The 41,093-nt window shown below is 35.9% G+C and carries 31 protein-coding genes, 6 tRNA genes, 1 pseudogene, 2 riboswitches and 1 other annotated feature (1 of these 41 only partly in view); of the genes and pseudogenes, 25 read left to right on the top strand and 13 right to left on the bottom strand.

Translation table 11 applies throughout. The annotated features are described in order from the left end of the window. The first annotated feature begins 67 nt into the window (after positions 1–67). From FC88_RS11355 to FC88_RS11345, 3 genes are all read left to right on the top strand, one after another. Positions 68–140, top strand: a tRNA-Asn gene (locus FC88_RS11355). 14 nt (positions 141–154) lie between these two features. Continuing rightward, positions 155–245, top strand: a tRNA-Ser gene (locus tag FC88_RS11350). A gap of 143 nt (positions 246–388) precedes the next feature. After that, a tRNA-Arg gene (locus FC88_RS11345) sits at positions 389–462 on the top strand. Between the two features lie 86 nt (positions 463–548). Here the strand turns inward: FC88_RS11345 and dapF are convergent. Both dapF and FC88_RS11335 read right to left on the bottom strand, forming a co-directional pair. After that, positions 549–1,514 carry a diaminopimelate epimerase gene (gene dapF, locus FC88_RS11340; RefSeq protein ID WP_057815723.1) on the bottom strand — a complete coding sequence of 322 codons (966 nt, stop codon included), beginning with the start codon at positions 1,512–1,514 and terminating at the stop codon, positions 549–551. Positions 1,515–1,524: 10 nt separating this feature from the next. Beyond that, entirely contained in the window at positions 1,525–2,883 is a 1,359-nt protein-coding gene (locus FC88_RS11335) for an aspartate kinase (RefSeq protein WP_057815721.1), read from the bottom strand. A gap of 145 nt (positions 2,884–3,028) precedes the next feature. Then, positions 3,029–3,209: riboswitch (Lysine riboswitch) on the top strand. A 77-nt stretch (positions 3,210–3,286) separates the two neighbouring features. On the opposite strand from FC88_RS11335, the gene lysA reads away from it, so the two are divergent. From lysA to FC88_RS11280, 11 genes are all read left to right on the top strand, one after another. Continuing rightward, positions 3,287–4,570 carry a diaminopimelate decarboxylase gene (lysA, locus tag FC88_RS11330; RefSeq protein ID WP_057815719.1) on the top strand — a complete coding sequence of 428 codons (1,284 nt, stop codon included), beginning with the start codon at positions 3,287–3,289 and terminating at the stop codon, positions 4,568–4,570. 15 nt (positions 4,571–4,585) lie between these two features. After that, the gene (dapD, locus tag FC88_RS11325) at positions 4,586–5,290 is read left to right on the top strand and encodes a 2,3,4,5-tetrahydropyridine-2,6-dicarboxylate N-acetyltransferase (RefSeq protein ID WP_057815717.1); all 705 of its coding nucleotides are present in this window, start codon (positions 4,586–4,588) and stop codon (positions 5,288–5,290) included. Positions 5,291–5,292: 2 nt separating this feature from the next. Beyond that, complete coding sequence (locus FC88_RS11320) at positions 5,293–6,450, top strand: N-acetyldiaminopimelate deacetylase (protein WP_057815715.1); 1,158 nt, start codon at positions 5,293–5,295, stop codon at positions 6,448–6,450. Then, positions 6,451–7,320 carry a 4-hydroxy-tetrahydrodipicolinate synthase gene (dapA, locus tag FC88_RS11315; RefSeq protein WP_057815713.1) on the top strand — a complete coding sequence of 290 codons (870 nt, stop codon included), beginning with the start codon at positions 6,451–6,453 and terminating at the stop codon, positions 7,318–7,320. Positions 7,321–7,329: 9 nt separating this feature from the next. Beyond that, positions 7,330–8,103 carry a 4-hydroxy-tetrahydrodipicolinate reductase gene (gene dapB / locus FC88_RS11310; RefSeq protein WP_057815712.1) on the top strand — a complete coding sequence of 258 codons (774 nt, stop codon included), beginning with the start codon at positions 7,330–7,332 and terminating at the stop codon, positions 8,101–8,103. A gap of 91 nt (positions 8,104–8,194) precedes the next feature. Then, positions 8,195–9,379: an aminotransferase class I/II-fold pyridoxal phosphate-dependent enzyme gene (locus FC88_RS11305; protein WP_057815710.1), complete on the top strand. Its 1,185-nt coding sequence runs from the start codon at positions 8,195–8,197 to the stop codon at positions 9,377–9,379. A 24-nt stretch (positions 9,380–9,403) separates the two neighbouring features. Then, complete coding sequence (locus FC88_RS11300; RefSeq protein WP_057815708.1) at positions 9,404–10,465, top strand: aspartate-semialdehyde dehydrogenase; 1,062 nt, start codon at positions 9,404–9,406, stop codon at positions 10,463–10,465. A 99-nt stretch (positions 10,466–10,564) separates the two neighbouring features. Then, positions 10,565–11,872: a hypothetical protein gene (locus tag FC88_RS11295; protein ID WP_057815707.1), complete on the top strand. Its 1,308-nt coding sequence runs from the start codon at positions 10,565–10,567 to the stop codon at positions 11,870–11,872. A 261-nt stretch (positions 11,873–12,133) separates the two neighbouring features. Beyond that, positions 12,134–14,344 (top strand): anaerobic ribonucleoside-triphosphate reductase, encoded by a 2,211-nt coding sequence (gene nrdD / locus FC88_RS11290; RefSeq protein ID WP_057815705.1) that lies wholly within the window; start codon positions 12,134–12,136, stop codon positions 14,342–14,344. After that, positions 14,286–14,855: an anaerobic ribonucleoside-triphosphate reductase activating protein gene (nrdG, locus tag FC88_RS11285; RefSeq protein WP_420865087.1), complete on the top strand. Its 570-nt coding sequence runs from the start codon at positions 14,286–14,288 to the stop codon at positions 14,853–14,855. The genes nrdD and nrdG overlap by 59 nt, the downstream gene beginning before the upstream one ends. Positions 14,856–15,117: 262 nt before the next feature. Continuing rightward, on the top strand, positions 15,118–16,917 hold the full coding sequence (locus tag FC88_RS11280; protein WP_057815700.1) for a heavy metal translocating P-type ATPase: 1,800 nt from the start codon (positions 15,118–15,120) through the stop codon (positions 16,915–16,917). On the opposite strand, the gene FC88_RS11275 is transcribed toward FC88_RS11280, so the two are convergent. Then, on the bottom strand, positions 16,912–17,529 hold the full coding sequence (locus FC88_RS11275) for a DNA-3-methyladenine glycosylase (RefSeq protein WP_235526933.1): 618 nt from the start codon (positions 17,527–17,529) through the stop codon (positions 16,912–16,914). The genes FC88_RS11280 and FC88_RS11275 overlap by 6 nt on opposite strands. Before the next feature lie 130 nt (positions 17,530–17,659). Here FC88_RS11275 and FC88_RS11270 point away from each other — a divergent pair. Then, positions 17,660–17,731: transfer RNA gene (locus FC88_RS11270), tRNA-Glu, on the top strand. A gap of 4 nt (positions 17,732–17,735) precedes the next feature. Next, positions 17,736–17,808: transfer RNA gene (locus FC88_RS11265), tRNA-Val, on the top strand. 73 nt (positions 17,809–17,881) lie between these two features. Here FC88_RS11265 and FC88_RS11260 read toward each other — a convergent pair. After that, positions 17,882–18,556 carry a hypothetical protein gene (locus FC88_RS11260; RefSeq protein ID WP_057815696.1) on the bottom strand — a complete coding sequence of 225 codons (675 nt, stop codon included), beginning with the start codon at positions 18,554–18,556 and terminating at the stop codon, positions 17,882–17,884. Positions 18,557–18,648: 92 nt separating this feature from the next. After that, a riboswitch (SMK box riboswitch) is annotated at positions 18,649–18,727 on the top strand. Between FC88_RS11260 and metK the strand changes: the two genes are divergently transcribed. Further along, positions 18,725–19,918 carry a methionine adenosyltransferase gene (gene metK / locus FC88_RS11255; RefSeq protein WP_057815694.1) on the top strand — a complete coding sequence of 398 codons (1,194 nt, stop codon included), beginning with the start codon at positions 18,725–18,727 and terminating at the stop codon, positions 19,916–19,918. (Overlaps the previous riboswitch by 3 nt.) A gap of 71 nt (positions 19,919–19,989) precedes the next feature. Next, the gene (locus FC88_RS11250) at positions 19,990–21,483 is read left to right on the top strand and encodes an MDR family MFS transporter (RefSeq protein WP_057815691.1); all 1,494 of its coding nucleotides are present in this window, start codon (positions 19,990–19,992) and stop codon (positions 21,481–21,483) included. Here FC88_RS11250 and FC88_RS11245 read toward each other — a convergent pair. Beyond that, the gene (locus FC88_RS11245) at positions 21,412–22,062 is read right to left on the bottom strand and encodes a phosphatase PAP2 family protein (RefSeq protein ID WP_057815690.1); all 651 of its coding nucleotides are present in this window, start codon (positions 22,060–22,062) and stop codon (positions 21,412–21,414) included. The genes FC88_RS11250 and FC88_RS11245 overlap by 72 nt on opposite strands. Before the next feature lie 78 nt (positions 22,063–22,140). On the opposite strand from FC88_RS11245, the gene FC88_RS13315 reads away from it, so the two are divergent. From FC88_RS13315 to FC88_RS11230, 3 genes are all read left to right on the top strand, one after another. Further along, positions 22,141–23,382 carry a glucosaminidase domain-containing protein gene (locus FC88_RS13315; RefSeq protein ID WP_057815688.1) on the top strand — a complete coding sequence of 414 codons (1,242 nt, stop codon included), beginning with the start codon at positions 22,141–22,143 and terminating at the stop codon, positions 23,380–23,382. Continuing rightward, positions 23,381–23,590 (top strand) — a binding site (T-box leader). Its footprint overlaps the gene before it by 2 nt. 44 nt (positions 23,591–23,634) lie before the next feature. After that, entirely contained in the window at positions 23,635–26,049 is a 2,415-nt protein-coding gene (gene leuS, locus FC88_RS11235) for a leucine--tRNA ligase (protein ID WP_057815687.1), read from the top strand. A gap of 385 nt (positions 26,050–26,434) precedes the next feature. Continuing rightward, a complete protein-coding gene (locus FC88_RS11230) occupies positions 26,435–28,069 on the top strand; it encodes a putative polysaccharide biosynthesis protein (protein ID WP_057815735.1) in 1,635 nt (544 codons plus the stop codon). Positions 28,070–28,153: 84 nt separating this feature from the next. Here the strand turns inward: FC88_RS11230 and FC88_RS11225 are convergent, their stop codons facing one another. Next, positions 28,154–28,996, bottom strand: a complete 843-nt coding sequence (locus FC88_RS11225; RefSeq protein ID WP_057815682.1) for an NAD(P)H-hydrate dehydratase — start codon at positions 28,994–28,996, stop codon at positions 28,154–28,156. 66 nt (positions 28,997–29,062) lie between these two features. Here FC88_RS11225 and FC88_RS11220 point away from each other — a divergent pair. After that, a tRNA-Leu gene (locus FC88_RS11220) sits at positions 29,063–29,146 on the top strand. A gap of 53 nt (positions 29,147–29,199) precedes the next feature. Here the strand turns inward: FC88_RS11220 and FC88_RS11215 are convergent. Both FC88_RS11215 and FC88_RS11210 read right to left on the bottom strand, forming a co-directional pair. After that, positions 29,200–30,573 (bottom strand): FAD-dependent oxidoreductase, encoded by a 1,374-nt coding sequence (locus FC88_RS11215; RefSeq protein ID WP_057815680.1) that lies wholly within the window; start codon positions 30,571–30,573, stop codon positions 29,200–29,202. A 109-nt stretch (positions 30,574–30,682) separates the two neighbouring features. Then, positions 30,683–31,069, bottom strand: a complete 387-nt coding sequence (locus tag FC88_RS11210; RefSeq protein WP_057815678.1) for a hypothetical protein — start codon at positions 31,067–31,069, stop codon at positions 30,683–30,685. A gap of 157 nt (positions 31,070–31,226) precedes the next feature. Here FC88_RS11210 and mscL point away from each other — a divergent pair, with 157 nt between their 5' ends. Next, positions 31,227–31,613: a large-conductance mechanosensitive channel protein MscL gene (gene mscL / locus FC88_RS11205; protein WP_057815672.1), complete on the top strand. Its 387-nt coding sequence runs from the start codon at positions 31,227–31,229 to the stop codon at positions 31,611–31,613. A gap of 36 nt (positions 31,614–31,649) precedes the next feature. On the opposite strand, the gene FC88_RS11200 is transcribed toward mscL, so the two are convergent. The 4 genes from FC88_RS11200 to FC88_RS11185 all read right to left on the bottom strand — a co-directional run bounded on the left by FC88_RS11200 (position 31,650) and on the right by FC88_RS11185 (position 37,273). After that, positions 31,650–32,093, bottom strand: a complete 444-nt coding sequence (locus FC88_RS11200; RefSeq protein ID WP_057815670.1) for an ASCH domain-containing protein — start codon at positions 32,091–32,093, stop codon at positions 31,650–31,652. Between the two features lie 88 nt (positions 32,094–32,181). Then, the gene (locus tag FC88_RS11195; protein ID WP_057815669.1) at positions 32,182–35,112 is read right to left on the bottom strand and encodes a hypothetical protein; all 2,931 of its coding nucleotides are present in this window, start codon (positions 35,110–35,112) and stop codon (positions 32,182–32,184) included. 168 nt (positions 35,113–35,280) lie between these two features. Then, the gene (locus tag FC88_RS11190) at positions 35,281–36,597 is read right to left on the bottom strand and encodes a sensor histidine kinase (protein ID WP_057815667.1); all 1,317 of its coding nucleotides are present in this window, start codon (positions 36,595–36,597) and stop codon (positions 35,281–35,283) included. Then, positions 36,581–37,273: a response regulator transcription factor gene (locus FC88_RS11185; protein ID WP_057815665.1), complete on the bottom strand. Its 693-nt coding sequence runs from the start codon at positions 37,271–37,273 to the stop codon at positions 36,581–36,583. Before FC88_RS11185 ends, FC88_RS11190 begins: the two co-directional genes overlap by 17 nt. A gap of 221 nt (positions 37,274–37,494) precedes the next feature. On the opposite strand from FC88_RS11185, the gene FC88_RS11180 reads away from it, so the two are divergent. Both FC88_RS11180 and FC88_RS11175 read left to right on the top strand, forming a co-directional pair. After that, a complete protein-coding gene (locus FC88_RS11180; RefSeq protein WP_057815732.1) occupies positions 37,495–39,846 on the top strand; it encodes a glycosyltransferase family 39 protein in 2,352 nt (783 codons plus the stop codon). Between the two features lie 20 nt (positions 39,847–39,866). Then, a complete protein-coding gene (locus FC88_RS11175) occupies positions 39,867–40,835 on the top strand; it encodes a glycosyltransferase family 2 protein (RefSeq protein WP_057815663.1) in 969 nt (322 codons plus the stop codon). Positions 40,836–41,033: 198 nt separating this feature from the next. Here FC88_RS11175 and FC88_RS11170 read toward each other — a convergent pair. Further along, positions 41,034–41,093, bottom strand: a pseudogene (locus FC88_RS11170) (GMP reductase) (it continues 918 nt past the right edge of the window).

Raw genomic sequence — 41,093 nt, 5'->3', positions numbered from 1 at the left:
TCCGCGCCGAAAGTAGTTGGTGGGAAACTACCCGCGAGGATAGGGAGCTGCCACGCTGTTTTATTATTCCGGATTAGCTCAGTTGGTAGAGCATCTGACTGTTAATCAGGGTGTCGTCAGTTCGAGTCTGACATCCGGAGTTTTTTTTTACCCTGGAGAGTTGTCCGAGTGGCTGAAGGAGCATGATTGGAAATCATGTATACGGGTATTGACCTGTATCAGGGGTTCAAATCCCCTACTCTCCGTAAGCTTGATGTCTTTGCAGTTGTTGCAGAGACATTTTTTATCGGTTTACTCCAGGGCTTATAAACTTATCGATTATTTTTTATAAAATGTATACACTATTATAATGTATATGATATAATTAATACCGTTGAGTTGTTGATATGCGCCCATAGCGCAATTGGATAGAGTGTCTGACTACGAATCAGAAGGTTGTAGGTTCGACTCCTACTGGGCGCACTACTTAAGACTTATGAGATTGATCTCATAAGTCTATTTTTTTTGCATCAAAAAAGGGACATCTTCAATCAAGATGTTCCTAATTGTTAATTAGAAAAGCTATCAATAAAAGCTTGATAGCTTTTTTGTTCTCCAGTTTCAGTGACAGTTAAATTGCTTAAATCGTTATTATGTAGATTTTGTTCGCTGATTTGAATTTCATGAGTAAAGGTTGCATTACCGATCAAGTGCAATTCACTGAGTTCCTTAATGGAATTTAAATTGACATGAGTTTTAACCATACCACCGGGATTATAAACTGAAATGTCTTCTGTAGGATCAAATTTATCAGTATGAAGTAAGGCGAAGATTAAACTGGTAGCTGACATACCGGTTCCACATGCATTAGTAAAACCAACGCCACGCTCATAAGTTTGAACAAATAATTTATTAGTATCTAATATTTTGGCAAAGCTGACGTTAACTCCCTCAGGAAAGTAAGGATTAGTTTCATTTAAGTTTTTACCTAAGGTTCCTAAATCGTCTTCATTGATGTCTGATACAAAACTGATTAGATGAGGATTAGGAACAGCAACAGCCGAGAATTTTTGATCAGGTAAAAACTCTGGGATACTTTGATCAATCATTTCAGTCATTTGTTGATAATTAAAAGGTAGATCCGTGTTATTAAAAGATATGGGGGCAATTTCGACACTAAAAGCTGGTACACCTTTGTAAAAGTCTTCAGCTTTAGAAACAGACAATGGGGCTTCCAGCGTTTCGACCTTGAATTCATTTAGGTGATATTTTTCAGATAGATAGCGGCTAACTGTTCTTAAACCGTTGCCACACATTTTAGCTTCACTACCGTCAGCATTGATAACACGCATTTTTCCTAGACAATTTTCACTAGTATCGACAACTAGGAGTCCGTCAGCGCCACCGAGAATATTTTGACATAAATTAATAGCTAAATTTTTTAGTTCATCATCAGATAGTGGAATAGCTAATAAAGTTTGATCAAGGATAAAAAACTTATTTTCTGAACCATGAACTTTGAGTAATTTTACCAATTTTTTCACCTCAATTGAAGAATTTATTATAAATTTGTCTAACGGCTTCATCTGCATCCGATTCTTGCACACCTAGCATGATAGAAATTCGCGATGCACCTTGGTTGATCATATGAATGGCAATGTTGTTGTTAGTTAATGAGTCGATAATTTTACCAATCGTGTTGACATTGTGTGCAATACTCTCACCAACGACCATAATAATAGCATAATCATCGATCCATTCTAAATAATCGGGTTCTAAGACCTTTTTGACGTCACGACAGAGATTACTAATGGTAGTCTTGTCCAATTTTGTACGATCAAAAATAACTGTTAGATCATCAATACCAGAAGGCATATGTTCGTACGAAATATTGTATTTATAAAAAAGCTCTAGGAGTTTCAAAGTAAAACCGACTTCTTTATTCAATAAGTAACGGTGGATATAAAGGGCTGAAAAACGTTTAGAGCATGCAATACCAGTGATCTCATTTGAAGGATTAAATAAAAATTGTTCAGGAACGATCAAAGTTCCTTCGGCACTAGGATTATTGGTATTTTTAACATTGACAGGAACTTGTCCTTTGACCGCTGGAATAATGGCTTCATCTTGAAAGACGGAAAATCCGGCATAGGATAGTTCTCGCATTTCACGATAAGACATTTTTTTGATAGCTTGTGGATGTTTGACGACGTGATTGTTAGCGACGTAAATAGCATCAACGTCAGTAAAATTCTCGTATAAATCTGCATGCAAACCACGGCTCAACATTGCTCCAGTAATATCAGATCCGCCACGAGAGAAAGTAAAAATACTTCCATCTTGGCTATATCCAAAAAATCCAGGGAAAACCATTCGACTGTCTTCTGGAATATGCATATTATTTAAATTACGATAAGTGTCTGGTGAAATATCAGCATCATTTGGTTGTCCATGTACGATAATGCCAGCTTTTTTAGGGTCAACAAAAATTGATTTGATGCCCGAAGCATTAAGTACTTCATTCAACAAAATTGCATTGAGAAATTCACCGTGAGCTTTAAATGCTGCCATCAAATGTTCATTATCTGGAAAGTTTATTTTAGCTAAATTGACTAATTTATCTTTTAGAAGTTTTATGACTGAATCATCAAGTTTAAAATAATCGCTTATTTCATGATATCTTGAGATAATCTCCTTGATAATATTAGTATGATCTTCGTTTTCGATAACTTCATTAGCGTACTCGATTAACAAATCAGTAACTTTTGTATCGCCATGGTATCGTTTTCCGGGAGCCGAAGTAACGATTACCTTTCGTTCTGAGTCATCTTTAATAATATTGATGACCTTTTCAAATTGTTCTCCGGTTGCGAGGGAACTGCCCCCAAACTTAACGACCTTCATAACCTACACCTCTAAAATTAAATAGTTTTTAATGATGAGTGTATCATTTTTACCCGTTATGACAAGAAAAAAATATTAATTATTAGAAATATGAGATTATTTTTAATATCACTTGACGTATTATGAGTGTTGTTATAATCTTAATACCAACAAAAGAGGTCGCAACTGACATAAGTAAATGAGGGAGTTTCTGTAAGAGCTTTGAACTTATTGAAAGGGGAAGTTGCCGAAGCACTAAATTTTACAGGATTTAGCGAGCTGGGGCGTATTACAAGATGGTACGAACTGTCGTGATCAAAAGTTGGTCACGTTGAGCTTATGACAAAATTGATGCAGATTATTTATGGATCTCTTTGTTATTAAGCAAGGAGATCTTTTTTATTTGGTAAAAGGAGCAGTGATTATGATAATAAATGATTTAAAGAGTGAAAAGGGCCACTTGATGATCGGTGGTGTCGATAGCGTTGAGTTAGCACATAAATATGGAACTCCACTTTATGTTTTTGATATTTCTCAAGTCCGTAGCCAAATAAGAAAATTTAAATCTGCTTTTGAAAAAAATAATTTAAATTATCAAATTAGTTATGCAAGTAAAGCTTTTGCTGTTAAAGCTATCTACCAAGTAATGAAACAAGAAGATGTTCATATCGATGTTGTTTCTGGAGGTGAATTGTACACCGCTTTGAGTGCCGGTTTTCCTAGTGAAAAAATCAGTTTTCATGGTAATAACAAATCTTACGATGAATTGTTGATGGCGGTCAAAGAACACGTTGGTGTAATCATGTTGGATAACTTCCATGAAATCGACTTGTTGTCACAAATTTTAAAACAAGAAAAAGCTACGATTAAAGTAATGTTACGTTTGACGCCGGGGATTTCCGCTCATACACACAAATATGATCAAACTGGTCAAACCGATAGCAAATTTGGTTTTGACGTTGAATCTGGTCAAGCAAATAAGGCTATGAAATTGGTTTTGGATGATGAGAATATGGAACTTATTGGTATCCACGCTCATATCGGTTCTCAAATCTTTGGAACACAAGGTTTTGTTATGTTAGCTAAGAAGATGATGGAAATTGCCAAGAAATTCCAAGCTGAATTTAATTATTGGCCTGAAGTTATTAATCTTGGTGGTGGCTTTGGAATTAGCTATAACGAAGATGATGATCCAATTACCGCTGATGAATTCATTGGACAAATTGCTGATGAATTGAAAAAAACTGACAACGATGTACCAGAAATTTGGATCGAACCTGGTCGTTCAATCGTTGGACCTGCTGGATATACGCTTTATACCGTTGGTTCAAGAAAAGATATTCCTAATTTAACATCATATTTATCAGTAGATGGTGGCATGGGTGATAATATCAGACCAGCTTTGTATCAAGCTAAGTATGAAGCTGTCATTGCTAATAAGATGGATCAACCAAATGAGCAAACAGTTCACGTAGCTGGAAAGTATTGTGAATCAGGTGATATCTTGATTGATCAACAACAATTGCCTAAAACAAAATCAGGTGACATCTTAGCAATGTTAGATACCGGTGCTTATGGATATTCAATGGCAATGAATTACAATCGCAATCCAAGACCAGCAGTAGTCTTTGTTGAAGATGGTCAAGATAAGTTAGTTGTTAGACGAGAAACCTATCAAGATTTGACTAGTTTAGATTTGGATTATTAATTGGAGGAAAGATTTATGAAAAAGATGAGTGCAGAAGAAATTATTAATTATATAGGAAACTCTAAGAAAATTACCCCCGTCAAAGTGTACGTTCAAGGGGATGTTTCTAATGTGAATTTTCCTTCAGATGTGAAAGTTTTTAAGAGTAATGATTTAGCAATTTTAATTGGCGATTATAAAACAATTGAACCAATTTTAAAAGATAATGATTTAACTGATATTTATGTAGAAACAGCTGCTCAAAATTCAGCCGTACCAATGTTGGATATCAAACATATCAACGCACGAATCGAACCAGGTGCAATCATTCGTGATCAAGTTTCAATCGGTGAAAATGCTGTGATCATGATGGGTGCAGTTATCAATATCGGTGCAGAAATTGGTGACAAGAGCATGATCGATATGGGAGCGGTTCTTGGTGGTCGTGCTATTGTCGGTAAGAATTCTCACATCGGTGCTAATGCTGTTTTGGCTGGAGTCGTTGAACCTGCTTCTGCTCAACCAGTTAGAATTGGTGATAATGTTATCGTTGGTGCTAATGCAGTTGTTCTAGAAGGTGTTCAAGTTGGTGACAATGCGGTAGTTGGTGCTGGGGCTATCGTTACAAAAGATGTAGCGCCTAATGCAGTCGTAGCTGGTGTTCCTGCTAAAGTTCTCAAAATTAAAGATCAAAAAACTACTGATAAGACGAAACTTGAGAGTACTTTAAGGAAGTTATAATTATGGTTTTAACAGAAGAACAATTGATAAGAATCAGACGGCATTTGCATACAATTCCTGAGTTATCAATGAAAGAAGTAAAAACCCATTCCTATCTTTTCGAAGTGATAAAGCAATTCGATCAGACTAATTTGGAAATTAAAGAGCTACCAGAACTTCCAACTGCTCTGTTGGTGTTAGTCAAAGGATCAAACCCCAAGCGTAACCTTGGTTATCGTTGTGATATGGATGCTTTACCAGTGACTGAAAAAAATGGTTTGGATTATGCTTCTAAAACTCCAGGAGTGATGCATGCTTGTGGACATGATATTCATATGACAGTTGGACTAGGAATTTTGAATTACTTTAGTGAGCACCAACCAATTGACAATTTAGTGTTCTTTTTTCAACCAGCAGAAGAAGCTGATAGTGGTGGTAAAGTTGCCTATGATTTAGGAGCATTTACAGGGAAGTTTCACGTTGATGAGTTTTACGGCTTGCATGATAACGCCCAATTAAAAACCGGTGTGATAGGTTGTCGTAATGGCACTTTATTTGCTGGAACGACGGAAGTAAACGTCACAATCAAAGGTGAAAGTGGCCACGCTGCGTATCCACATTTAGCTAATGATGCGGTAGTTATTGCAGCCAACTTTATTCAACAAGTGCAAACGGTGATTTCTCGTAGCATTGATCCAATAAAGTGTGGCGTGATAACTTTTGGCAAGATGGAAGCCGGTGTGATCCGAAACGTCATTGCCGGAACAGCCCGTTTAGAAGGTACGATCAGAGGTTTGACCCAAGACATGATTGAGTTTATTCGTCAACGTATCAAAGAGATCGCTGAAGGTTTAGAGAAATCTTTTAATTGTGAAATTTTAGTGGAATACAATCAAGGTGGGTATTATCCAGTAGAAAATAATCCTGTTTTGACGAAATGTTTTATTAATTATATGAAGAATAATTCTCAAGTTACATTTGAAGAAACTGAACCTAAAATGACTGGGGAAGATTTTGGCTACTTGATCAATAAAATTCCTGGCACGATGTTTTGGCTCGGTGTTGATAGCAAAGGTGCGCTTCGTTCAGCAGACTTTTTACCACATGAAGCTGCAATCAAAAAAGGCATCGATGCAATGGTCGGTTTCTTGAATTATCGTATGGATTTGGAGGAAGATTAGATGTTTGAAAATGTTGATTTAATGACAGCGATAATTACACCGTTTGATGATAATGGAAAGATTGATTTTTCAGCCTTGAAAAAATTGACTGAACATCTACTAGCTACAGGTAGTAAAGGATTTGTTGTTGGTGGTACGACTGGTGAAACGCCAACTTTGACTGAAGCTGAAAAGCTGGAGCTTTATCAAAAATTTGTTGAAATTGTTGATGGACGAGTTCCTATTATTGCCGGTGCTGGTAGTAATAATACTGCTCAAACGATTGATTTCATAAAAAAAATTGGTCAGATTCAAGGTATCGATATGGCACTAGTCGTAGTACCTTATTACAACAAGCCTGACCAACGTGGGATGAAGGCTCACTTTGAAACGATTGCAAAAAATTCTTCTTTGCCAATTATGATCTATAACATTCCTGGTCGAACCGGCGTTTTGATGGAGAAGGAAACTGTCGTAGAATTGGCTAAGAATCCTAATATTCAAGGTGTTAAGCAATGTAACACTATGGAAGATTTAGAGTACATCGTTGAACATACGCCAAAAGATTTCAATGTTTACAGTGGTGAAGATGCTCAGGCCTTGTTTGCTAAAGTTATTGGTGCCAATGGGGTAGTTTCGGTCGCTTCTCATATTTATGGAACTGAAATCAGTGAGATGTACCGAGCATTGGATGAAGGCAACTATCAAATAGCTGGCAAGATTCAACGTCAATTAACGCCAAAGATGGCTGCTTTGTTCATGTATCCCTCACCTTCACCGGTTAAGGCAGCTTTGAATCATGTCGGCTATCAAGTTGGTAAGTGTCGTTTACCAATTTTACCTTTAAATGAAACAGAACAGACTAAGTTATTTAAAATTTTAGATCTTTAGGAGTTTTTTATGATAAAAGTTATTATTTCCGGCTTTTCTGGCTCAATGGGTCAAAAAGCTGTCAAAATGGTCAATGATGCAGAAAATTTACAATTAGTAGCTGGTTTTAATCCCGTTGTGACTGATTTAAATCCTGAGACTTATGGTCTTGATAAAAATGTGAAAATTTTTAATAAATTGACCGATATTAAAACAGATGCCGATATTTGGATCGATTTTTCCATTCCTAGTGCTGTTTTTGAAAATACTAAATTTTCCATCGAACACGATATTCGTCCAGTCATTGGCACTAGTGGGATGAGTGAAGAACAAACTGCTGAATTAAAGAAATTAGCTGATCAAAAAGGTTTGGGTGGTATTATTGCTTCCAATTTTGGTTTGTCAGCCGTCTTAATGATGAAATTTGCGCAAGTAGCAGCCAAGTATTTTGAAGAATCAGAAATTGTTGAAAAGCATCACGAAGATAAAATCGATGCACCTTCAGGAACTGCTTTAAATACGGCCAGATTGATTTATGAAGCTAGAGGTCATGACCAAATTCAACATAGCAGTGAGGATCCACTACAAACTCGTGGTGGCGATTATCATGGGACTAAGATTCATGCTTTGCGTTTACCAGGTTTTGTCGCTGATGAAGAGGTTATCTTTGGTGGCGTTGGCGAAACTTTGACAATTTCTCAAAGTACGTCTGATCGTCAATCATTTATGACTGGTGTTAAGTTGGCCATCAATGAAGTAGTTAAATTAGACCACTTAGTAATTGGTCTCGAACAAATTATTTAGAAATTGTTTCAAAAAATTACAAAAGCTCTAATAATTTAGTGAGTTTTGTATTAGAATTAAACTACATTTAATTTTTAAGGAGTGTTGAAGAATGCCAGAATTAGATTCATCAGTAAAAAATGTAGTAAATGAAACGATTGCCCCCATGGGTAGATCAATGATCAGAGAGTTTGCTGAAAAATTTGCAAAGATTCCTGGTCTAGTTAAATTAACTCTTGGCGAACCAAACTTTAATGTGCCAGAACACGTTAAGAATGCTGCCATTGAAAGTATCAAGGAAAACGAATCTCATTATTCAGACCAAAAGGGTTTCTTGAGTCTTAGAGAAGCTATTTCAGGTTATTTGGATAAACAATTTGATCTTCAATACGATCCTGAATCAGAAGTTGTCGTAACTATTGGTGCTACAGAAGCAATCTATGATACTTTTGCTGCCATCATCAATCCTGGTGACAAGGTTATTATTCCTACACCAACTTTTGCTTTGTACATTCCTATTGTAAAGATTCTTGGTGGAGTTCCTGTTCAAGTTGATACCACTGCCGATGGTTTTCAATTGACCGGCAAACATTTGGCTAAGGTTATCGAAGAAGAAGGCGCAGACAAAGTTAAAGCTTTGATGTTAAACTTTCCTGGTAATCCAACTGGTTTTGTTTACTCAAAGGATCAATTGCAAGAATTAGTTGATGTGGTAAAAGACAAGAACATGTACGTTGTTTCCGATGAAATTTACGCTGAATTGACATACAGTCACAAGCATTTCTCCATGGCAAAACTTTTACCAGGTAAGACAATCTTAATCAACGGTTTATCTAAGTCACACGCTATGACTGGTTACCGTATCGGTTACATTGCTGGACCAAAAGATTTCGTTGAACAAGCCAATAAGATGCATGCCTTCACCGTTACAGCTCCTTCTAATCCAGCTCAGTTTGCTGCTGAGGAAGCTTTGAAGAATGGTATCGATGATCCAATCGCTATGAAGAAAATTTACCAAGAACGTCGTGATTACTTAGTTGATCAACTAAATGACATGGGTTATGAAACAATCTTGCCAGAAGGTGCATTCTACACATTTTCTAAGATTCCTGAAAAATTTGGTTTGAGTTCAATCGAATTTGCCGATAAATTGGCCACTGAAGGTCTCGTTGGTGTGACACCAGGTGTTGCTTTTGGTAAAGGTGGCGAAGGTCACTTCAGAATTTCTTACGCTGCTTCAATGGAAGACATTCAAGAAGCCATGAAACGCTTGAGAAAGTTTACAGAGAGTTTATAAATATTATTTAAGGGATGAAGATTTATGAGTGATGAATATACAGTAGCAATTTTGGGTGCCACAGGTGCCGTTGGAACGCGTTTGATTCAACAATTAGAGCAATCAACAATTCCTGTTTCAAAAGTAAAATTATTAGCATCAAGTCGTTCCGCAGGAAAGGTTTTACAATTTAAGGGCCAAGATGTGACCGTTGAAGAAGCCAAACCCGAATCATTCGATGATGTCGATTTAGTTTTGGCATCAGCTGGTGGAGCAGTTTCTAAGAAATTTTTACCAGAAGCTGTCAAACGTGGCGCTGTTTGTGTTGATAATACTAGTGCTTTTAGAATGGATGAAGATGTTCCATTGGTCGTTCCAGAAGTGAACGAAGCTGCACTATATAATCATCACGGTATTATCGCCAATCCTAATTGTTCAACAATCCAAATGATGGTTGCTCTAGAGCCAATCAGAAAAGCTTTTGGTTTGAAGCAAATCATCGTTTCAACTTATCAAGCTGCCAGTGGTGCTGGTCAAAGTGCTCTAAACGAGTTGTATTCTGAAGCACAAGATTACTTAGATGGTAAAGACATGAAAGCCGATATTTTTCCAACGAAGGGCGATAAGGAGCATTATCCTTTAGCTTTCAACCTCTTACCACAGATCGATGTTTTGGAAGATAATCTTTATTCTCACGAAGAATGGAAGATGATTCATGAAACTAAGAAGATTATGCTAGGCGATATGAATTCACCTGAGATCAAAGTTACTGCAACTTGTGTCAGAGTACCAGTGCCAATTAGCCACGGTGAATCAATTTATATTGAAGTTGAAGATAAGTCAGCTACAACTGAACAAATTCAACAATTGATCAAGGATGCCCCAGGAGCCGTCTTACAAGATGACCCTAAGCATCAAGTTTATCCACAACCAATTAATGCTGTTGGTAGTCGTGATACTTTTGTTGGTCGTATCCGTCCAGATTTGGAAAATGATGGGGCTTTCAACATGTGGGTCGTTTCTGACAACTTATTGAAGGGTGCCGCTTGGAATACGGTTCAAATCGCTGAAAGATTAGTTGCCGATGATTTAGTTCGTGTAAAATAAAGAAAATGATATGGAAAGCAGAAATAAGTCTGCTTTCCATATTTTTTTTACTATTTCTGTTAAAATGTTAAAAGACAGTTAATTTCAGGTGAGAAAAAAATGAAGCGAATAATAAACGTATTTAATGAGGGTGTTTTAGACCTTTTAGCTAATGCCGGAGTTGCGATTCCGTATTTTTTCTGTTTGACGTTATATAACCAAAATAAGAATATTTTTGTCTTCGCATTGCCATTTTTGATGCTTTATACTTTTAGAGCTTTGGGGATGCTGTTGACAACTTTTGTTACTTTGCCAGCTTCGACGATGCTTTCAATGTCGAATTTATTTGGAGTGATTGGCTCGCTTTGCATGTTAGGAGCATCTAATCCAGTCTTTGGTATTATTGGTGGGGTCTTCTTAGGCTTAGCTTCTAGTTGGATTTGGCCATACTATTTAACAGTACGATCTCGCGGTAAAATGGATAATGAATTCAAATTCAATCGAATGCATACTTTGTCGATGGTTTTGACGATCGTTTTATTGTTGATCGTTGAATTAATTGCTACAAAGACTAAATTATTGAGTTTGTCATTTATTTTGTTGGCTTTCTTATTCTTTGCTGCTTTGGTTGGAGGAATGAATGTAACGCATCGTTTGACTTTCTATCAAGGTTTGGAGAAAAAGCCAAAGTTTCGAGTCAACTCATTCTTTAACTTGATTGTTTTAGCAAGTTTAGTCATGTTGTTGTTTATTATCCGTTATACACGTCTTAAAGAAGTTTCTAATACGATTGATTTGGCAATCAGTATTGCTGCCATCGTCTTGTTTTTAATCCTCGCTTACTATCAATTAGGGGTTCATAAAAAGATGTTCCCAGTTAGTTTAGTGGCAATTAATCGTGGTGTTGTTATGAATTACGTTATGTTGTATGCCATTTTTGATAGTACGATCCGCTTTAAGTTCAATACTTTGATGCTAGTTTATACAATTTACTTAGTTGGCTTTGAATTAGGACCAGTTTTATTGAAGAAGCATCAAAATTGGCGTTATCCTTTATTGTTGTTAGGTCTAGTTTTGGCATTGTTTAACTTCACGTATTTTGTGGGCTTGTTCTTATTGGCTATATTTGTCGGAACTGACAATCGCATTTTAAATGATGCTTTGTACACTAATCCTGACTTAGATTCTGAGCGGGCTTTCTTGATCAAGTATCAATTATCTTGTGTCGGTAACGTGTCACAGCAATTGGTTTATATGACGACGATTTATTTCATCAGTTACTTTACTAATATTAATGCTTTAGGATTCTTTAACAATATTTCCAATGGACCAACTAATTTTACCCTCTATGGAGTACATTTATTTATTACTGGTATCGTCTTTATCTACGCAGCAGTGACATTTTATTTTGCTCGAGAAAAAGAGTGAAATAAGCCATTACAACGCTATGATATTTTTTGACCTTTGGAAATTTGAGCATAGTTAAATACGCTGTTTTCGAACGGGTTTGAGGGTTATAACGCTTGTTTGTGAAGTTGTCTCAATGATGTTTTTTAGAAAATAGAAATAAGACTACTATATATTGTATGTTTGTGCTATATAACACCAACATATGGTATTTAGTAGTCTTTTTTATTTTTTTTAAATTTATTAAAATAGTTGTATTGATTAAAGATTGGGGAGATACAGATGACCACGCAATTAATTCAATTGAAGAGAATCCCAGTTGAAAAAAGAAGTGGCTACAAGACCAAATTTTATCCTTATAAAATTGATTTTGTTTTGAAACAATTGGGATTATCTGATCGACAACAGGATTTTATAAATAAAAGACTGATGACGGAACTTTCGAATGAAAATTTGATAATTACACAAGATATTCGACAAATTATCGAAGATTCACTCAAGGCTCAAGGACTTTCTAAAGCTCTTGATACATACCAGGCTTACTTTAAAAATGATCAAGAAAAGTTTGCTCAAGCGACTAATGTAAAGTTAAATATTGAAAGATTATTTAATCGTAATGAGCAAGTAGTTCATGAAAATGCCAATAAGGATAGTAATATTTTTAATACTCAACGTGATTTAGAGGCTGGTGTAGCTAGTAAAGCTTTAGGTTTAAGAATGTTACCAGATATTGTGGCTAAAGCTCACTTGCGTGGTGATATTCATTGGCACGATTTGGATTATTCGCCAGTAACTCCAGAGACTAATTGTTGTCTGATTGATTTTGATGAAATGCTTACAAATGGTTTTAAAATTGGTAATGCTTGGGTATCCTCACCAAAATCCATTCAAACTGCTACCGCTCAGATGTCACAGATTATTGCTAACGTTGCATCGTTACAATATGGCGGCTGTTCAGCTAATCGAATCGATCAATTGTTGGCACCTTATGCTGAGCTGAATTATCAAAAACATCTTAAAGATGCAAGAAAGTGGATCATTGCGGATAAACAGATTGAGTTTGCTAAAGAAAAGACTCGAAAAGATATCTATGATGCCATGCAAGCGCTTGAATATGAAATTAATACGCTTTATTCGTCACAAGGACAAACGCCATTTACGACGATTAATTTTGGTTTGGGGACGAGTTGGATCGAACGGACGATTCAAAAGTCTATTTTAGAGATTAGAATTAAAGGTTTAGGTAAAGAACATCGGACGGCAATCTTTCCTAAGTTAACATTTACGATCAAGCGTGGTTTAAATTTGAATCCTGAAGATCCTAATTACGATATAAAACGGTTGGCCTTGGAATGTTCAACTAAACGGATGTATCCAGATCTTTTGATGTATGACAAGATTGTTGAAATTACTGGTAGTTTTAAGACTCCGATGGGCTGTCGCTCGTTTCTACAAGGATGGCAAGACGAGAAGGGACGAGAAGTTAATTCTGGTCGAATGAATTTAGGCGTTGTAACGGTCAATTTGCCAAGAATTGCTTTGGAATCAAAAGGAGATTTTAAACTGTTTTGGGAGATATTCGAAGAGAAAATGCAGATCTGTCACACTGCTTTAGAATATCGAATCAAGCGAACTAAGGAGGCCAAGCCTGAGAATGCGCCACTACTGTATATGTATGGTGCATTTGGCAAACGACTTAAGAAAGAAGATTCAGTTGATGAACTGTTTAAAAATGGTCGGGCGACAGTTTCATTAGGCTACATTGGGTTGTATGAAGTCTGTACACGTTTTTTTGGTAATAAATGGGAAAACAATTCAAAAGCCCACGATTTTGCCGAAAGTATCACGAAAGCTTTGTATCAAAAATGTGTCAAGTGGGCTAAAGAAAGTGGCTATCATTACAGTCTTTATTCAACTCCAGCTGAATCACTAACCGATACCTTTTGTCGTGACGATTTAGAAAAATTTGGCATAATTCCTAATATTACTGAAAAAGAATATTATACGAATAGCTTTCATTTCGATGTTAGAAAACATCCAAATCCTTTTGAGAAGTTAACCTTTGAAGAAGTTTTTCCTAAGTATGCGTCCGGTGGATTTATTCATTATTGCGAATATCCTAATCTTCGTCAAAATCCTAAAGCACTAGAAGCTGTTTGGGATTGGGCGTATGATCATGTAGGTTATTTAGGGACCAATACTTCAATTGATCAATGTTTTAAATGTGGTTTTCAAGGTGAATTTAAAGCGACACCAAGAGGTTTTGCCTGTCCAGATTGCGGTAATAATAATCCGGAGTTTTGTGACGTTGTAAAGAGAACTTGTGGATATTTGGGTAACCCACAGCAAAGACCGATGATCCATGGAAGACATGTAGAGATTGCTTCACGAAAAAAGAATATGACTTCGGAGATGATAAAAAATGCGGCCAAATATGAGAGAACCAAACAATCCGACTCCCAAAGAATGGTTGAGCGCGGACCACAGTCTTAAAATGATTGCTGATTATAAGCCATTCAATTTTGTTGATGGGGAAGGCGTTAGATGCAGTCTCTATGTATCAGGATGCCTTTTTAGATGCCCAGGCTGTTATAACGTTGCGGCTCAAGATTTTCGTTATGGTAAGCCGTATACTAAGAAATTAGAAGATAAAATAATCAAAGATTTAAGTCAAAGCTACGTTCAAGGTCTAACTTTATTAGGTGGCGAACCATTTTTAAATACTGAAGTGTGTCTATCGTTATGCAGGCGTATCAGAAAAGAGTTTGGCCATACGAAAGATATTTGGTCTTGGACAGGTTATTCTTGGGATGAGATGATGCAGGAATCAGAGGATAAATTAGAATTATTATCTTTGCTCGATATTTTAGTTGACGGTCGATTTTTGCTTCGAAAAAAGGATCTATCGTTACAATTCAGGGGTTCATCTAATCAAAGAATCATTGATGTACCAAAGTCTTTGGCTAGTGGTAGCGTTGTGATATGGGATAAATTAGTTAAATAGAATTATCAGTTGATAAATAGCATCTATTTTTAATCAAATGGATGCTATTTTCTTTGCCTTTTTTGACTTAAATAAGCCATGATATTAACTAAATTAGTTTCTTTCCAAATTAAATAAATGCCATGAAATCTACTCATGTAGCTTATTACAGCTTTTTGTCAAAAATGATAATTAAATGAGAATCATTCCAAAAAAGACTTTAAAAATAAATTTAAAGCAGTTATAATTTGGGTAAAGATAATAATCGGAGGGATGTGTTGTTATGAACTCAGATAAAGTCAAATTATATGGAACTTTAACTATTGGTTTCATTGCGGCAGTGTTGGAATTTGTTTTTCATTTGCCAAATTATGCCCAATTAATCATTAGTATTTTAGGTTTATTATTGGCGTTGATCATGTTTATCGATATGATTAAAGTTTTAAAGTCTGGCAATTTTGGAATCGATCTATTGGCTATTACAGCTATTGTGGCCACAATTGTTTTGGGCCAATACTGGGCTGGTTGGATCGTATTGTTGATGCTGACAGGTGGCGATACTTTAGAAGAATATGCTGCCAACAAAGCTAAAAGTGAATTGAAGTCGCTGTTGGACAATACACCATCAAAGGCACATCTACTAAAAGATGGCAATGTGATCGATGTTGATATTGATGACGTTAAGGTGGGCGATGAAATTTTGGTTCGTCCTAAAGAACAGGTCCCAGTTGATGGAATTGTTATTGATGGACAATCTGAAATTGATGAATCTTCATTAACAGGGGAATCAGTCCCTGTCAACGTTTCAGAAGATAGTCATGTTATGTCAGGGTCTATTAATGGGGAAAATCCCTTCCAAATTAAAGCTGAAAAAATTGCCGCTGATTCAGAATATCAGGCGATTGTTAGATTAGTTAAGGAATCAGAGACCCATCCGGCTAAATTTGTTCGTTTGGCAGATCGTTACGCGGTACCTTTTACTTTAATTGCTTATGTGATTGCAGGTATAGCTTGGTACGTTTCAAAAGACCCCGTTCGAATTGCTCAAGTTCTAGTGGTGGCTTCACCTTGTCCTTTGATTTTAGCAGCACCAATTGCTTTTGTTTCAGGGATGAGTCGGACCAGTCGTAATGGAATTATTGTTAAATCCGGAACTGCTTTGGAAAAACTTAATTCAGCTAAGATAGTAGCTTTTGATAAAACAGGAACGATCACTAAAGGAAAGTTAGTTGTCGATGAATTTAGAACGACAAATCACTTTGATGAGAAGACTGTTATGTCATATGCAGCCTCAATTGAGCAGAATTCTAGTCACGTTATGGCAGAGGCGATAGTTGATTATGCGAAAAGCGATCGTGTAGCTTTGAAAAAAACGGATAACTTAAAGGAAGTTACAGCTGAAGGAATCATTGGTGAAGTTGATGGACACGTAGTAAAAGTTGGTCAAGCTAGCTTTGTCACGGATGAAATAGTTGATGAAGTGAAGGGATCTGGAGTTTATGTCTCAATTGATGGTCAATATGCTGGTGTTTACAGTTTACTTGATCAAATTCGTCCTGAATCAAAAGCAACCATTGCCAAATTAAAAGATTTTGGTATTAAGAATATTTTGATGATTTCTGGCGACAAAAAAGAAGCAACCGAAATGGTCGCTTCAGAAGTGGATATTACAAAATCATTTCCAACTAGTTTACCAGCTGATAAGGTAAAAATAATTGATGGGTTAGACACTGAGTATCATCCAACAGTTATGGTCGGGGATGGTGTCAATGACGCTCCTGCTTTAGCCTTGGCAGATGTTGGTATTGCTATGGGTTACAAGGGAGCTAATGCCGCCAGTGAATCAGCTGATGCAGTTATCCTACAAGATGACTTGAGTAAAGTAAGTATGGCAGTAAAAATTGCGCATGATACGATGAAAGTTGCTCGTGAAGCCGTCTTGATCGGTATTTTTATTTGTATCGCTTTGATGATTATTGCTGCTTTTGGATTGATTCCAACGATCATTGGAGCATTATTCCAAGAAGTAGTTGATACGGTTGCTATTCTTTATGCGCTTCGTGCTAGAAGTGATCGCTTATAGCCAGCCATAAGTATCTAGATTCATGTCTCGTTTAGGCAATTTTGATACGTAGGGATTGCCTTCAACAATAAAACGCATATCTTTTGAAGTCCAGGGTTCCTTATTCTTCACACCAATTCTAGGTGTCGCCAGAATATTCTTAGGAGTCTGGACTTTTTTGTCTGAAAAAATAAAGTTATCAGCGTTTAAAGCAGTGCCAGATAAAGTTTTGTCCTTAATGCCAAAAGCCGCCATCCATTTAGCTGGGCCGTTGGTAACCTCGAAATTAGTTCTGCCACGGTTTGTTTCCATTAAGTCAATACCATCCAATGGCTGGAGAGCTCGAATCAAAATCCCATTAGGTGTTCCGGCTTTTTGGACACTAATATCCATATCTAACCAACTGTGAATAGAATAAATATAAATTGTTCCTCCAGCTTGATAGAGTGGATCATTAGCCTTGGTGTGGCGTCCGTTGTAACTGTGGGCTGCCATATCGATAGGGCCCAAGTAGGCCTCTGTTTCAACGATAATGCCAGAAAAGTTTCCTTGATCAGACTTATAGGAAAAAGTATGACCTAACATATCTTGAGCGATAGCCATTGTATCGCCGTTTTCAAAGTATTTTTGCACGTTCAAAATCTATTATCCTCCTAATTTCGAAAAAAATTCAAAAAAGTTTAAAAAAAAGCTTGCTAGACCTTATTTATTATTGTATTATATTTCTTGTGCTTGAGAGAGCAATACATAAATAAATATTTATGACCCGTTGGTCAAGTGGTTAAGACACCGCCCTTTCACGGCGGTAACATGAGTTCAAATCTCGTACGGGTCATTTTGGAGGATTAGCTCAGCTGGGAGAGCATCTGCCTTACAAGCAGGAGGTCACAGGTTCGATCCCTGTATCCTCCATTCCAAAAAATAAAACATCTAACTTCGGTTAGATGTTTTTTTGTGTAATAAAAAAGGATTTTTCAGAAAATCCTTAAATAATTAAAACTAAGTTTCCAATCACGCGATAAACTAAATTTGATTGATTGAAATTCTTGAAGAGTTTCAACAAGGACATGGAAACTACGAAAATGACTATGATAAGAGCTGTCCAGAAACTAATATAGTTCATTAAGAACAAAATTAGACTTAAACCTGAAATAGCTATTAGTTCAATATAATCAAATTTAGTGCCCTCAAAATAGTTAATCAGAACTGTTGCCAAGTTAACTAGCAATAAAGGAACTACGAAGGTTACTGAGATAAAATGCATATAAGTAAAAGCAATAGAGATGGACATAAAACTAGGAACGATAAAATTTTCTACTAATGAAGTGAAATTTTGATTATTAGCTGGTAAATATCTCATTAAGTATAAGAAAGCTAACTGAGAAAATATCAAAATAATAACAAAAATATTTAATGATCTCAGTGAAAGAATTGCTAATAATAAGTAAATCGCACTGTATAAGATGTGAAAATATTTGTTAGGATTCAATTTTAAGATGAATTCTTTGTATAAAGCTACCATAGCTACCATGATAATCAGGAATCCATGTAAGGAATAATTGTGTAAATCATGTGTAAAAATAAAGATGAATGGAAAAATATGATAACTAATAAATTCAATAAAGGTTGCGAGTAATTTTTTAGAGTTTAACTTATCCATAGCGACTCCTTTTAGTTATAAAATCATATTAATGTAGAAAAACTTTATCGTCAAATTGATTTTTTTCATGAAAACCAATTAGTTTTGTGTTAATCTATTAAAAGGTTCCTGATGGGATCCTTTTTTATTTTAAAGGAGAAGCCCTGTAACCGAAAAGGTGGAAAAGATATGTCAAAAAATTATTTATTTACTTCTGAATCAGTTTCAGAAGGACATCCAGACAAAGTTGCTGATCAAATCAGTGATTCAATTCTCGATGCAATTTTAACGAAGGATAAAGATGCACGTGTTGCTGTTGAAACTACTGTTACAACTGGTTTAGTTTTAGTTGTTGGTGAAGTTTCTACTACTGCATACGTTGATATTCAAGCAGTTGTTCGTAAGACAATTACAGATATCGGCTATGATGGAACTAACCCTGGTTTTGATGGTAACAGTTGTGCCGTTTTAGTAGCACTAGATGAACAATCTCCTGATATTGCTCAAGGTGTTGACGATGCTTTGGAAGAACGTGGTAACGATGATAAAGATCCATTGGATCAAATCGGTGCCGGTGACCAAGGTTTTGTTTTCGGATTTGCAACCAATGAAACTAAAGAATTTATGCCTTTACCAATCTCTCTAGCTCATAAGTTAATGAGAAAAACTGCTGAAGTTAGAAAGAACCATACTATCCCATACTTGATGCCTGATGCTAAGTCACAAGTAACAATCGAATATGATGAAAATGATCATCCTGTTCGCGTGGATACAATTGTTTTAAGTACTCAACACAAAGCTGAGGCTAGTTTGGAACAAGTTCAAAAAGATATCAAGAAGTACGTTATCGACGAAGTTGTTCCTACAAACATGATGGATGACAAGACTAAGATTTTGATCAATCCTACAGGTCGTTTCGTTATTGGTGGACCAGAAGGTGATTCCGGTCTTACAGGACGTAAGGTCATTGTTGATACATACGGTGGTTTTGCACGTCACGGTGGTGGTGCCTTTTCAGGTAAAGATGCTACTAAAGTTGACCGTTCAGCAAGTTACGCCGCTAGATACATTGCTAAAAACCTTGTAGCTGCTGGTGTTGCTGAAAAAGTTGAAATCCAAATTGCTTATGCTATCGGTGTAGCAAAGCCTGTATCAATTCACGTTGATACTTTTGGTACTAGTGATTTTGATGAAGAACAAATTGAAGCAGTTATCAACAAATTCTTTGATCTTCGTCCACTAGGTATTATTAAAATGTTGGATCTACAAAGACCAATTTATAAGAAGACGGCTGCATACGGTCACTTCGGACGTACAGATATCGATTTACCTTGGGAAAAACTTGATAAAGTTAATGATATTAAGAAATTCTTGAATATTTAATCGGTGATTACAGAGGCGTTCTTAAAGGTAAACTTTAGGAAGGTCTCTTTTTTTATGGGAGGAATTAGTTAATGGCACAGAATAAACAATCAAATGTCGTAATTGTCACGATTGCTGTTTTCATTGCAACATTCATGACAGCGATTGAGGGAACAATCGTTTCGACAGCTATGCCAACAATTATCGGCAGTTTGCATGGGGTTAGTTTGATGAATTGGGTTTTCTCGATTTATTTACTAATGACTGCCGTAGCAACGCCAATTTATGGAAAACTATCAGATATTGTCGGTCGTAAGCCGATACTTTTGATAGGTTTAGTGATTTTCGTTATCGGATCAACATTGTGTGCGATGTCTAATTCGATGCTGACCTTGATCTTAGCACGTGTAATTCAAGGTATCGGTTCTGGGGCGATTCAGCCGTTGACTTTCACAATTATTGCTGATATTTATCCACTTGAAAAAAGAGCTCGTATCTTAGGTTTAAATGGATCAGCCTGGGGAATTGCAGCCGTTATTGCACCGTTATTAGGTGGTTTCATTGTTGAACAATTAAGTTGGCATTGGATCTTCTTGATCAATCTGCCTGTGGGATTGCTAACCATGGCGTTGATCTGGTTCTTCTTTAAAGAAGAAAAAAGAGAACATCAAAAAATTAAGATTGACTATGTTGGAACAGTTTTATTAGTACTAGTTTTGTTGCCATTGATGCTTGCTCTACAAAATATTGGTAGTAATAATGTTTTCTTGCCAATTGGTTTGGTCGTTATATCAATCATTTCTATTTTTGCCTTTATTAAAGTAGAAAGACATGTGAGTGATCCAATCTTACCATTGGGATTGTTCAAGAATAAAACATTCGTGATTCAAAACTTAATGGCTTTATTAGTTAGTGGTTTTTTAATTAGTTTTGAAGCTTACATTCCAACTTGGATGCAAGGAATTTTAGGATTGAGTCCATCCATGGGTGGATTTGCAGTTACACCTAGTTCAATCGTTTGGATTTTTGGATCGTTTTGGGCTGGAACGTTAATCAAAAAAATGGCACCTAATCGTGTCATTTACATTAGTTTGTTTTTCTTGTTTGTTGGTAATGGATTATTATTGTTGGCTAATCTAACGACGCCATTTTGGTACTTCTGTATGTTAGCTGGAATTTTAGGTTGTGGTTTTGGATTGACAATCACTACAACGACTGTCACTTCTCAAACGGTTGTCGAACCAGAAAATGTGGGTGTCGCAACTAGTTTTAATACTTTAGTCAGAACAATTGGTCAATCAATGATGGTTTCTGTCTGTGGAATCGTTTTGAATACAGCTTTAGCAAAAGGTGCGGCTGAAAATAGTAATATTTCGGTTGATATGATGAATAAATTGATTGATCCACAAACAGCTAGTTCCTTGCCACATCAACTTTTACCCAAAATGCGACAAATTCTTTTTTCAGGATTGCACAATATTTACGTAGCAGGTCTTGTACTATTATTGATAGGGTTAATTTTTAATGCCTTTGAACTTAAGAATAAAAAGATTCTTGGTTCTGAACAAGAGAGTATTGAAGGTTAGGATGGTCGCTGCCAAGAGATATCCGCCAAAGACATCACTAGGGTAGTGAACGCCTAAGAAAATTCGACTATATCCAATCAAGATAACTGTTAACACACAAATTGTACTAATGATAATTTTGGTACTGATTTTTTTAAAAATGATCAGACTAATAATCAAAAGTGAAATGTATAGGGCAAAAGAACTAGCTGAATGTCCGCTTGGGAAACTAAATCCACCAGCGTAAACATAGTGATGGTGACTTGGACGTGGACGTTTGACAATAATTTTTATTAAACTATTAACACCAGCGATGATTACTTTATTGAGAACGAGATAAATTCCGGCATAATAATACTTTTTGAGAATCAAAATTAAAAAGATGATTGCGGTTACAGTAATCGTTGGGAAAGTGTCGCCTAAATTTGTAATATTAGAAAAAAGACGAATCGTCAAATTGTTATGATGATAAATCTGATTGATAAAAAATTCGTCAAAACTCTTGATAAAAGTGGCTTTGGTGGCCACATTAATAGTCCAGAAAATAAATAAACCTAAAAGAAATAAATTTAAAACAGATATTTTTGCAGATATTTTCATATTTTTTGATCTCTCTATTGTTTAAGTTTTTGTTAAGAAATATAATAAAGTATAAAGATTTTGAGGGAGAGCATATCTATGGTTATTACACGTTATGAACGCAAACTCGAAGATAGCCGTTTGACTAGATTAAATAATAAAAAAGCTAAGAACGCAAACTTACGAAGAAATTTGACGCTTCTTGGGTCAAGTATGTTCGTTGGTACCGCAGTTGCCGAAGTAGGATTCTCAAAACCTACAACAGTTAAGGCTGAAGCATTGTCTGTCAATAATTTGTTAAATCAAAATATTGCAACAGGTACAGTAACTCCAGTTAGTTCTAAAGGAATCGGCGATGAACAATTTATCGATTATATTGGTAATTCTGCTCGTAAGCTTGCTTCCAACAATGATTTGTACGCTTCGGTCATGATTGCCCAAGCTATGGTCGAAAGTGGCTGGGGAACTAGTGGCTTAGCTAGTGCACCTAATTACAATCTCTTTGGTATTAAAGGAGATTATGACGGCGAATCAGTTAATATGGGAACTCAAGAAGATGATGGATCAGGTAATTTGTATTCCATCAGTTCTAATTTTAGAAAGTATCCTTCCTACAAGGAATCATTGGAAGACTATGTTTCATTACTTCGAGGTGGAACTAGTGGTGATTCACAACTCTATGCAGGTGCTTGGAAGAGTAATACTACATCGTACAAAGATGCAACTAAGTATTTGACAGGACGTTATGCGACGGATACAACTTATGCTGATAAACTTAATAATATGATTGAAAAATATCATTTAACGCAATTTGATACAAATGCTTCAGATAAGGATCAAACTTATACGGTCGCTCAAGGCGATACCTTGCAGTCAATTGCTGATAAATTTAATATGTCGGCAGAAACTTTGATGAGTTTGAACGACTTGAAGACTGACAATTATATTTATCCGGGTAAAACTTTGACTGTGACAAAGATTATTGGCAATGAAGAAAATAATGTTTCTGTGACTAATTTGTCTAACAAAATTTCAGATGACACTGGTAATGTTGGCGATGCATATGGTGACCAACAAGCTCCTGTCTTTGTACAAGATGAACGTGATGGCGTTAAGAAGTATGTACCATCTAACGATGATTATACTTCCACGATCAATGTTCAAAATGATTACAGTTCCAATGATTCTGATAGTGATAGTCAAAATAAATCAGTAACTGTGCAAAGTGGTGATACGATCGATTCAATTGCCACTCAAGCAGGTACTTCAATCGACAACATTAAACAATTAAATAATTTAAATTCAGATTTATTGGTTGTCGGACAAACATTATTGGTATAAGATATAAAGCAACGGAAGTAGTAGATTATAAAAATACTTTTCAGAAAGCGCATGGGGATGTGAATGCGTAGATTTTTATATTCGAACTCGTCCACTGATAATAGTTGCCGAACTTTTAGTAAGTGACTACGCTTGATCCTCGTTAAGGATTTCGAGAGTCACATGAAAGTGTGGAACTTAGGTGGTAACGCGATAATTCGTCCTATGATTATATTTATATAGTCATAGGACTTTTTTTATAGGAGGAAAAATATGTACAATCACAACACCGTTGAGAAAAAATGGCAAAAGTACTGGAAGGAACATGATACTTTCAGAACTACTGAAGACCCAAATAAGAAGAACTTTTATGCCTTGGATATGTTCCCTTATCCATCAGGTCAGGGTCTTCACGTTGGACATCCTGAAGGATATACAGCTACTGATATTGTAGCTAGAATGAAACGTGCTCAAGGATACAATGTTTTACATCCAATGGGTTTTGATGCATTTGGACTACCAGCTGAACAATATGCTATCAATACTGGTCACAATCCAGCTGAATTTACAGAAAAGAACATTCAAAATTTCAAACGTCAAATCAATTCATTAGGTTTTTCATATGATTGGGACCGTGAAGTTCAAACAACTGATCCTAAGTTTTACAGGTGGACCCAATGGATCTTTGAACAAATGTACAAAAAAGGTTTGGCTTACGAATCAGAAACTTTGGTTAACTGGTCACCAGATTTAGGTACTGTTGTTGCTAACGAAGAAATCATCGACGGTAAAACTGAACGTGGTGGATTCCCAGTCGTTAGAAAGCCTATGCGTCAATGGATGTTGAAGATCACAGCTTATGCTGACAGATTGTTGGATGACCTTGACGATATTGATTGGCCAGAAAGTATCAAGGAAATGCAAAGAAACTGGATTGGCCGTTCAGTCGGAGCACAAATCACTTTCCCAATTGCTGACTCAGATGATTCAGTCAATGTCTTTACAACTCGTCCTGATACTATTTTTGGTGTTGAGTACATGACTTTGGCTCCAGAACATAAGTTAGTCGATAAGATTACAACTCCAGAACAAAAGGCTGCAGTTGATGCTTATAAAGAGGAAGTTTCTCACAAGTCAGATCTTGATAGAACTGATTTGAACGACGAAAAGACTGGTGTTTTCACTGGTGCTTATGCTATCAATCCTGTAAATGGTAAGAGAATTCCTATTTGGATTTCTGATTATGTCTTAGTTACTTATGGTACAGGCGCTGTTATGGCCGTTCCTGCCCATGATGATCGTGACTTTGCCTTTGCTAAGAAATTTGATTTGCCAATGACACAAGTTATTGAAGGAAATCTCGAAGATGGTGCTATTACTGGTGAAGGTAAGCACATCAATTCTGACTTCTTGGACGGCTTGAACAAAGAAGATGCTATCAATCGTGCGGTTGAATACCTTGAAGATAAAGGCTTTGGTGAAAAGAAAGTTAACTATCGTCTTCGTGATTGGGTCTTCTCTCGTCAAAGATACTGGGGTGAACCAATTCCTGTTATTCACTGGGAAGACGGTACAACTTCACTAGTTCCAGAAGATGAATTGCCATTAAAACTTCCTGAAGATTCTGATATTAAGCCTTCAGGTACAGGTGAAAGCCCATTAGCTAACTTGACGGATTGGGTCAATGTGGTTGATAAGAACGGTCGTAAGGGCCGTCGTGAAACTAATACAATGCCACAATGGGCTGGTTCATCATGGTACTACTTGAGATATATCGATCCACATAATAATGAAAAACTTGCCGATTATGACTTGTTGAAGCAATGGTTGCCAGTTGATCTATATATTGGTGGTGCAGAACATGCCGTACTTCACTTGTTGTATGCAAGATTCTGGCACAAGGTCTTGTATGATTTGGGTGTCGTACCAACTAAAGAACCATTCCAAAAACTATTCAACCAAGGTATGATTCTTGGTAAAGGTCACGAAAAGATGTCTAAATCAAAGGGGAATGTTGTTAACCCTGATGATGTTGTTGAATCTTATGGTGCTGATACTTTGAGAACTTATGAAATGTTCATGGGTCCTTTGGATGCTTCAATTGCTTGGTCAGAAAATGGTTTGTCCGGTTCAGCTAAGTTCTTGGACCGTGTTTGGAACTTGTTCATCAATGACGATGACTACAGCACGATTCGTGAAGGTTTCTTGACTGATACGAACGATGGTAAATTGGACAAAGTTTACAATGAAACAGTTAAGAAAGTAACTGAAGACTTCGACGTTTTGCATTTCAATACTGCTATTTCACAAATGATGGTCTTCGTCAATGAAGCTCATAAGGTTGATACAATGCCAAAGGCTTACGCTGAAGGACTTGTTCAATTGTTAGCTCCAATCGCACCACATATGATGGAAGAGTTGTGGAGCAAGTTTGGTCATGATGAATCAATTTCATATGCTAAATGGCCAACATATGACGAAAGTAAGCTAGTTTCTGATACAGTTGAAATTATCGTGCAAGTTAATGGTAAACTTCGTGATAAGCTTGAAGTTGCTACTGACACTGATAAAGCTAAATTAGAAGAATTAGCTAGAAATGATGAAAAGGTTCAAAAATTCATTGATGGTAAGAATATCGTCAAAGTGATCGTCATTCCTAATAAGATTGTTAATATCGTAGTTAAATAGGGTAAAAGAAAAGGCTTCGGATTATTCCGAAACCTTTTTTTGTTGCAACGAAGAAGTAAGTTCTTTATTATCTTGTCTGAGATGATAAAAATAATGAAAAATTTGTTTGATTGCTATGAATAATTGCATGATGCAGAACTGTGGGTGAGTTGTATTAAAACGGCTTACTTCCGAAACAACAAATTCATTCTAACATGAATTAATCTTCAAAAAGCTTTACAATTTTATCGTTCTGTAAAATTAGTAATACTTGTGTAAATAAATTTGCAATTTGCGTAATTTAAGAGTAATTTAAAATTTTTATGATAAGAACTTTGCTATAATTAAATGGATAGTTTTTAAGGTGGTGCAAGTTTTGGGCGTAAATAAAAGCCAAGAAGAAGTAATGCCAGTTTTAAACCCTGAATCTTCGCAAGATACGATGTTGAAAGGTTCAGCTTGGATGACAGCCGGCAGTATTTTTTCTCGTATTTTGGGAGCAATATATATTATCCCATGGATGGCCTGGATGGGGTCTGATTATCCAGCAGCTAATGCATTGTTCGCAAAGGGATACAATATCTATAGTTTATTCCTGATTGTTTCGACAGCAGGAATTCCTGGAGCAATTTCTAAACAGATTTCACATTACAATGCGTTGGATCAATATGCAACTGGGAATAAATTATTCAAACATGGTCTCAAAATTATGACCTTTATGGGTGTTATTTTTGGAGCAATCATGTTCTTTGGAGCGCCCCTCTTGGCAGTTATGTTTACTGACGGCGATCCTAGAAGTATTCCAGTTATTAAATCATTAGCGGTAGCCGTTTTGATTATTCCTATTTTGAGTATTTTAAGAGGATATTTACAAGGATATTCTGATATGGCTCCATCGGCTATTTCACAATTTATCGAACAAATAGCTCGTGTTATTTATATGTTGATAGCAACTTATATGATCATGATAGTAAGTAAGGGTAGCTATATTAATGCCGTTGTTCAATCGACCTTTGCGGCTTTCATCGGTGCTGCTGTGGCAATCGTTATTCTGATTTTAGCAATTTTAAAACGACTGCCAAAATTAAGAAGTTTGTCTCGTAATGGTAAACCTGTTGCAAATGTTAATGAAAATAACTTTACTCGCGAAATTTTCCAACAAGCATTGCCATTCATTATCTTGGATGCAGGGATAACATTTTTTAACTTGTATGATCAATCAACGTTTAATCAATTTATGAGATTATTCGTTAATGCAAGTGGAGCACAATTAGATAATTACTACTCATTGTTTGGTTTTCAAGCTAATAAACTAATCATGATCATTGTTTCATTATCTACCGCTATGGCCGTTACAGCGGTACCAATCCTATCTGGATTGTATTCGAAGGGCAATAAAGAAAAAATCGAAAATCAAATTTCTAATACTTTGGAATTGTTCTTCTTCATTATGATTCCCGCATCATTAGGGATGTATGCAGTGGCCCAACCATTATGGACAACATTTTATCGTTATGACGCTTTAGGTGTTTTGATGTTGCAATTCTCATCAGTTATTTCTATATTACTAGGATTGTTCACCGTTTTGTCAGCCGTTTTACAAGCGTTATATCGAAATCGTTTGGCTATTAAGTATTTTGTTTATGGATTTATCGTAAAGGTAGTTGTGCAATTGCCAATGATTTGGTTATTCCATGAATTTGGACCACTAGTTGCTACAAGTATTGGTATGGGTGTTGTTTGTTGGCTTATGTTGGCAAAATTACATGCAATTTATCCATTCAATACTGGCCGGATTTCGAGAAGGATTAGTGGAATCATTTTATTCTCCCTGATAATGTTTGTTTCAGTATTACTAGTAAATTGGATCGTGTTCCATTTTGTTGGTAATTCAGATCGAATTATCAGTGTAGTAGTGTTGATTCTAGAAGCAGGCTTAGGTGGAGTTATTTACGGATATTTAGTTTTGAAAACATCTTTGGCCAATAAAATCGTTGGTTCAAGAGTTGATCGTATCAGACAAATCTTAAGAATGAAATAAAAAAAGCGTGATTGAATTCAGAGTCAAAAATAGCATCTATTCAGATGTAGTCGATTAACGGCTGCCGTTATCTGAATAGATGCTTTATTTTTCTTTTGAACTAAATTTAGCCATATACTTAGGAATTTTTTCAATAATTGAAGAAGGTAAGATGACATAATTTTTCTCGTTTAATTTATCACCGATTTCACTGTGTAGAAATAGGGACGCTTGAACTGTCTTTAAGGAGAAGCCAAATTGAGCGACAAATCCAGCAATGATGCCGGTTAAAGTATCTCCCATACCGCCAGTTGCCATACCAGGATTTCCCACAGTAATTTTTGAAACTTGGTCATGATAGTAAATTTCTGATTGATGCTTCTTTAAGACCAACAGTGCATCAGGATTTAATTCATGTAAATTAGTTTTATTATTTAGTTCAATTTGTTCAGTGATTGCTAAGTTAGAAAGTCGTTGCCATTCACCTTGGTGTGGTGTCAAAATAATGTTTGCTGTTGTTTGGAGTGGAATTTTTTCATCGGCAATGATTGTTAAAGCAGAAGCATCAAGGATTACTGTTTGATCTGTTTTAGTATTGTTCAAGACGGCTTTAACTAAACCTTTAGCAATGGTTGAAGTTCCTAAACCTGGGCCAATGGCGATGACTTGATTATTGATAATGCCCGTTAATAAGGCTTTTTTATCGTGATAGTCAATGGTCATGGCTTCAGGAATTTTGACGTTGATAGCAGTAAATTTTTCGGGTGTTGTAGCGACAGTTACTAATCCAGCACCACTGTGAATAGCTGCACTACTACACATGACTGCGGCACCACCAAATTGAGTAGAACCTGCAATGATGAGAACTTTGCCGTAATTTCCTTTATATGATTCGGGATCACGTGGAGTGATAACTTGACTCAAAACATTTTTACTAATTTTTTCCATTACAACGACCTCCATTTGTAGTATCATTTTCATTGTAATCTAATTGAGAGATTATTTGTATTATTTGCCGCTGTGGCGGAATTGGCAGACGCGCAACGTTCAGGTCGTTGTATGGTTTTCCATGTATGGGTTCGAATCCCACCAGCGGTATAAAAAATAATAGAGCTAGGACTGCAGTTAAACAGTTCTAGCTCTATTATTTTTTAGAAATCTTTTTCACCTAAAGCATGTTGAGCAGCAACGTTTAAAATGCTCCATTGTCTGTCAAAGCCAGGTTGGAAGAAGAAGTCAGCATCTGCTAAATCTTCAACCGTTAACTTGTGTTGAATTGCCAAGGCCAAGACGTTTCCTTGAGCAGTGATGTCATAAGTTGAAAGAACGGCACCGCCTAGTAAAACGTGTGAACTTGGATTGAAGAATAATTGGACATAAACTTCTGGATTATCTTTTCCAGCAGGAACATAAGCCGGTCTTAAGCTACCAGTATAAAATGATTTAGCAACTTCAACGTTGGAACGTTTTGCAGTGAAACTGTTGAGACCACTTTCTGTGAAGTGATAATCAAAGACGCTCAAAGCTGAAGAACCAACGACACCACCAAATGGTAGAGCAGGTTTCTTTTCAAATAGATGCTTTACAACGTATCTGGCTTCACGACGAGCGACGGTTGCCAAAGCGATAGGAACATGATTGTCAGCTGGAATTGAGTAAGCCAGAGTAGCATCTCCAATAGCATAAACATCAGGCAAGTTAGTTTGTAGATATTCATTAGTTTTGATCCAACCACGATCGTCAAGGTCGACAGTTCCTTTGAGCCAATCAGTATTAGGTTGTACACCAGCTGCTTGAATGACTAGGTCACTTGGAATTTCTTCTTTATCAGTTTTCACTGCTGTGACTTTATCAGAACCTACATATTCCTTGATGTTAGCTCCAGTAATAACTTTGACACCTTTTTCCTCAAGATGTTTAGCTAAAATGTCTGTCATTTCATGATCCAGATAAGTACCTAGTGGACGATCGATAACATCCATCAACGTAACGTTTTTACCAGCTTTGACACTGGCTTCAGCAGCTTCAATACCAATGTATCCAGCACCAACCACGGTGATATTCTTAACATTAGTATCTTCTAGCTTAGCTTTGATGTTAGTTGCCCAGTCGTAACCACGCATTAAATAAACATTTTTAAGGTCGTTTCCAGGAACAGGAATTGACTTAGGTGTAACACCTGAACTTAAAATCAACTTATCGTAAGGATATTCTGTCTGACTGTTATCTTTTGTATCGATGACAGTAACACTCTTTTTATCAGCATTGATTTTAGTAACTTCGTGATTGTTAAGGATTGAAACATTCTTATCATCAGCAAAATCACTTGGAGCAAAATTACGAACATCATTGACGTCGGTGACGCTGTTTTCTAGATAAAGTTCCATCCCACAGGACATGAATGAAACGAAATCTCCAGCTTCAAATAATTTAATATCCACGTCATCATAACGTTTTAATAATTCCAAAATTGATTGATGGCCACCGTGTGAGGCACCCACAATTACTACATTAGTCTTTGACATAAAAAACCTCCGTATGATTAGAAAACTTGTTACAAATACAGACTAATCTTTAATTTGAATTGTGTCAAAGGATAAAATTAGTTGACATTTGTAAATAAGTTAGTCTTAACTAAAAAATCAATTTTGATAAAATTTCAGTGAGATTTTTTGAGGATACAACGTGTCCTTCTTGATTGAGGATTTTTTCGATTGTTTGTCTGGTGTCTTGTTCTTTAAGTTTTTTTAAGTATTGAAATCCTAGAACGGTTAAGCCGTTGAATTTAATTAAAGTCACGTATTTGAGAGGGCTGACGACAGCTGAAATTAGACCGTCATTTATCATATTAAGTGTCATATCTTGGATATTTTGGATCAAAAAAGAATTGGGTTCGTCACTGGCAATATAATTCTTAACAAATTGATAGTGTTGAGATTCGTCAAGCAGAGCTTGGAGATCTTTAGGATTTTTATCGGCGATGATTTCTAATATCATCTTGTACATATCGAAATCGTTCATGCATTCACAACCTTTCTACTAGCATTATAAATTAAATCTGTCTTAGCAATGTGAAAATTTTGACGTTTTGTATAATTAATTTTAGCGAATTATTTGCACAAAAGCCCCTAAAAACGCCATAATTAAAGATAGAAATCAATTTAGGAGATCGTAATTTATGATAAAGGAATTCAAAGATTTTATTAGTCGCGGCAATGTTATGGACTTGGCCGTTGGTGTAATTATGGGTGCTGCTTTTACAGCTATTGTCCAATCTTTAGTAAGCAACTTGATCAATCCGTTGATTGGTTTGTTCTTAGGTAAGATTGACTTGAGTAGTTTAGTTTTCAAAGTAGGGGATGCAACCTTCAAATATGGGACGTTCATTGAATCTATCATTAACTTCTTGATTATCGCCTTTGTAGTGTTCTTGTTAGTTAAAGTGATGAATAAAATTATCAAGGGTCGCGAAGAAGAAGCTGAACCAGAAGAAACTAAAGAAAACGAAATGGTCATGTATCTAAAGAAGATTTCTGAAGCTTTGGACGAAAAAAAAGATAATTAAAAAAGCGAAACTAGAGTGATATCTAGTCTCGCTTTTTTAGTAGACACGTTTGAAGACTTCACACAAACAAGGAATTTCATCATTGAATTCTTTGCCAGCAGCTTGATATTCCTTTTTGAAAAAGTCAGTATGTATTTTTCGCCAGTAGTCTAAAGTTTGATTGCCTTCACCTTCATGGTAAGCGTGTTCAGCACTGACATACTTAAATGGAACAACTTCAGTAACCAATGTTTCAGTGATACAAAGTGGGTTCTCATCACCATCTAAAATGATGTTGTAATCACCAACTTGGGGCATGTACTCATTTGGTTCATACAAGTCATAGGCAGAAGTTGTGGCGGTTTTTATGCCGTCATAAACTAAATGCGCTAATTTGTATGGTTCGCCACCGAAAGTTGTAATATCTCCTAGTGGGTAATAGAGCGAGTTTTTATCACGCAAAAAATTGAACCAATAATCTTGGATTTTTTCTTTATCCATACTGGGACACCTCATAATATCAATATATTTTTATTAAAACATAACTTAACAAAAAACCACAAACTCAAATTGAATTTGTGGTTAAAAATTACTGAACTGAATCAACTGTTTGCCAAGTCCAATGACTGACATATTTTCCACTCGAAGCGCCGTTTTCGTTAGATCTGAATCTGATTTTGAGGTTTTTTAAAACATCCTCAGTCAAATTAGTCTTGTATTCCCATTGAGGACCAGTTTTTTGCGCTGACTGGCCGATAATCAAATCATTGCCATTGATGAGTTTATCTTTCCAGTAAACATCGTGAACTAAGGCTTCTTTAGGAATTTCAATTTTAGTATCTGGTTTATCAGGAATATCGATATTGGCTAAACTATCATCACCGCCACCTTGGTCATTATGTTCTTCTTCTTTATAGAATTTATCCATTTTTAGACTAACCGAGATAGGAGGAGCATCTTGTTGACGGTAATCACCTAAAACAATTTTGCCTTCTTTAATAGTTGGTTTGACGGGAGTGCCACCAGTAGGAGAAACTGCTAGAGTTCCAAAGTCGATTTCTTCCGGTGCTGATAAGGTTAGACCTCCAGGAACATGTTGGAAGTAGAAACTGTCAGTACCGACGAGGCCTTCTTCATCGACGATTTTAAAAACGATTTTATTTTTGTCGAAGTTATTGCAACAAGAAATATCTAAGCCATCAATATCACCGATGTTTTGTTTTCCTAAAGTAGGATTGGGGATATTTTCACGAATGATTTTTTCGTCGTAATTGTTGATTTGATAAGAAATATACTTGATTTTTTCACTATTTTTATCGGACCAAGTTCCCTTAATGTCGATTGATTCACCGTAGACCTTATAAGGGTCTTTAGAAGTTGCTCTTGGAGAAGTTACATCAATTTGGGGTTCATTGGTAACTGGTTTACTGATTTTTAAGACGTGTTCTTGCATTTGTGAACGATGACCTTCTTTATCGACCATGTAGAATCGAATCGTATGCATACCAGAATCTAAACCTTTTAACGGTAAATTAACTTTTGTGATGTCATTGAGTTTACCGTTAAAAGCGTCCTTTTGAGATTGAAAACGATTAAAGAGAATTTGTTCATCTTCAGGATCCTCACTGTCAATTGAGTAATACATCGTAACATCAGTACTATCAAAATCATACCAGGTACCAGTAATTGGTAATTTACCCTTATTATTTTGGAATTCTTTGTCGGAAATGATTTGAGGGTTGTCGTTGGTTCCGTGTAAATCTAGTTCGAAGACAGGGTTAAAAGTTGTCCCTTTGACATCAATTTGCGATTCATATTCCAATTTGATAGTTTGACCAGTCAATAAGTCCCTAGGGGATGTTCGCATTGTTAAACCGGCATCCCAAGTCGGGTCATTTTCTTTAACTCCCAGGCGACCGCTAACATCTTCTCTGCCAAGATCTCCTTTATCCCAATCTGAAAAAGCATTATAGAGGTGTTCTGCAACGTATGGTGAGCGATAGCCAGGTATATCGTCGTTGAAAAACTTTGTCGGTTTGGTACCACCTAATAAACTCCATGTGTGATCGTCTTTTCCGACTTTCCATGGGTAATATCTTTCGTTAGAGGAACCAATAACTTCAATTAGTCCCGGACTGTGCATGAATCCTTTGGTAGCAATATAAGATTTACTTGAAGAACGACCGGCCCAACCAGCAGGACCATTTTCACGATTTAGATAATAAGTAGTTCGAACTTGATTGTCTCCAGATTGCATGTACATTCCACGATGATTACCTAATGCGCGCAATTTTACATAGTTACCGATTCCTTTACCGCGGTTATCTTTAATTTCTTGATTATCTTTATTTAAGGAAAGATCATGATTGGAAAGACCTACGAAGTTACCAAAAGCATATTTTCCAGTATTTTTAAAAGCAATTTTTGTTTGTACGCGTCCAACCTTGTTGAAACTCAATTTAATAGTAGTAGTGATTTCTGGATTATTGCGACCTTTTTTATAGGCATAAAAGGCTTTTTGATGAAAAACCATTTTTTGTTCTTCCAATCCAGTTTGTGGATTAGTCCGATAATAAAATTTGGGCGTATCTAGCATAGCATAGCTTTCACCAATTTTATTGGGGCCACTAACACCTGGAACGCCAATACCATCACTTTTAACAACATAGTTGTATAAATTATTTGAAGTATAACTACGTGAAGAACCAATCGATCGATCTTCAATACCACGTGGTTTTCCTTTCAATCCCATGTCGATAATTGGAATCATGTCATAGTCGTTTTCTTGATGATCACCGTAGTGGTCAGTATAAATGTGATTACCTTTTGCTTTAATGCCATCTTCAATTCGGCTGCCCTTACTTGCGTACAAAACAGCAGTTCCCGGAGTAGTTAAACTATCGATTCGTGATATTCCACGAGGGCTAAAAGCATCACTGATCGACATCTTTTGGATAGCGTAGTTATAATCACCAAAATATAAAAGTGGACGAGTACTAGATCCATCACTATGTTCAAGAATAGGGCCTTCGCTGACTTTTAACATTTCCGAGAAGACCCAACCAGATTCATCTTCATCATCAGTTGGAATAGCAATATCTCTGGTTTGATTCGTATCGTTGACATCATAATTAAAAATTTCTTCGCCGTCTGTTTTATGAACAGATAAGGTAAATGATTTTTGATTATTAACGAATAATTTAAAAGAGATTTTATTTGGATTTAATTTGACGGTAGTTTCATTTTTCTCTAAATCATCTAAAACATTGTCTTCACCAAGTTCCTTTTTTAGAGCTTCGATATCGAGAACATTTTTTTCAGTGGTTTTTAAAACTAATTCTTTTTGATCTTCAAGAATGTAGCTGACAATTATTTCGGTATTATCCTTGTGTGGGAAAACTTGAGCAACGTCAGCGTCAGTTACAGAAGTATCAGTTGTTTCTGCTTTAACAGAAGTAGTGCTGAATAATAACAAGAGACTACTGATTAAAATTAATAATAATAAGCTATTCTTTTTCATAAGATTCCTCCCATATACAACTTTGAAATCTTATCATTTTATTAAGAACTGACTAATTCAAAAATTTAAAATTGAGTTTTTGAGAAATGAACTATGATTTATGAAAAAGAAAATAAAAAATATTAACCAACTCTCTTATTTGAGGTTGGTTAATATTTTTTTACTTTTTTATTTATGCTTGATTGGTAGTTCAACAACGAACTCACTGCCGTGGGGGAGATTGTCACGAACGAAGATATGTCCCTGATGGTTAGCAACGATTTGTTTAGCGATTGCCAAGCCCAGTCCGTGTCCGCCACTGCTTTGATTTCTAGACTTGTCGACACGGTAAAATCTACCGAAGATTTTTTTCTTATCACTGTCATTAATACCAACTCCAGTATCAGAAATGATGAACTGATATTTAGAACCTTCAACTTGATCGTAAATTTTAATAGTGCCATTTTTAGGAGTATATTTGGTGGCATTGTCTAATAAGATTATCAGTAATTGTTTAATTTTATTGCGGTCTAAATATAAAGTGGGTTGATGATTGAGATTGATTTGAAAGACTTTTGATTGAGAATTGATAATATCTTTGAATGGTTCAATTGGATCTTTTAAAAATAATTGTGGTTTAGTATATTCGAAATTCAATTTGGTCGTAGCTTGGTCAAAACGGGCTAGATCCAGAAGATTGTTAGTTAAAGAATTAAGACGACTAACTTCATCGAGAGAAACAGAAATAGCTTCTGCTTCGTCGATGATTTTTTTATTTGGCTTTGTCAACATGTACTCGAGTTTTCCTTGAATGATGGTCAAAGGAGTCCGCAATTCGTGGGCTGCATCATTGACGAATTCGGTTTGTTGCTTCCAAGATTTGACGATTGGCAACATATTGATGCGAGCTAAGAAATAGGAAATCACCAAAGCTATGATCCAAAAGATGAAGAAAGTTAGGATTAAGATTTTTTCAAAATTCTTCATTGTCTGAATCTGAGTATCAATATTTTGCATGATCAAAACATAATGACCAGCATACATAGGATTATTATTATTTTTGGAAACTTTTATTAAAACTGAACGGAAATTCATATTATGAACAACGATGGTTTGTTTTTTATTAATATTTTTTTTATTTAAATTGATGTTTTTCAAAACCGAATAGCGATTACCCAAGCTACTTTTATTCAATAATTTACCGTTATCATCAAAAACTAAGATTGAAGCTTGAAAAGGCATCTTTGGATTAGGTTTATTTTGTTGGACGGGATGGTCGGGTCCAGGATTAGGATCGGTTTGTTTTTGTATGTTAGGTTGTTTTTTGACGGAAGCAACTTGTTCGCGCATATCTTTATCGATGCTTTTGTAAGTTGATGATTGAAACAAATTAAAGATAATGAATCCTAAGGTTAAGAACAAAACAGCAAAAGAGGCCATGATTGATAAGAATAGTTTGAACTGTTGGCGGCGAGTAATTTTAGATTGTTTAGACTTCAGTTTCATCTTGGAAAATATACCCAACGTTTCTGATAGTTTTAATTAAATTATCGTTTTGAGATGGTCGTAGCTTTTTACGCAAATTACTCATATAAACTTCAACAACTGTGATGGAAGTATCAGAATCAAAGCCCCAAATGCGTTCAAAGATTTGATCTTTAGTCAAAATAGTATTCTTATTCTGCAATAAGTAGACTAATAAATCATATTCTTTGCCATTTAAAGCAATAGTTTCGCCGTCACTGGTAGTTTCGTGAGTGTTCAAATTAACTTCAAGATTTCTGATTCGCAAAATAGAGTCGTCTGCTAAAGTACCACTTCGTTTGAGAAGTGCCTTGACCCGAGCCAGTAATTCTTCACGATGGAAAGGTTTAGTTAGGTAGTCATCAGCGCCGAGATTGAACCCATGAACCTTGTCGTCGATGTCAGCCTTGGCAGTTAAAATCAGTACCGGCGTGTTGATTTTATCTTTGCGGATATTCTTTAAAACATCATAGCCATTCATTTCCGGCAACATAATATCTAAGATTATCAAATCGTAGACATCCTCGGTTGCAGCAAATTTACCGCTCAAGCCGTCACTTTCAATATCAACTTGTGAAAAGTCACTTAAAAAGGCAGCAATATTATTAGCTAAGTTTTCATCGTCTTCAACTACTAAAATTCTTATATTATTTGACATTTTGTACTCCTTTTATTGATTCTGAATATAATTATAAAGCATATTTTTTAATTTAAGCTTAATTTAAGCTATTTTGGATAATCTTGTCCTTGTCATAACGAAAGGAATTTGAGCAGATGAAAAATAAATCACAATTAAAATCGATTTTATGTTCGATACTAGTTTATTCAATCATTTGTTTCTTTATAAATATTGTTTTCTAAGATGGGAGAAGATAAATGATGGAATCAAAAAATTTACGACGTGAGACAAGGCGTCAAAATAATTTTTTCGATAAATTAAGAAATATTAAGTATGATTATTGGCTGATTGCCATTTTGATCTTAGCGGCATTTCTGTATGCCTGGAATATTTGGGAGGCAGAAGAGGCTAATAATTTCTATACTGCGGCAATCGTTAGTATGACCAAGAGTTTCAAAAACTTCTGGTATGCCAGTTTTGATCCTGCTGGTTTTATTACTGTTGATAAGCCACCAGTAGCTCTATGGTTTATGACAATCAGCGCAAAAATTTTTGGTGTTCACGGCTGGAGTGTTGTTTTACCATCAATTTTATTTGGAATTGGGTCCGTTTACTTGATTTACAACCTAGTTTCGAAACGTTTTGGTAAAATTCCAGCACGAATTGCGGCATTAATTATGACCTTAACGCCAATCGTTGTAGCAGATTCTAGAACTAATAATATGGATGCAACTTTAGTTTTCTTCCTATTATTGTCAGTCTGGTTCGTTCAAAAGGCAGTTTTGAAGCAACAGCAGCGCTTTTTGTGGATTGGCTTTGCATTAGTTGGCTTTTCGTTCAACATCAAAATGTTACAAGCTTTCATGATCTTACCAGCACTTTATCTTTACTATTGGTTAAGTGCTCAAGTTAACTGGAAAAAGAAAATAATGCATTTGTCGATTGCAACAGTCTTTTTAGCAGTTTTCACTTTGATTTGGCCATTGTCAGTTGATATGACTAATTCATCTAATCGACCTTATGAAGGTGGGTCCGAAACAAACTCTGCTTTGGAACTAGCCTTTGGATATAATGGAACGCAACGTTTGTTAGGACAAACAACCGGTACAGGTGGAGCGTTCCCAGGTATGGGTAATAAGTCTTCTAAGAATTCTAAATCAATGACACCACCGTCAGGTTCTAAGAAGTCTAATAGTAAGAAATCAAATAATGCTCCAATGCCACCTAGTGGGACTAAGAAATCTAGTTCAAAAGGTAATCCACCTGCAAAGCCTAGTTCTAAAAAGGGCAATGCTCCAAGTATCCCTTCGGGTAATAAGAAACAAGGAACAATGACTGGTGGTGGAGGCGGTGCCTTCAATATTGGTACTGCTGGACCATTCAGATTATTACAAAAAGAATTAGGACCACAAATTAGTTGGTTAATGTTATTAGCAGTTTTTGGTGTCATTTCTAGTTACGCCTATTTCAGAAATTCCAAGATGAAGAAATGGTATGCTTTGACGCCACAAAGAAAAGAACTTTGGCTTTGGTTAGGCTGGCTAGTTCCTGTCGGAGGATTTTTCTCAGTAGCTAGTTTCTTCCATCCATACTATACGATCATGTTGGCTCCAGCGATGGCTGCTTTAGCCGGGATCGGAATCTATACAATGATCAAGCAATGGAGAGAAAAATCACTCTGGTCTATGCTTTTGCCGATTTCAATTCTAGCAACAAGTATTTTACAAGCTTGGTATTTGAATGACTACTATCCAACTTTAAGCTGGATCTTATTGATTGCTGGGATTATCATTTCAATTCCATTATTCGTTTTACCTTGGATTGCAATCAAGTTGAAGAATAAACGAGTTTGGCCAATTACAGCTTTAATAATTGTTATGTTAGCTCCAACTTGGTGGTCATTGACACCAACCTTAGCTGGTTCTAGTGACGGAATTCCAAGTGCTGGGCCATCATTGCTTTCTTCAGTAGGCGGTGGTGGCGGCATGGGTAATTCTCAAGTCGATACAACACTTTTGAAGTATTTGCAAAAACATCAAGGCAACGCTGAGTACTTATTTGCTACTGATGACTCAAGTACAGCTGCTCCATACATTATTAAAACTGGTGAAGCAGTCATGGCTATGGGTGGTTTTAACGGAACTGATAAAGCTATTACCTTGAAACAATTTAAGAAATTAGTCAAAGAAGGCAAGGTCAAATATTACTATTCTGGTGGCAAGACTGGCGGTTCCAATAATCAAATTGTAAATTGGATCAAGAAACATGCCAAAAAGGTCACTTTAAGTAGTAGTAATACCCAAACTAATAATTCTAGTTCGGTGACAGTTGCTTCAAAGACTAAATCTAATGGTCAAATGCCAAGTGGTTCAACAAATCCACCATCAAAACCTAGTTCTTCAAGTAACACTGGCAATGCCCCAAGCGGTAATGCTCCTAGTGGAGGACCAAATGGCAATTCGCAAAAGCCAACAGGTAAGAAGAAGTTGACTAAGAAACAATTAAAGAAAATGAAGAAATCAATGAAGAAATCAATGAAGAATGGTCAACCTGGTCAAGGTGGACCCGGACAATCAGGAACGCTTTATGATTTATCAAGTATTTATAAATAATCAATGAAAGGAATGTTCTCATGAAAAATGAATTGATCTCAATCGTTTTACCAGTCTTCAATGAAGAAGCTGGTATTCAGGCTACGATTGATACGTTATTAAATTATATTGAACAGCAAGAAGAAAAATATGAACTGATTTTTGTTGATGATGGTTCAAAAGATAAATCGGTGGAAATCATCAAACGGGCTTTAGCTCAAAATGACCACATCAAACTAGTTGAATTCTCACGTAATTTTGGACACCAATTGGCTATTACGGCCGGTTTGGAATACACCAAAGGGGATGCAGTCGTAGTTATGGATGCCGATTTGCAAGATCCACCTGAAGTGATTCCACAGATGATAAAAAAATGGCGCGAAGGTTATCAGATAGTTTATGGTAAAAGAATGCAAAGAGATGGTGAAACGATTTTTAAAAAATTCACTGCCAAAATGTTTTACCGAACTTTCCAAAAATTAGCAACGATCAACATGCCTTTGGATACAGGTGATTTTCGTTTAATGGGTCGACGAGCTGTCCAACAGTTACTAAAACTACATGAAAAAGATCCTTTTGTTCGTGGACAAGTGACATGGATTGGTTTCAAACAAACGAGTGTTTTGTATCATCGTCAAGAACGAATTGCCGGTGAAACGAAATATCCTTTGTCAAAAATGATTAAATTAGCAGTTGATGGGATTACATCGTTTTCCATGAAACCATTGCACTTCGTTAATTTATTTTCAATTGTGCCCTTGGCCAGTGGAGTGTTCTCATTGGGATATCTAATTGCGACAAGTAATTATAGCTTTGCATCAATTGGTATAACAGTGTTATTATTCACCTTGGGGCTATTGATGCTATCAATTGGTATACTCGGTAGTTATCTAGGTAGAGTTTTGGATCAAGTAAATAATCGACCTCGTTATATTGTTAGTAAGACCGAAGGATTTGAAGAAAGAAATAAAGGAATTCATCATTTTTCGGCTCGACAAATTAATAATTAAATAAAAATAGAAATAGTCTTTTATACCTTAAAAGCTTTCATACTTTTTAATTCCCAATTTATTTGTTAAAGTAATGTTAAATTTGATAGTTATTAAGTTGTTTGATGGACAACGATTCTTATCAAATTGAACATGAACTATCCCATTCATAAAAAAGAAGCTAACGAACACCCAGTCGTTAGCTTCTTTTTTTATATATTAATATACGTCACCGTTATAAATAGAATTTTTAACAATTACATAATCAACCTTGCGTAA

Origin of the sequence: Companilactobacillus futsaii JCM 17355, assembly GCF_001435505.1 — a bacterium.
Classification (GTDB): domain Bacteria; phylum Bacillota; class Bacilli; order Lactobacillales; family Lactobacillaceae; genus Companilactobacillus; species Companilactobacillus futsaii.
This window is presented reverse-complemented; position numbering and strand designations above follow the sequence as displayed.

What these genes read in the sequence shown, in the direction of transcription:
- FC88_RS11335 (WP_057815721.1), bottom strand. Translation starts at nt 2,883, where the DNA reads ATGAAGGTCGTTAAGTTTGGGGGCAGTTCCCTCGCAACCGGAGAACAA.
- lysA (WP_057815719.1), top strand. Translation starts at nt 3,287, where the DNA reads ATGATAATAAATGATTTAAAGAGTGAAAAGGGCCACTTGATGATCGGT.
- dapD (WP_057815717.1), top strand. Translation starts at nt 4,586, where the DNA reads ATGAAAAAGATGAGTGCAGAAGAAATTATTAATTATATAGGAAACTCT.
- FC88_RS11320 (WP_057815715.1), top strand. Translation starts at nt 5,293, where the DNA reads ATGGTTTTAACAGAAGAACAATTGATAAGAATCAGACGGCATTTGCAT.
- dapA (WP_057815713.1), top strand. Translation starts at nt 6,451, where the DNA reads ATGTTTGAAAATGTTGATTTAATGACAGCGATAATTACACCGTTTGAT.
- dapB (WP_057815712.1), top strand. Translation starts at nt 7,330, where the DNA reads ATGATAAAAGTTATTATTTCCGGCTTTTCTGGCTCAATGGGTCAAAAA.
- FC88_RS11305 (WP_057815710.1), top strand. Translation starts at nt 8,195, where the DNA reads ATGCCAGAATTAGATTCATCAGTAAAAAATGTAGTAAATGAAACGATT.
- FC88_RS11300 (WP_057815708.1), top strand. Translation starts at nt 9,404, where the DNA reads ATGAGTGATGAATATACAGTAGCAATTTTGGGTGCCACAGGTGCCGTT.
- FC88_RS11295 (WP_057815707.1), top strand. Translation starts at nt 10,565, where the DNA reads ATGAAGCGAATAATAAACGTATTTAATGAGGGTGTTTTAGACCTTTTA.
- nrdD (WP_057815705.1), top strand. Translation starts at nt 12,134, where the DNA reads ATGACCACGCAATTAATTCAATTGAAGAGAATCCCAGTTGAAAAAAGA.
- nrdG (WP_420865087.1), top strand. Translation starts at nt 14,286, where the DNA reads ATGAGAGAACCAAACAATCCGACTCCCAAAGAATGGTTGAGCGCGGAC.
- FC88_RS11280 (WP_057815700.1), top strand. Translation starts at nt 15,118, where the DNA reads ATGAACTCAGATAAAGTCAAATTATATGGAACTTTAACTATTGGTTTC.
- FC88_RS11260 (WP_057815696.1), bottom strand. Translation starts at nt 18,556, where the DNA reads ATGGATAAGTTAAACTCTAAAAAATTACTCGCAACCTTTATTGAATTT.
- metK (WP_057815694.1), top strand. Translation starts at nt 18,725, where the DNA reads ATGTCAAAAAATTATTTATTTACTTCTGAATCAGTTTCAGAAGGACAT.
- FC88_RS11250 (WP_057815691.1), top strand. Translation starts at nt 19,990, where the DNA reads ATGGCACAGAATAAACAATCAAATGTCGTAATTGTCACGATTGCTGTT.
- FC88_RS11245 (WP_057815690.1), bottom strand. Translation starts at nt 22,062, where the DNA reads ATGAAAATATCTGCAAAAATATCTGTTTTAAATTTATTTCTTTTAGGT.
- FC88_RS13315 (WP_057815688.1), top strand. Translation starts at nt 22,141, where the DNA reads ATGGTTATTACACGTTATGAACGCAAACTCGAAGATAGCCGTTTGACT.
- leuS (WP_057815687.1), top strand. Translation starts at nt 23,635, where the DNA reads ATGTACAATCACAACACCGTTGAGAAAAAATGGCAAAAGTACTGGAAG.
- FC88_RS11230 (WP_057815735.1), top strand. Translation starts at nt 26,435, where the DNA reads ATGCCAGTTTTAAACCCTGAATCTTCGCAAGATACGATGTTGAAAGGT.
- FC88_RS11225 (WP_057815682.1), bottom strand. Translation starts at nt 28,996, where the DNA reads ATGGAAAAAATTAGTAAAAATGTTTTGAGTCAAGTTATCACTCCACGT.
- FC88_RS11215 (WP_057815680.1), bottom strand. Translation starts at nt 30,573, where the DNA reads ATGTCAAAGACTAATGTAGTAATTGTGGGTGCCTCACACGGTGGCCAT.
- FC88_RS11210 (WP_057815678.1), bottom strand. Translation starts at nt 31,069, where the DNA reads ATGAACGATTTCGATATGTACAAGATGATATTAGAAATCATCGCCGAT.
- mscL (WP_057815672.1), top strand. Translation starts at nt 31,227, where the DNA reads ATGATAAAGGAATTCAAAGATTTTATTAGTCGCGGCAATGTTATGGAC.
- FC88_RS11200 (WP_057815670.1), bottom strand. Translation starts at nt 32,093, where the DNA reads ATGGATAAAGAAAAAATCCAAGATTATTGGTTCAATTTTTTGCGTGAT.
- FC88_RS11195 (WP_057815669.1), bottom strand. Translation starts at nt 35,112, where the DNA reads ATGAAAAAGAATAGCTTATTATTATTAATTTTAATCAGTAGTCTCTTG.
- FC88_RS11190 (WP_057815667.1), bottom strand. Translation starts at nt 36,597, where the DNA reads ATGAAACTGAAGTCTAAACAATCTAAAATTACTCGCCGCCAACAGTTC.
- FC88_RS11185 (WP_057815665.1), bottom strand. Translation starts at nt 37,273, where the DNA reads ATGTCAAATAATATAAGAATTTTAGTAGTTGAAGACGATGAAAACTTA.
- FC88_RS11180 (WP_057815732.1), top strand. Translation starts at nt 37,495, where the DNA reads ATGGAATCAAAAAATTTACGACGTGAGACAAGGCGTCAAAATAATTTT.
- FC88_RS11175 (WP_057815663.1), top strand. Translation starts at nt 39,867, where the DNA reads ATGAAAAATGAATTGATCTCAATCGTTTTACCAGTCTTCAATGAAGAA.